This is a genomic window from Lentibacillus halophilus, from assembly GCF_039522485.1.
GTDB lineage: Bacteria > Bacillota > Bacilli > Bacillales > Amphibacillaceae > Lentibacillus > Lentibacillus halophilus.
Window position 1 is genome coordinate 57,672 of the sequence record NZ_BAAADM010000015.1, and the last position, 57,671, is coordinate 115,342.

A 57,671-nucleotide genomic window follows, 5' to 3' on the forward strand; every position below is an offset into this window, starting at 1 on the left:
AGTCATGAATAACACATTTGGTAAGCATTTTTCTTGCAAGACCGAGAAACAGCTGCTGTGACGCCGAATTGGATGGTGATACGGTTGCTTCCACCGAATGAATATCCTCACAGTTTTCACGGTTCAGCAATTGGTACAACATTCTCGTCGCGAGTCCCTGACCGCGTTCCGATTCATCAACAGCCACTTGCCAGACAAAAAGTGTATCCGGTTGATCCGGATGAATGAAACCCGAAATGAATCCAACGATTTGCTCTTCCCTTTCTACCACAACAGATGTGTCCGAAAAAATTTCACACCACATAAGATAACTGTAGGATGAATTCAAATCGAGAACACCCGTACGCTTCACCAGTTCCCAAACACCTGATCCATCATCTTTTGCCGGCCTGCGAAAATGCAAACCTGTTTCAGTCTTCTTAGGTTTAGTCATGACACTATTACCGCTGTTTAAGATGATTCCACCTCCAAAGTTATTGAAAAATCAATGTTAGATTAATAATAAACAGAAATGTTTGATAACGCAATTTGTTTTAAATGGCATATAACATGATTAAATGGGTTCACTCCTTCTCTCACTTATTAAACATGGCATACATCAAAAATGCTTTCAAATATTGAATCGTAAACCCATTCATTAGTAATCAGATGATAATCATCTCCGTTTCAAACGGTGCTATGACAGTGTTTGCAAAAAATCAGTGATTTATAGAATTTTATTTAAAAATTCCGATGTTCGGTTTGATTGCGGATAAGAAAAAATAGCTGTTCCGGTTGGCCTTCCTCAACAATGGCGCCCTCATCCATAAACAAAACCGGATATTGCCTTTTATATAGGGGGCACTTGTTGAACCAAGCTCGGGAACAAATAAAAATCCGCCCGTTCACCGAAAAATATCGGTTAAACCGGCGGAAGGTTTATCCTTTTGAATTATAATGTTGTTTAGACGCGTTTGCAGACGTATGGCGGGAAAGTAACACTTTAGGCAGAAACAATCAATCCGCGCCCTTATCTTCTCGGAATGTCTCAGAAGCCTCCATTTCCTCTCCCCCATTTTTACCAGAGTGCGTATCGTCCAGATCCAACCAAGATAGCATCGCTCGAATCACAGTATTGATTTTTTCATAAACCACATCGTTGCCATATGTCGCTTTGGCTCGTTCGATATGTTCTTCCACATCGGCTTCAAATTGAACAAGCGGCTCATCATTCTCCAAATTATTATACAAATGAAGGATCTCATCCAGAGCCCGATCAAACGTCTTTGTTTCAGATTCATTTGCTTTCATCGTCATCACCCTTTAACAGGGTTTCCTTGAAAACGAAAACAATGCACACAGCAATAAAAGCGTTTTATTGTGAAGATCATAAATGTGAAATCTGTGTAGAGTCGCAGGATAAAAAATAGGCATTAAACCTCTTTTCATAAGGTATAACGCCTGATTATTAATGATTCCGAGTGGGCTCGAACCACCGACCTCATGCCTGTCAAGGTAGTAAAATAAACGGAATCAACATATATATTAGTATATCAATTGTTTAAAATCGTTAGCCACTTCACTAATTTATTTAACTAATTTCATTAGTACACCGATTGCAGTGATTTGTAAAGCGGCTATTCTATTTAGTTGTCCATTCCATAGTGAATATGCGTAGACCTGATTGAAGTAAATTAATATTGACGACTTTATAATTACTATTTTTGATTGTATGTTTGGAATCCATTTTGATCTGGCTACTGGCATTGTCATCAGGCATGATTACCTCTATCCGTTCTTCTGGTAAACGTATCTGACTACCTTCTATTGTGGGGCTTCCTTCTTGATGTGCAATACATGATACAGGTTCGGTAACTTCCTTTGGTTCAACGTCCCATACTTTGTTGCCTAAACGATCATAATGATACTCGCCTTCTGTGGTATATGTAAATTCAAATGTATTGGTCATAGGACGCATAGTTGCCTTATATTCGTATGTGCGTTTGGCTTGAACATCAGTAATAATAAGATATTTCACATTGTTAAAGTGGATAATATCGCCACGTTGTATTTTAAAATTACTATGGATTGTTTTATCATCAAAGTTTGGAATTGAATCAGACACATTTTGAGAACTTATAATGGCTTTTCGTGTATTCGTTTCATCGTTCAGTTTTACTGGTACAGCAAATTGATTTAGTAATTGTGCAAAGGATTCTTCTAACAAATAATCACCTACTTTCTTATTTAAGTTTAAAAATCATACCCTTTTGGGATATACATAATTCAATTTGCCATCTTATTTATCGAATAACATGAATGTATTAGAGTTAAATTGGGCTTGTTCATCCGTTTTAAGTGTTCTAATTTTGTGATCGAGTTGGTCTATTCTGTTTTGAATATTAGTGGCAAAATCTGAAACAGACATATCTTCATGCTTAATATTTTTGAGTGTATCAGGTGAATTGGCTACGGACTCTAAGACGGATAGTGCTGATTTGAAAATATTACGTTTATTTGTTGCAGATTGGGCGTTGTACTCTGTATGTGGTTGTAGATTATTTTCTTGTAAATATACGATTAATTCCGATTGATTTAAGGATATAGATTTCGTCTCCATTTCCAAGCGTTGGATGTTATTCATACAATCACCTTCCTTTTAATTTTGGATAATAAAAAAGACACCCTATTGGATGTCTTAACAGTTTCTTAATAAAATTTCACTCATAAGTCCTATTCATAATATAATATTTATTATAATTTGGTGTTGGACGACTATCTTCCCTATAATGGAGATAACCTTCAACTATATTGGTAACTTTAAATTTCTTATCTCCATTTTCATGTAACTGCCTCACATCAGTGATAATAACATTGCCATTATGAAATTCTATAAATGACAATACCTCTTTTTCAGTATATACTTTCCCTGAACTCATTTCTGTTATAATCTCATCTTCAGAAAAACTCATTCATCACACCCCCTTTGTCTACTTAATTCGACAAAGGGATATAATTTCCTGCTCATTTTGATAAAAAATACCTTGAACGGATAGGATAGTAAGGATTGTTATTGATATTTGCTAGGTAATTCCGTATCCGCTATATCTTCAATGTAATTTCCCATTGTACTAAAAAATGAAGCATTAAGTTCGTTTACCTCTTGAACATCTTCATCTAAGAATCCCATAGTTTCCATTGTGTCTCCATCATCAGTAAAATTACTTTCTACATATTCTCTGATCACGGAAATACCTGAAGTTTCTTTGAAATCCTTGAGAAATGTACTAATTTCAGTTTCTTTTGTGGCATCTAACTTTTCCACTTTGCCAACAGCAGTACGAAGTTTATCCACCGCTTCTTCAATTTTTTTAGGACTAATGTTTTCATTATCTTGTAAATAGTATGTATTTACTTCATCAAATGTATTTAACACAGTTTGCATACCTTCAACCGTTTCTTTTTCCGTTTCTGTCTCATTAAGTTTTTTTCTAGTTGTTTCATCTTCTTTTAGGTCTAATGCCTTTTGATATAATGAAATAGCATCATCTAATTTTCCATTTTCCCTATATTCATCTGCTTGACTCACATGTTCATCTGCCTTTGCTTCATCATTACAACCAACTAAGACAATAGTAAGCCCAACCATTAAAACCAGTAAAACTTTCTTCATAATCCATATTCCCCTTTTTGATTTAAGTATAGGCCATAATTCCTGCTAATTAGGATATTTAAAGATGTGATTATTTCACGATACGTTATCATTTTGATTTTCAACTTTTGAATTGCTAACCGTTTCTTGTAACAAATCAATGATTTCACTTAAACCAATAAATATTGCTCCTGATAAAATTCCTGAAATGGTAGAACCAATAAATATTGACCAAGTAAATTCTGAATAACTTCCATATAGACCTTCTATTTCCGTATCACCTAAAATTAATCCACCTAGAAATCCTGCTATCATTACAAATACCCCAATTAAGTATAAACCGTTGGCTACTTTGTTATTTTTACTCATTTTCCATATTCCCCCTTTTGTAATAAATATAGTTCCTAAATTTACAAGGAAATAATTCCTTTGTTTAAATATTACCAAAGAAAGAACATGGAAAAAAGTGTTATAAATAAATTGGTGGAATCCCTTTATTTTTTCACCCCCGTGCGTACAACATTTGGTTTGCTATGGAACAGAACAATAATTCGGGGGTCGGTTCGTTATATAATCCTACACATCTATAATTATTCTTATATAAAACTTATAAATATACAATAATAGGTTTACATAATACACATTATGTAAATAATAATAAAATATAATTACTGATATGACAGTTATGAAAGGAAATAGCATAATTATCGATTATACATAGTTTTATGCAACACACATAATCCTATCATATCAATGCTTATATAAATTGTTAGAATATTTTATGTAATTAGACATGTATATAATTTTGTATATTATGTCCGATACTTCATTATATCCTTACTTTAATTTGCTAAAGTGTGTATCTGGCTCTTGTATCATTTATTATGTATAATTGATAATTACTTTCAATTACTATTGTAACAGCGAAAAATTTCTGACATTTTTATTTCCCAATTATTTCCTATCACATTAACATTCTTATACAACTCTACACATAGTATTATCTACTACAACAGAACGCCACATGTATCCCTGCAAATATTAGCCATCACCATTATCATCATCCGTATTTCCTACACCATCATCTGCACCTTGACTAGCCAATCTCTCCATCTCACTTACCTTATCCAAGAAACTTACATTATCCAACGCACTCTCCGTACTAATTACACCAATCTCTTTCAACTTCTCAATATTCTCAATCATCTGGCTATCGTCTTTCGGCATATCTGGACTAAATACAAAATTAGTTTCCTCAAAATCATCATCACTAAACTCAATACCCTGCATAGCCAATACATTCCTCATTTTCTCTATACGCTGTTCAAAGCCATCTGTTAGTATTTTACTATTCATGTTTGCCTTAATTAAACTTAAATAAAATATACTCTCAATAGCCACGTCACCAACATTACTAATTGTACTACTACCATTCAATAACACATTAGGCATACTGGCAATATCACCTAAAGCATTCTTCAACGTTCCATACAATTCCTTAAATGCTTGATGATCGAATGGATTCGTTACATATTTAAAGTCACCATCATCATCTAATCGTAAGCCATGCGCTCCTGCAGCACCATGCTTCGGCAATTCTGCATTAGTCAACGATTGACCAGTAAGAACCGGAGTTCCCATGATATGTCTGTAATAGCCATCGACTGCTTTACTAAGTAAATGCTCCATACTGTCAATAATATCAATGAAGTCATTTATCTCTGCGTGTCCACGTGTGCTATCCATTTCATTTTCTGTCTTATAATGAATAGGCAAGCCAGTATTATTAGGACGCTGTTCAATCAATCGTATATCCTCGCCACCTATGTTACTGTACTTAGCCACAATATCATCAGTAAACACAATATAATAATCTGTATAGTCACTATGATAGTATTGAACAAAAGAAAGCATTTCATTAGTTTCAGGGTCATACACTGGATATGCTTCACTGGGATCTATTGTCTGACTGAATATATTCCCATCTTTAACATAAACATATTCAAACGATTCCCCGTAGCGCACAATGTCACTCAACACACGATAATCAATCTTGTGGTATTTGCCTTTCTTGTACACCTTATTCAATTCATTAATAACATTCTCTTTGCCCGCCAATTGGACTGGATTCTTACCTAACAGAAAATTAACACTAAAATTAATAATTTGTTTAGCATAGTTTAATGTAACACGTTCTACTTCTATCTGTTTACCATTAAACATTTCATTAGGACGTGTATTAATCTTATGCTGATTCTTGCCTAGATACTCTTTAATATCAACAATTTCCCGTATGTGCTGTTGTGCAGGAACAGAATTAACTTCTTCTTGCATGAACTTTTTAAACTGTCCATCATATCGGTTACGGATATATTCTTGTAACTCCACCTTATCATCCCTTTCTAATACCGAAAAAATGTCGGCTTTATATATACCACTTGTTTTGGTCTTTAGCCAAATTAGCCAATGAACAACTGATAACCTTATCATCATGATTCTGCTCGCCTTGTTTATTCCCCATTTTCTGTCCACCTAAATTCTGATATATCTGCATTTGCTCTAAACTTTCCACATCATTCAATAGGATATATCCACGTTCAAAGTTTTCCTTAAATTTCTCTAAAAGAACTGGTTTTGACGAAACAGTTTGGGTAAAACCTAACTGGCTCTTACGTTTACCCTTCTGGTCGAATAGTTTTTCCTTATATAGATTCTGGTAATGGTATTCTTCACGCATCTTCTCTAATAGGACTATACCAACGTTATTACGTTCAATCGCTGTAAATGGCTGTCCATACCACATCAACAATTCATGTAATACATCAGCAAACTGGTACACGGGCAATTTATTTGATCCAAAACTTGCACATTCCACACCTTCGTCATCTATGATTGTACATGTGCTTGAATCACCGCCACCACCATGCGATACGTCCACGCCTGCATAGTAATATTTCTTAGGATTGTATTCATGAAATATCTTTAACTCTTTGCCTATGTATCTTTGCAAACTACCAGGAACATCACTTAATTCATTCAATGGAATATCTGGCATAACATATTTAAGTCGTTCTAATACCTTATTTTGGTCAAACACCGATTTATTTGTACTAATAAACGATTCCATGTCATTACTTGGATATTCTTGGAAGAAATCTTCCAATTTCATGTCCTGTAACTTATATTCTCGCCACATTAACTGCCTTAAATTGGCATTTTGCTCATATAATCGCCTTTGTTCTTCATTCAAATCCTTGTAACGTAATCTGTCGCCAGTTTGTGCTTTATACCATGCTTCTGCTTCGTCATATTCCCCTTTTTTACTTTCACGATAGAAAGGGTGAAACCATGGAATGAAATAATTCTTGTACTTTGAATTGCCACGTTTGGCTTGATTATACAACCTATAATAATGGTTCGATATACCGTTACTGGTTGTTTCTATGGAAATTCTTCCTTTATCTATCAATGCTTGCTCAATGGACAATAACTGTTCTTTCTGATTGCTGTAAAAGGCATATTCCGACAAGTGCGCCCAACTAATTGACATTCCACGTCCAATATCCTTGTACCCTGCTACCGTACTTACAACTCTACTACCATTAGTTAAAAGTAATTCTTGTTTATTATCCCTTTTCGTTTCAGGAAACAAATTAGGATATTTATCCCTCGGCAGATTGTCATTCATAAATTTTAACTGGTTAAAAAGTGCCTTTGCACTGTCACCCTCATAAGACACGATCAAAATGTTACTGTTTGGCTGTGTACACGCCTGAAAAATTGCTTTAGCCAACATCATGGTACTTATTCCGGCACGTCTGGCTTTATTAATAATGAGATAACGGTTATCCTTCATCAAATCATTTATTTCCTGCTGTGCAAGGTTTAACGTCATCTGTTGTTCCTGATTTTGCGTATTTACAATGTAAATAAAATTCTTAGCAAACAACTCAAACGAATTAAATATCTTTTGTAATTTTTGCTTTTTAGTTACTGCCATTTAATCACCTTTTTCGATTCTATATTTCTAAGTCGTCATCCTCGACCTCATCATCATCATCCTGTTTCTCGAATATCTCTTTAACAATTTTTCTGTTATCTTTTATTTCCTTCTTTAACTGCAAGAATAGTTTAATATCTTTTTCGTTCCCTTGTTCTTTAGCACGTTGACTAATCAAATCATAAATTTCTTCAAAATCCTGCGTTGCACGATAATCCATATACAGATTTAATAATGCTTTATACTCGGAACTTTTTTCCCAATTATAGAAACTATTCATGGTACGGACTTCTGTTTTCTTCATCAATTCTTCTTCTGTTTTTTCAGGTTTGCTTTTATCGTAAAACAGGTTGAACTTCCAACGAAAATATTGCTCTTTCTTCCAATTTATACTTTTTAAATATTTTTCCAACTCATTCATGATTCTCACCTACCACTGATTCCAACTTGTTACTGATTTCTTTAATTTGTTTACTTATTTGTTTACATTCGTCATTGACAATGGCCGTTTGCTCGATATTCTGCATTAACATGTTTTCAATATTATCCACTTTTTCATTTAAACTTTTTTGATCTTGCTTCAACTTAAATACGTTCTGATTTTCCATTAATCGATTCCCCTTTTTAGATTAGTTGTATATAAAAAAAGCCCTAGACATTATCTAGGACTGAGTTAAATCAAATTTAATTTCACCTGTTTCTTGATCGTATCCATTAGGACTTGAACCCCAATTTTCCGAATCAATATCTTCTTCAATATCATCAAATGGATTGTATTCCTTATTCTCGGCTTTGCCATAGCGTTTTAAAAACTTTTGAATAATTTCATCTGCATCCCTCTTAAACGTTTCAATTCGACTATATGAACGCAACGGAACATGTTCAAAATTAATCTTTTTACCATTTTTTTTGGTATGGGTTGCAAGTAAATAATTCTCATTTAAAGTAATAAGTATATTAGTTATTGTATCGTCGCTGTAACCTAACCAATTTTCTATTTTATTAATATTGATATTCGCTTTGTGTTCACTGTTATTAGACAACTTCAACATTAACAAATAAACAGATACCTCTTTAGACGTTAAAGAAAGGTCGTTATATATATAATCAATTGTATTAAAATTAATCGTTATATAGTAATCATTGTCCGTCGTCGGACTGTCAATACTAACGCCATTTTTATCAGCACCTTTATAAGTATGCGGAACATCTATTGCTTTTAACACAATTAATGTATCAGGTTTAATTTTATCATTTTCATCAACTAAATAATTCCACCGTACAGGTTTATGTAATTCAATAATACCTGCCCTAGACATTTTCTTTAACAAATCGAATACTTGATTATTTCTCAACTTAGTTTTACAATTCATCTTTGTAAACTCTTTTAACTCACCAATTGTTACACGAAACACATGTTCATCATATTTACCTTGATGTAACCTAAACCTAAATAATTGTAAGTATAAATTTAAACCTTCTTCTTTACCAATTTTCTTAAACATATTATCTTTCCCATCAAACCAATTTGATTTGATTTTAATACTCGGTAATGCATAATTATCAAATTTCATTTTACGGATTCTCCTTCTTTTTAAATTTATAGATATGTAACTAATAACAAATAATCAATGTACAAGAATGAATTTGAACTTGAACTTGACTTTGAACTTAATCTTTAAGAGTTAAAAGTTAAAGCGGTTAAATGGTAAATTTACACCGCGAAATATTACTTTAAATTTATTAATATTATTACTTAAAATTAATTATATCCCTATGTGTACATTTTTTTGCAGTGGATTTCCTTCTGTTACCCCTAAAAATACAAAATTCTGCAATGGGGTTCTTTAACCTGAATAGCCAAAACCATTGCCATAAAAGGGATTTAGATACTTTTTTATACTTTTACATATAAATCCCTGTGTACACATAATTCTGCAATGGATAACTACTTTCCTATCCCTCATTATACATAATTCTGCAATGGAGTCAAGGGAAAAGTAGAAATTTTACACACTTTTATATGCCAAATTCCCAAAACCCTTGATATGATTGCTTTTAAGTTATCCCTAAATATACAAGATTCTGCAACGGTGTATATTATAACTACTAATGTCATACCTATACACACAAAATTTTGCAATGGGAATTACTCATTTTGATTCTTGTAAGCGTCTAACGCCTTTTGTAATTCAGGTGACTTCGCATAAAGTGAGAATGTGTTCCCACTCTTTGGATTGATTGCCACTGTCAATGGAACAATTCCACCGTTGTGACCACCTGTATAATGATAAATATGGTCACTCAAATTTTTAGAATAACAATAAAATAAATCTTCATTTCTAATAGTCATCTTCAAATTTCCCCTTTATATTTTTACTGTGTATTTGTAAAATTTTCGATTCGTCAATGCGAAACTGACTACATTCGGCTTCAACTTACCTGATTCGTTGCCAGTCACCGTACCATATTTGCTCTCATATTCATTTTGCAAATGGAATGGTCGACTAGGTAAATCTAATTGCAAATTTAAGCCCTCTGACAGCACTTCAAATGGAAGTTCTGTCTGTAAATAGCCATCTTCATTAATTTTAATGTCTGAATTTAACTTATATTTACGTATCAAATCATAATAATCTTGCTTATCTGTTTCATTGAGAATGGTTATCAATTCTTCAAATCCTAATAACCTTAAATATTTGTTATGTACGTCTTTGAATTTGTCGTCATAGTGTCCTAAGAATGCACTATCAATAGATAATAACAACATCTTGCCTAATTTTGTTGGTGGCAATGGCAATCCGTAAAAAGACCACATTAATAATGCGGTACTTCCTGCATATTTATCAAAATAATTGTTACCTGATATATTTAGGATTGAATTTACATTTGCCGATTGCGGATTGACATGGCTATCATGTTGTATGCGTGTGACATGATTATCCCAACATTTACCATATGTCAATGCTAAATCAATCCCTAGTGATGGCTTTCGGACATTTTTGTCTTGTTTATATATATTGTCAAAGTCATAAAAATAATTTATCTGATTGCCATTTACTTCATGTTCAATGGCACAACCTACTAAACTATCTATATCATTTGTTAAAACTGTTGAATAATTGCGCTCGGGCGCAAAACACCATTCAGGCATCTTATCTCTTAATTCTTTTTTCATCTGTTACATGTGAAAGAAACTAATCTTCCACTTCCAATTATTCGGCTATCCCCCTAATATAGGGGGGTTATTCATTTTCCTCATTTTGGGAACATTTTTCTTCCTGCCACTCTAAGACCATAATGTTTTAGCATTGCGATTGATTTACTAAAACGGTCAAAGAAGTGGACAATTATGTTGTATCCTTCACATTTTCACCTCCGTTTTTTGATTATTTGTAAAAATTAATTATCTATTATCTCTTTGTATTTCCTTATCCTGTAATCGGACATTGTACATTTATCTTTCTCGAATTTACTTATTAGAGATTGGTTACAAGATAATTCTTGTGATAGGTACTTCTGACCGATTCCTTTGCGTCTACGCTTTAATAGATACAACTCCTTTTCTTCCATTTTCTTTTCTCCTTTTTTGGATTTACACTTTTTAACGTGGTAGATACCACGATAATTAAATTAAAAAGAGGATACCCAATCGGATACCCTCTAATATTTATGTGATTACTATGCTTTGGTGTTAGTTGTTACAACGGATACGGCTTTCGGACTTGCAACTTTAAGTGTAGATTCAGCAACAACCAATGCACGGTTACTATCACCATTTTTAGCCAATGGTTGAAAAGATGGCTCACGAAGATATGCCAAATCAGTATAGGCAGAATTAAAGAATACTGCCTTGTTAGCAGGTACATGCTTACTTAAAAGGAAGTGTACCGTACCGTAGTTGGTATTCACTGAATTAGCCAATGCCCCAAAATTTGTGGTTTGGTGGACGTAATTGTAATTATTTTCGTAAATCTTGTCAATATTTTCTTTTACGTCTGCGTTTACTAGTGCATAATATTCGCCTTCCATCAAATCTTTATTCCACAACTTCTGCATGGCATCTTTGATTGTTTGTTCCTTAATATTTCCAGTTGTAGATACAGCGTTACTGGAATCGGCAAACTCAATCAGACCAGACATTTTACGCTTGCCAGTAGAGCCATCCTGCTTTTTGCCCGTAATTAACTTCTTTTCCATAGCAATCTTGAGTTCGGTAAGACGGTCATTTACCTCTTGGGATAGTTGACCTTGTTTCATTGCTTGTGCTGAACCACTGATAGATACGCCTTTACTAAAGATTTCCATAATATTGTTAAGTTCTTTCCGATTACTTGAATAAAAATTAGTAGCATCTGCGCCTTCTTCTTGTGTAATATCGTCCGTATTATCGAGAACCTTTTCAATGAAACTATAAATCGTAGAATTTGCCCTTTCAATGTTACCTTTCTGCATCAACATACTTGTAAATGGTGTAGATTGTACGCCTACCTTTGCAATCTCATTACTAAGTGACACCTGTTCTGCCGGTGTAAAGTTACTATTCGTAAACATATATTAATCATCCTTTTCTATTAGTTTTAGTTATAGTTTTATATATTTTGGGAAATATTTCCCATTACTTGAACAATTTTGCTAACTTAGTTCCAATCATACCTTCTGTGTTACCATTTTTTTCAAATTTTGAATACTCATCATCTTTGGCATGTTGTTCAGGCACATAGCCCGAATCCAACTTGACTTGTTTGACAATTTTATTTAATGACTTAATTGTATTATTCAATTCATCTTCATCATTTACCTTGATTACATCTTTAAAATTAGATAGCCCATTCTTTTCCAACTGCAAATTAACCTTTTCGTCGAACAACTCTTGTTTCTGCTGTTGGAATTGTTGTTCTTCTTCCGATGGCTCATGTGGCTTGTACTGCAACAAGTCATCACGTTCTGCTACAACCTTGTCATAATCTGCCTTATTGACTGTTTCCACTTGCTCTTGCTCCTGTTCCTGATTGCCTTGTCCTTGTTGTTCTTGTTGTTCTGGATTTTCTTCTGCCATTTGTAAATCTCTCCTTTTTTAATTTAACTTTTAAAATACCTTTAATGTAAACGAGCCAACAAACATCTACATTTAAAGGACATTTAAACTAAACAAACCCAATATCAATACTATCCCTGACTACAACTGGATTTTTATTATGTTCCCCTCGAAACTCGAATATCACTTCTTGTTTGTCATCGGGTACAGTGTAGTCATAAAAATAGACACCTTTATCTTGCTTATTGGTGTCATCTAATGTAATCTGTTTAATTTGTTTTTGCGTATCGTCATACAATGTCAAAGTAGGATTACTAGGGTCTATTGCTTGACCATTCAACGACTTAAAGTTACATTTTAACCGTACTGTGTCACCTTGATATATCACTTCACCACCTCGCTATACGATGGATTTACAACAAAAGTTGTATTGGTTGGATTGGTATGTATTTCAGTATTTGAAAAATTCTTAATTATACTGATATGACCAATCATAGGTAAACTGTCTATTGGTGTGATTACATCAGTTACTATTGGATTGATATGGCTTGATACGTTTCTATTAACCGATATTTCCCCTCGATTGAATACAGCATTGACATTTGCTTGAATCGGATTTATATAACTTGTTACATTAAGATTACCCTTATTTAGTGAAAAGGTATCTGTAATGACATTTGATTGAATTGGGCTAATATATCCTGTTACATTACGAGTATCTGTATTTGGTGATACAGCGTCCTGTGTGGCTTTAGAATGGATTGAGGATACATAGGTCGAGACATTTTTATTTGTTATTTGTGCAACGTTTGTGTTGGCTGTGACCTTACTTACGAATGTATTTACCGTTACATTTTCAGATTGTGGTGGTAAGTCAATACTAATACTGGAATAAATTGGATTGGTGTATGATATAGTGGTTCTGCTTTCTTCTTTAGATGGTGTTGTTGGTTTACCTAAAACTCGTAGATAAGGTTCTCCATCCATCAACCATGTATTTGTGAAATCCCAATCTGTATAAGATGACTTTTGACCTATCTGTGTTGTTGTCAATCCTGTTGCTTTAGGGTCTGTGGAATAAACATCTGAATTATAATAGGCGTTCTTCATGGTTGTACCATCATAATAACCTATAAATGCACCAACATCACTTGTTCCTGATACTGTTCCCATTGAATAACATCTATATAATTCTGCGTTTGAATAACCAGCACCGCCATGACCAATGAATCCACCAACATATTTATTACCTGTCACATTTGCATGAGAATAACTGTCATTTGTAATTCCACCATATGCAGAACCAATTAGACCACCTGTATTATCAGCACCATCAACTGTTCCTTTTGAATAGCATTTGTCAACTGTTCCGTATAATCGACCAATTAACGCACCTGTATGACTGCCTGTATTTGATACAATTACATTCAACAATCCAACATTTTTAATAGTTGAACCATTGTCTATACCGAATAGACCAACATAATCTGTGGTACTATTAATAGTTAGATTACGAATAACATGCCCTTTACCATCAAAAGAACCAGTGAAACGATTATCTATATTACTTAATGGTGTTAAGTCACCAAAGCCACTCATATCAATGTCATTTGCTAACTCATATGTACCCGATAAATCATTTCTTATATTATCTAAATCTTGGGGTGTTTTTATTAAGGTTGCCATTTACTACACCCCCCTTTACTTAACTTGGGGTACTTCAATTTCGTGGGTCACAGTCAATTTGTCGCCATCTTTGGAAATCGTGAAGTTAGTGAATGTTTCAGTTGATACAACTTTGTCACTTGGATTTTCATAGGATGAACCAGTTATTTCATTCAATTCAATTTTGGCAAATGTTGTATCTAAACTAACGTCGCTGTCTGAACCTGTTAAAACAATTTCTAATTTCAGTGTTTGCGAATCTGGTACATCTTCTTTCATTGGATTACCCACGCTATCGTATCCCAATGTCATTTGTTTCGTTGCATGAATCCAACTAAAACGACTATCGGTACTGTCTATGGTAACAATATTATTGTCTTTGTCATCAAATAATATAACTCTTGTCCAGTTTTCTACTATATGCTTTTTTAGTAACGTATAAGCATCTGCTGTAATCTCTGCCATAACTACTTATCCCCCTTATTGTTCGTCAAACTTGATATTTTTGTTTCTAACCTTTCCAACGTCTGTACTATCTTGCCTTGTACCTGATTCTGATTATTAATTTGCTCGTTTAATTTATCTTCACGTTTTTTTGCTTCTTTCCTTGTATCTAACAATAAAAATACAAATAAAACAGCGAATACGCCTTGTGACATCCATGTTTCAATCGGTATTTGTGTCAAAAATTCCATGCAATCACCCCCAATTAAAGATAAAAGTGATTATATATACTCGTTCATATTTATGAATAAAAAATTTTTAAAATACTCATATTTATGAATAAAAAAACAGAAAAAAAGGTAGCCGATAACCGACTACCCATCAAAAAACGGAAGTCAAAACATGAAGTTCTGACGTAATAAATAAACTGGTAAAACTAGGTATTATTAATGCTTAAATATGCTAGAGATTGTACTAATCTCTTTTAAATATTTAAAGTTCCCCATCCCTTATATGCACTTTTGGAATATTTTTTACCACTTTTTTCGTGTAATTACCTTAAATATTTAAAGCAGATACCCTATCTATATAGAGTGACTTATCCTATAACATATATCAATATTATTTCCCTTCCATTATTAACTCTTATACTAGCAACTTCTATAACCCTTGTGTGTCAATAAGTTTAGGATTTTTCCATTTCGCTACATGCTTACACCCTACTAAGATAAATAAGGGTCTATTGCGTTAGGTTTTCATCTTCTCTCCATATATACATGTGTACTGGTAACATCTAAAAGTACCTTGTATAAAGTATTTTTAGGTATCTTCTAAATGCTAATACTAACATTTTGCTTCCCTTCCATTATTAACTCTTATACCAATAAACGCTGTATCCCTTGTATGTCAAGGGGTTTGGGATTTTTCTATTTTTCTAAATCGTTACAACATCATATACACCTATTAAGAAAAATATCAGGTTAAAAGTCGTTACATGCTTCCCCTCTACTTGGGCACTGTAAGAATACTAATATGACAGTGGTTGAAGTACGCTTATCGTGGCAATTATTTTTGTGATAGCACCTAATAAGATAAATATCACTTATTGTCCACATCTTCCTTCATGGCATAACTACTAAACACTGCCACGACAACAATGAAAGTATGTTGACTTTTATCAATGTTGATGTAATGGTACTTCTCACGATTTCTATCACTTCACATTTGTCTCCCTTAGAGGCAATCCAATTTTTAGAAACAATGTTGTCATATCAGTGTTTTTGCTGTTATGGTAAAAATATCCAAACTTCAAATCAGTTGGCAGACAAAGGATACAAAGATTTTTAAGAATCGAACATTATTCTCCTATATGGTGTTATTTTTTAACCTCAACAAAATACAGTAATGGCAACGTTTATGTAACTTATATAATTACCATTTTTAAATAAATGTTGATATGGTGGGCTTTAAAGGATTTCCATTTTCTCGCTTTTTCTCCCTTAGAGACGGTTCAATTTTTATAAATATTATTTTTAAATCAATGTTTTTGCTGTTATGGCAAAAATATACAAACTTCAAATCAATTGACACACAAGGATTACAAAGATTTACCAGAATCGAACGTTATTCTATTCTATTAAGATAAATACCATTCTATTTCGCTAGTTTTTCGGTCTTAAACATCAAAAATTCCTCAACATAAAAAAGGAAAGGGTATAATCCCTAACCTTTAAATAAGTGTCATCATATTTTGTTCAATTTCTTTGGATAGTTCATTTGCTTCTTCTTCATACCCTACATCTACTAATATTCCTTCTAACCACTCTGGATAGTTAAGTTTAAGTTCATCGTACACTTCTTGTGAATCCATATCTTCCCATTCATCCACACTAAACATATTCCCTACAACATCATGATATAAGTAATCATCCTGAAAATTCTTTGCTACTTGGTCAACTTTGATTCCTTCTAGGAAACTTTCAAACTGTTGTTGTGTCCAATTAATGTCACCGTTACTAAATTTTTCAACAACCTCATTGATCTTTGGTACTTCCAACATTGCCAACTCATTATTAAATTCCATTCTTAAATCTCTCCTTTAATCTGTTTTGATTTTGACTTTGACTATCTTTGACCTAATTCTATAATACTACCGATTAAATCAATTGTCAAGAATATTCTGTATACTATGATTAGTATAATGATTTTTAACACCACCGCTCCTTCTTAAAATAAACATAAAAATAAGCCACCTTTTAGGTGACTTAAACAATTATTCAAACATTTTATTTTCGTTATTATCTTTTTCCAATTTCCATTCCATGAAATCTTCAAACTGTTCTTCTGTCATATCTTCAGGATCTTCTGTATCGTAGTAATTATCACTATCATAATCATTTGATGGAATAATCGAAACAAAAAGCAACATACAAATTGGCACACCAATTATACTTGATATTTTTACAATTCTGGCTTGATGTTTAGGTAAATAATCTGTTAAAAATACTAAAAACAAAATTATAACCACTGATAAAACCACAAACAATGTCCACATGATTCAATAACCTCCAACCATTTAATTTATTATAATATTATTGTACCACAAATTTTTCCATTTTACCAAAATTTGCAAAGAGTATTTCTCCCTTGATTCAGAATTGGGTTTTGGCTATTATCGGTTGAACGAATGGACAACGGCCAAAAAGTTGCCTTGCCTATGTTCAAAAGATAAAAAATAATTATCAGATGAACAAAAGACAAGACAACTTTAATAATTATTATCGTATATCACGATATGGTATCCGTATATAAACTCTATTGTTGTGAGATTAATAATCTCAATATTCCTACTCACGTCAATTTGCCCTAGTGGTTTCCCTAAAAGGTACTTATGGAATATCTTGCAGGTACATTTACCTCAAACTGTCCTAACAATCAGCGTTTTAAGGTGGCTTTCACCCTTCAGTGACGAACGTAATAGAGAAACCGTTCATTGTCACCTATACTGATTTAATTGCATCGGCTCAGTCCTATACCTTTCCAGTTTATTTTTGATTGGTGTAAGTTGGCAAGTCCACCAAAGAAACAACCTAAAAAAGACATTACTAAATACGCCTTGTAATACCCTGTTTTTTTTGGTATTATAAGGTTACAGGTTTTAGGTAGTTTCTATTTAGTTTTAAGGGGTTAGTGTTGCTGTGAACAACATTAGCCCTATTTATTTTGGCTTATTTTTTAACAACCATTGGATTGTGTAATTGGAATGCTAAATCTTTTGTTGTTTGATTGTCATTGGTTGCATTAAACATATCTAGCGCATAGATGATGTTTGCCATTTCATCATAACTTGCTTCCACTTTGATTCTGCCATTTTCATTTTGTACTTCCATTTGATTCTCTCCTTTACACCTCTAAATTATTTAATGGATTGTATTTATCATTCTGTTCCGCTAAATCATTGCCCCACATAGCCGCATAACGTTCAGTCGTTGAAATTGACGAATGGCGCATTAATTTTTGGACAGCAAACGTACTCATTCCTGACTGAATACATCTTTGACAGAACGTGTGTCTGAATGTGTGACTACTTAATCTAACATCTTTAAAGTTCATTATTTTGGATAATCGCTTAAATACATTCTGTACAGCATTAGCAGATAGTGGTTTATTTTGACGATTGGTAAATACATAATCGTTTAAATTGTCCTTGCCAAACGTCTGCTCACAATACACTTTGTAACTTGCCAATTCTTTAACTAACTTCTCGGTCAACGGTATTGTTTCAATTTTTCTTGATTTACCAAATACCTTCAAGGTGTAATAGTTAAAGTCAATGTTTGCCCATTTCAAATGGGTAAGTTCCGTTTGCCTAAGACCAGTAGACAGTAATACAACAATTATTGTGTAATCCCTATACGCAAAAAATGACTTCTCACGTTTCTTGATACGTCTATAATAGTTAAGCATTTGTTTAACCTGATTATCACTAAATACTTCAATTTTTATATCCTCTTTTGATGACGATAATTTAGAAGCAGGATTTGTTTTTATTACTTCTTCATTTACTAGATGATTGAATAACGCCTTCAACCGCCTAAGTTTGCTGTTTGTGCTAGTTGTATTATTTCCTAATTTACGGCAATGATTGATATAACTTTTGATGGTGTTTGTCGTTACATCATTGACATTGACAATTTCTTTAGATGTGCAAAATTCTTCAAATTGTTTAAATGTATCCTTGTAACTTGTTAGCGTCGTTTCCGATAAATTTTGAAATTCCCTATCTTCAATAAACTCTTGTAGAGCAAACTTTAACAACAAAAAAAAGCCACCTCCCATCTTTAGATGTGAAGTGACTAATTTGAATAGTAGCAATTATATCTGCAACCAGATAACAAAATACTACTTATATAACCTTTTAAACGTTGATATGATGCCAATTATGATTCCGAGTGGGCTCGAACCACCGACCTCATGCCTGTCAAGCATGCGCTCTCCCAGCTGAGCTACGGAATCGTTTTGATTAATTTTTTATCGACAAGTATTACTATACCCCATTCATTAGCATATGTCAATATATTTTGTCCTCCTTTTTTACACAGCTAAAAAAGCGACGCATCGTTATACACGTTCTCCGTCCCCTGTATCAATCGTAAGCGAATGATCATGATCACGGACAGCAGCGTAAAAAATATTTTGCAAATCCGGATATCCCTCTTGATCGAGCTTGTTCCTAAGAGTCTGTTCATCAAGATTGGCAAGAGACAGATTTTTGTGCTGGATACGTCCTTCAACGACCACGGAAATCGGAACCCCTTGATAATCCATTTTCATCCCCATTTGTGCAGGGGTTACGGGTGCGGAATTCTGTTTGGGTATGACACTGATAGCACCATTTGGTTCAATTAACGCATGTTCAATTAATGTAATGTCCGGATAGCCTTTTTCGCGTACTTCTGACAAAATTTCCGCCAGTGATAATGTGGACCATTTCAAATTGGCTTTAATCAATTTGCCATGCTTAATGACAATCGTGGGTTTACCGATAAAAATTCGATTAATCCAATTGACCAACATCAACTTGGAAAACCCGACATGTATCAAGCCAACCAGGGTAAGACCGACAATTGTTTTTAAAAAGCTTTCTGTAACAACTGGACCGGCGGCTATGGAAATAACAAAAAATATCCCTGCGAGATCATGTGCTGTTAATTGAGCAAATGCAGACTTCCCCATTAGCCTGATAATGCTGATTGTAAAAAAATAAAGGATAATGATTTTCCCGATAAATAACAACATGAGCCAACTCACCTGCATGTGTGGTTTTTCAAATAGTATATACACCTAGGACATGAATTATAGGTAAATGAAGAGATGGCTACAAAAAGCCATCTCTTCCTACTTACTGGGATGTCATTTGGTAACCCATTTGTTGCTGTTTGTTCTGTGATCCCGTAGTGCTGTTTTTCATTTGGCTTGTAAATTGCTGAGTGGGCATATTCCCCCCAGCTGACTGCTGTTTAGCATTGTTTTGCATCTGGTTGTTATTCATCATATTGGAAATCGATTGCGGCATACGCTGAAATGTTCCATTCTGCATCCCTTTGCGAATACCATAAATGGCTGCCCCTGCAGCACCAACAGCCATGACTGATGTCATTACATTGTTCATTCTCCAGCACTCCTTTTTAAAAGATAAGTCCCCAATCCATAGTTTTGATAACAGAGCTGAGAACTATCCTTAAAAATCATTTCCAAAAACAACAAATCTGCCCACATTAACGACTTAGCGACAAACATGATACAATGAAAAAGAAAAAAATAACAGTAATGAGGTGACTATCATCGGACGCAAAGGAAAAATGATGGACGAACGATTGGACAGTCATTATTTAGAAGAAACCATGTTGTTAAAAATATATGTACCGGAAAGTGTTTCCTCTCTTGATACATATCGCCTTGCCATCATGCAAGATGGTGATGATTATTATCAGCTTGGACGGGCTGCAACACTGAGTGACCGGTTGCATGAGAATGGAGACATGGAAAACACTATTCTTATTGGTATCCATTATCAGGACAAGTATGACCGACAACAAAAGTACCATCCAAATGGCAGTCAGCAGAAGGCGTACATGTCATTTCTTGTACAAGAAGTTGTGCCCTTTCTGGACGAGCGGCTTCCCTCCAGCCAAGTGGGGCATTCCCGTGCCTTGATTGGTGATTCGCTGGCGGGGACACTGGCTTTAATGACTGCTCTGAAATATCCGAAAACGTTTGGTAATGTCATTATGCAGTCTCCTTATGTCGATGACACCGTCCTTGACACAGTAACGAAAGCCCAAACACTGCATCCTGTTTCCACTTATCATACCATTGGAACCGATGAAACGACGGTTCATACGACCGATGGCGGACAGGCTGATTTTCTTACACCAAACCGCCAATTGCACGAACACATCAAGAAAAAAGGATTGCCAAGTGTTTATCACGAGCTAGAACATGGAAACCATACATGGAAATATTGGCAAGACGATTTGAAACACGCTTTCGCAGCCCTTTTTAATTGAATTCACAAAACTCTCAACCGTTTCACTTTCTAATGCAAGCCTTTTTTTGTTATAATAAAAGCTATATTGTTTCTACCGAATAACCATTAATATAAGGAGGCTTTGTATGAAATATGGTATTGTTGCTTTTCCAACCAAACCTGTTCAAGATGAAATTAATTCCTACAGAAAACGCTATGACCCGCATTATGCTCTAGTTCCGCCGCATTTGACGCTAAAAGAGGAATTTGAAGCAAACGATCAAAAAATTGAGGAACTAGTGACAGAGCTGAAACACATCGCCAATCAGACAGATCCAATTGCTATCAGCATCAATAAAGTAAGTACGTTTGCACCGGTTACCAATACCATTTATTTAAAAGTGGAGCCGACTCAACAATTATATGATCTATCCGATAACATGCATACGGAAAAATTCCCCGGTGAACGGACCTACTCATTTGTGCCGCACATTACCATTGCACAAGAATTGACTGATGATGAGTACTCCGACGTTTACGGCAGCATCAGTATGAAAGATATTCAAATACGGGATACCATTGACCGATTCAACCTTGTTTATCAACTGGACAATGGCATTTGGACTGTATACGAAACCTTTGTATTCGGGAAGGAATATGTATGAACATTAAACAAGCTGCGACAGCTAAAGAACAAGAAGATGCGTATAGCGTTCGCTCCATCGTATTCATTGAAGAACAACGCGTTCCTTTGGAGTTGGAAATGGATGAATACGACAACAAAGCTATCCATTTAGTCGGCTATGAAGATAATGAACCGATTGCTGCATCCCGTGTACGCTTCACCGATAGCTACGGAAAGCTGGAACGCATTTGTGTTGTTCAGCATCAGCGTGGCAAATCGCACGGTTCGCAAATCATTCGGGCCATGGAAGACACCATTAAACAAAAAGGATTCCAAACAGCGACCTTAAATGCTCAGATTCGAGCCGTCTCCTTATATAAACGGCTTGGCTATGAAGTGGTATCAGATGAGTTCATGGATGCAGGCATTCCTCATGTGACCATGACCAAATCATTAGCGTGACAGAGGTATCCCTTTAAAGCAAAGGGGATATCTTTTTTATTACGCATTCATAGGAGTGCGTGGATCAGCCATATACGACAAAACGCCCTTGACTGATGCCCTAATTGATTACATTATTTTTCACACAATGCATTGTTATCCCTGTTTTGGTTATGCTAAGGACTGTATCAAAAGGGGGAAAATGCATTGAACGAGTATTTTTTTATGTTTATAGATACCGTATTTGGGTTCATTGCCCTATTTTTTCTTGTGAAATTTCTCGGGAAATCACAGCTTAACGCACTGACGCCGTTTGATTTCATTTCTGCCATTATTCTCGGTGAATTTGTCGGGAATGCATTGTTTGAAAAAAAGGCCGGAATTACCGAGATGACGTTTGTCATTGTATTATGGGGATTATTATTGTACATTATCGAAAAAATTTCCCAGCGCTACAAAGGAAGCAGGGGGTTTCTTGAAGGAAAGCCATCAATGGCTATTTATAAGGGGCAACTTATGTATGATGAACTGAAAAAAAATCGATTGGATATCGATCAACTACAACATTTACTGCGGGAAAAAGATGTATTTTCTTTGGAAGAAGTGGAATACGCAGTGCTGGAGACGGATGGGAAGGTGTCCGTTTTGAAAAAATCGGATTATCAGACCCCGACCAAATCAGATCTAAACGTCCCGCCCGCACCAGTAAAAATCGCCAAAACATTAATCAGCGATGGCGAAATTGTTTGGGATAACCTGAAAGAAGCTAAACTGACTGAAGAATGGCTTGTCCAAACATTACACCTGCAAAACATCTCCGCCGTTGACGATGTATCTTATGCGGAATGGCAGCCGGATCAACAGCATCTGTTTGCCATGACATATAATATAAGAGACAACGATAAGTGACGTCCCCATTTTGGAACAATTGCCGGAGAAGACTGCCCATTCAATGAAACAGTTTTCTCCTTTCTTTTATACCAGGATCACAACATAATTATTCCACCCTTTTAATTTTGGCTCTATCTGTAAAAATAATATTTATCCATCATGACGCCTGCCCACACTTTATTCGTATCAGCACATACCCTGTTAGGGACACTACGTCAATCACCTAATGAAAGGGGTATTTATTCATGGGTTGTGGAAAATATCATGAAACAGGCAACTGCGTCTGTGATATTCTAAAGGAAATTGCTAACGCGCAAAACGATGTCGTTGAGAATTGCTGCACCACCAGCTGTGAAAAATCAATAAACGATCTGCTTGGTGACACCGATCAAGGAAACGGGCTGGACACCGTGCCTGTTATCCTGTACTGTGAAGACAACTGTGAACCATTCAAAGGATTCGGTGCCAACCCGGATAACATTGGTGACATGATGGCCAGCTTCTACTTCCGGGTCAAACGGGTGGATGATGACTGCTGTGCTGTCGTAGAATTGCTTCGTGACCCGGGTGACACGAGCAGAAATCCGGATAATCCGGTTGACCAGGATACCAGTAATCTACGTGCAACCGGCATTTGCATCACCGTTGATTCAAATTGCTTCTGCCATGTCACATGCCTGCCAGCAATAAACGCATTTTAACGACCTATCATAAAGGTGCTCCGGTCAACCCGGAGCACCTTTTTTCTTAATGGATGGACGGATGTCGTTAAAACCCAACCATTTGTATATCATGAATCTCACTAAATGAAATAGCAGTCGGGGTGGAACGCCTTCCTACGCGCACGTAGACGGTTTCGTCCTGATAATCGGTTATGATTCCGCGATAACGTCGTTCATTCGTCTTAATTTCACAGCGCATTGGAGGAACGTGTGCCGGTCTGTTCAGAAAATATTCAACGCGCTCCTGAAGCGACATATCTTTAAATTGCTTCCGGTGTTCGCTTGTTGTGTCATTGTGGGATGCATCTTTTTCCTCTATGTTATCATCATCGTTCGCTTGTGGATCAGCCGGCCCTGCAGTATCAGCCGGATGTTTATTTTCAACCTTTTCTTGCTCAAAAAAGGAATTCCGGCCGCCTGATCGTTTGACAGAACTTTTCGTTGTCATGGATTGGTTTTTTGTATCTGACTTTTTTGGTGTTTTATAACTGCTTTGCATCGGTGCTTCCGGTGTTCGGGTCGTCGGCTGTTGAATATACAACAATGGACTGTTGGCACTTTTTTTGTTTCCCATTTCCACACACTCCTTTGTATCCATTCGTTACGTTAGTGTATGAATGGGCTTATGAATGTGTGTTTGCCTATAAATCCCAGGATTTTCTATATGAGAAGTTGCATGAATGCCGTTGCCAGGCCAAAATATATTAGAATGGAAATGATATCGTTGATCGTCGTAATGAATGGTCCTGATGCAACCGCCGGATCAATTTGAAGCTTATCCATAAAAATAGGCACCAAGGCCCCGGATAATGTGGCTACAATCAATGTCGCCATAATGGATACACCCACCAATAATCCAAGGAAAAAATCTCCCTGCCATACATAAACGATAGCCGTAATGACCGTTCCACAGACAGCACCGGTGATCATCCCTGTTGAAGCCTCACGCAGAATAAGTTTCCATTTCCCTTCTTTGCTGAAATTTCCTGTCGCCAGTCCCCGCACAGCAACCGCAAGAGCTTGTGTTCCCGTATTGCCACTCATTCCGGCAATCAGCGGAATAAAAATAGCCAGAACGGCCATCTGATCAAGTGTTTTCTCAAATTGGTTAATCAAACTTGCTGTCAGCATGCCTAAAAATGATAGAATGACGAGCCATGGAAGACGTTTTTTTGCTGCAGCAAAAGCTCCATCCTGAGGACGATCTGTATCGGTCACACCAGCCAACTTGGAATAGTCGTCAGTTGCTTCTTCGTCCATCACGTCCAAAATATCATCAAATGTTATAATTCCGAGTAAATGATGTTGAAAATCAACGACAGGCAAAGCCAGAAAGTCATAATCACGCATCATTTGCGATACCTCTTCCTGATCTTTTCCAACCGATACAGCAAATACATTTTCATTCATCACATCAGAAATGCGAACATCCTCTTCTGCGACAATTAAGTCTCTCAGTGAAACGACCCCGACCAAATGTTTATCCGCATCAATGACGTATAAATAGTAAATAGTTTCAGCATCCGGCGCTTCTGCTTTGAGGAAATTCATCGTATCTTTAACCGTTTTTGTCTGATGAACAGCGACAAACTCTGTCGTCATGATACTGCCGGCAGTTTTCTCCTCGTAATGCAGCAGCTCTTTGATCTCATCAGCGTCCTTTGCATCCATCATCGTCAACAAACTGACAACGACATCTTTGTCCAGTTCATTCAGAATATCGACCGCATCATCCGTTGCCATTTCCCCAATAACCATCGCAGCAAATCGCGGATCCATTTCTGTTATGAACGGTTTGATATCCACCAGTTCAATATGTTCCATGATATCGGCTGTTTCATTTGGAGACAAGTATGTATAAATATGCTGTCGGACATATTCCTGTTGCTTTTCAAAAAACAGGGATTGATCATATGGATGCATCGACAGAAATTCGTCACGGAACGGTTCCATTTCATCATTGTCAATATATGTATGAAGATCCTCCCATTGACTTTTGTTCACATCTGTGTTTTCCAACAACATCACGTCCTTCCTTCCTCACGGCCACATTATACCATTTCATGTAAATTTCCTTAAACGTTAATCATTTTTCAACACAGCACTTAAATTATTGAGTTGTATCATGTAAACTGAAGATACTGGGGAAATCAATTTACCTCTACTTACCGAACAGGAACCCCTGTACCAAACGTTTAAAAGCAAACGAGACTACGCAGAAAGTAAGGTTAAAAACCCATGAAAAATAGATCAACTCTTAATATAGACTATACGTTACTATCCATTTTAATCCTTCTTTGTCTTATCAGTATATCCACACTATATTTGATGGAGCCCAATTTGCCGCCAAAGTTTGATGAAATCCATTTTTGGTTACAACAGACTAAATGGTATGTCGGTGGCAGTGTCGTCATTACAGCCATTATGCTGATCGACTATGATCGCTTCCACCAAATTACCTGGGTTTTATACAGCATTGGTGTGCTGTCACTAGTGATGTTATTTTTGAAATTTCCACCCGGCATTGTCCCTGAAGTAAAGGGATCCGTATCCTGGTTCCAAATTCCGGTTATAGGGACAGTCCAGCCCAGTGAATTTATGAAGATCATTCTTATAATGATGCTTGCTCATATCATTTTCAAGCATAACCAAAAATATAGCGACAAGACGATGAAAACGGATGTGTTGCTTCTTTTGAAAATCAGTGCGCTGGCCGCACCTCCTATGTTTTTTATAATGACGCAGCCGGATTTTGGCACATTTCTCGTTCTTGGGGCAATCACCGCCAGCATGATACTCGTCTCCGGCATCCGGTGGCACATTCTGTTCGCCCTTTTTCTTGCGGCTATTGCTGCAGGATTGCTAGGATTTGCGGCGTGGATATTTTTCCCGGACGCTGTAAGTGCATTTCTGGATAAATCGGGATTTGACCATGTGACCGGCCGATTTACTGGTTGGCTTAACCCAGATAAAAACCAGGATGACGGCTATCAACTAATTAAAGCTATGCTTGCTATCGGATCCGGCCAACTGATCGGCAAAGGCATCAGTGACATGGAAGTAGACGTACCTGAACAACATACCGATATGATATTCACCTCCATTGCGGAGCAGTTTGGATTTATCGGCTCAAGCATCGTCATCACTCTTTTTTTCCTACTGATTTACCGGCTAATTCATATTGCACTGCAAAGTAATGACCGTTATGGGAGTTACCTTGTCACAGGAATCATTGCCATGTTTGCGTATCAAATTTTTCAAAACATCGGCATGTCCGTTCAGCTGCTTCCGATCACTGGTATCCCGCTTCCATTTTTGAGCTATGGCGGAAGCTCGACCCTATCATATTTGCTGGCAATCGGGATTGTACTCAATGTTCACTCACGTACGAAAGAATATATGTTTGAAGAAACCAAGTGGTATGATTAATGAGGCAAGAGGTGACAAGAATATCAACCGGGATTTAGAATTTATCGACCAGATTATGAGAATATCAACCGAATCAGGGATTTTATAGACCGGATTGTAGGGATATCAACCGGACTTCTTATTTATCGACCAAATTTGAGATTTATCAACCGAATTATGAAAATATCAACCGGCGAACAACCGTAGACCTCCTGAAAAAGCCACACGCCATTATCGTGTGGCTTTTTCAGTATGTTATGTTGTCTGCATCAGCTGGCTAATATCAGAAGGAATGGCTGCGGTAAAACACATCGGTGCCCCTGTGATCGGGTGGTCAAACTGCAGTTGATGGCAATGCAGTGCCTGCCGGATAACCCGGTCTGTCGATCCGCCATACAAGTCATCCCCTGCCAATGGATGACCCATATGAGAAAAATGAACACGTATTTGATGGGTCCGCCCTGTTTCCAGACGAACATCCACAAGCGTATGGCTGGATGAAGTGTCCACCACTTCATAATGCGTTTCGGCATGTTTGCCATCCGTTGTAACCGTTCGTTCTATAATAGAGTCTTTCTTGCGCCCAATTGGTTTGCATATGGAACCTTTTTCTTGTTCCGGATTTCCTTCAATAACAGCATAATATGCCCGCCATATAGATCCCTTTTTTTGCATATGCGACAACATTGAATGGCTCCAGCGATGCTTCGCAATCAGCATCAAACCAGACGTCTGCCGGTCCAGTCTGGTCACAACATGAAACGTATACGGAAGACCTTGCTTCTCATAATGGGCCAGCACACCGTTGGCAATTGTTCCAGATGAGTGCAATCGCGATGGTATAGAGGCGATCCCCGCCGGTTTATGAAGAATGAGAACGGCATCATCTTCATAGACGATATCAAGCGGCATTGTTTCCGGTACCATGTGGGAACCTTTTCGTTCAGCCGGGAACGTGACGGTCAAAGCATCTCCTTCATGCAGCGTGCAGCGCAGCGTCTGCCTTTGTTGATTGACCCGGATATCACCGCCGCCATGAATAATGTGCTTGATCAGCCTTTTCGAAAATGATAACTCGTGCTGCAAATAATGACCAACGGCCTGTCCGTCATGTTGTTTTGTGATAACCCAATGCAATGCGCGTGCACCTGCCTCTTCATTTTATTCCCCTTCGTCCGCTACAAACGAATCACGGACCCGGTCCCAGAATGGGAATCGTCGGAAGCGTGCAAAACGAACACGTTCAGTGGCAACCCGGCATTGAATCGATTTTACGTTCGCATAGTTTTTGCTGAAATGATCAAGTGCAATGAGAAATGTCCGTTCATTCCCGAGCGGTTTCAGCATGCATGTATGGTGCTTCGGCAATATAAGTGGCGATCCAATCGTTCGAAAAACCCGGTTGTTGATCGACGCCATTTCTGTCAACTGGATGGCTTCAATCGACGGATGGATAATGCCTCCGCCCAACGCTTTGTTGTAGGCCGTGCTTCCGGATGGGGTAGATATGCATAACCCATCTCCCCGGAATGTCTCAAAGTGGGATCCCTTGATCTCCACATCAAAAACGACAGACCCCTCGGCTGTTTTAATAGTGGCTTCATTCATGGCTAAAAACCGATCTTCTTCTTTACCATCTTTTCCACGGATGGTAACTTCCAGAAGTGGATACTCAACAATCTGGAAAGGCGTTTTAGCGATTTCAATAATCAACTTTTCCACCTCGCTCGGGACCCAGTCGGCATAAAAACCTAAATGGCCGGTATGAACACCGATAAACGCTGTTGATTCGAGGCAATGAATATATTTATGAAAAGCCTCCAGAAAGGTTCCGTCACCTCCAACGGAAATGACCAGATCCGGATTTGTTTCATTGTATTCCAATTTAAAATCCGTCAAATATTGCTTCATTGTCGCTTGTATTTTATTCGATCGTTCATCACCTTTTGATACGATTGCAAATTTCACAATCCGCCCCCCTACTTTCGATGGAATATCCGTTTTGCTTCCAAAACCTCATTTTTAATAGCTGACATTTCTTCATCCAGCCTGAAAGCTGCTTCTGCCGCACGCTGCAGACGTGATTGTATAGCAGAAGGAATTTGGCCTTTATATTTATAATTCAGCGAATGCTCATTTGTCGCCCAGAAATTCATAGCGAGGGTACGGATTTGCACCTCCGCCAAAACCATTTTCACTCCATGAATCGTTTCAACAGGGTACTCAATGATGATGTGATAAGACCGGTAGCCACTAGCTTTCTTATGGGTGATATAATCTTTTTCTTCAGCGATGGTCAAATCTTTACGGGAACGAATCATGTTAACAATGGCATAAATATCATCTACGAAAGGACAGACAACACGCACCCCTGCTATGTCCGGAAGTTCCTCGACCCCGTCCAAAGGAATATTTCTCAGTTCTGTTTTTTCCAGGATACTTTTTACCGGTTTGACACGGCCGGTTATGAATTCAATGGGAGAATGTTTGGATTCATACTCATATTGTTTACGGATTCCTTTCAATTTTATTTTTAGTTCTTCTACTGCTTGGGCATAAGGAGCAAGCACAGCCTCCCAATTCATGTTTTCACCACCTGTCTCGTCTCTTCCTATTCTCATAATAACACATGAACAGGTTTTTCTTTGCATAATTGTGTATCATTCGCCATAATAAATCAATAGCATTGGGCTTCACAAGGCCGTTGCTGATTGTCCTGAACAAATGGAGGCATACTGATGACACAAGAAATTGAAATTGAATATAAAAACATGCTCACCGCGGATGAATTCGATCAACTATTAAATACCCTTCCTTTCCCGAAAGAGGGACAGACACAAACAAATCATTATTTTGAAACAGCGAATTTTTCGTTAAAAGAACAGGGATGTGCCCTGCGCATTCGTGAAAAAAACGGCGATTATACGATGACCCTGAAAGAACCGCATACCACGGGATTACTGGAAACCCATGACCATTTGACCAAGCAACAGGCAGACAGCTGGTTGTCCGGAAACCCCACCAATGCTGACGGAATACTGAAACAAATAGCTGATAAAGGAATAGCTGCTGCTGACCTTTTGTATTACGGCAGTCTGACAACCTATCGCCGTGAACTGGTATACGGGGATGTATTGCTCGTACTGGATGTGAACACGTATCTTCAAACGACGGACTATGAACTTGAATTGGAAGCCGAATCTGAACAAGCCGGCCTGAACACAATGCAGCAGTTGCTTGATGACTATCAGATTGAACAGCGAAATACACCGAATAAAATCCGCCGTTTCTTTACGGCAGCATCGGACGAACAATCGGATTAGTTGCGCTTCCCATACTACGTTGCTAGAATATATACAACCACCCGGGGGAGTGAATACGCAATGACAAAAACCGGAACCATTTACGAAGCTATTGGTGGCTTTAACGTGGTGGATACATTAGTGACTGCATTTTATCAACATGTCGGAAACCACCCAAAACTGACGCCTATTTTCCCGGATGACCTGACAGAAACAGCTAGAAAACAACGACTGTTTCTGACACAACTTTTCGGCGGGCCAAGGTGGTATACAGAAGACCGAGGCCATCCCATGATGAAACGACGGCACCTCCCTTTTGAAATCACCCCGGAACGTCGGGATGCATGGCTTAGTTGCATGGACGCAGCACTTACTGAATCAGGCATAGACGAACCATATCGTTCAGCTATATTTGAAAAGTTAACCATGCTGGCACAACACATGATGAACACACCAGATTAACGAATTATATTTCTGAAAGCAGTCAGACAAAGACCGGCATGCACAAGCAATGCCGTATATAGGCGCAGACACTTTTTGAATACATGGCAAGAAAGGAGAATCGATGTGCGTTGGAATCAGCCTGAGCTTGCCCGTTTCAATAACACAGACACATCGTCAACGTATAACTACATCGATTTCATGCAAAAACCAGTGGAAGTTTATGTTTTTATTGATCCGCTTTGTCCGGAATGCTGGTCATTGGAACCCTATCTTAAAAAACTGTCCACTGAATATGGTCGCTTTTTCAGACTGCAACCTATTTTAAGCGGACAACTAAACACCTTGAATAAAGATGTATTTGATAAACCAAAACGTTTGAAGGAAATATGGGAAAAAACAGCTTCACGCACGGGCATGCCTTGTGACGGTGATATATGGATTGATAACCCCATACGTTCTCCATGGATCGCGTCCCTCGCTATTAAAGCGGCGGAATTGCAAGGGAAAAAAGCAGGGAAAATGTTTTTGCGAAAAGTACAAGAGAGTGCATTCCTAAAAAAACAGGATATATCCGATGAAACCGTACTCCTGAAATGCGCTGAAAATGCTCGGCTAGATATCCAGGAATTCCGGGACGATCTTTACTCGGATACAGCCAAAAAAGCATTTCAATCCGACCTGAAGTTGACGCAGGAAATGGAAGTGGACTACATTCCAACAATCGTATTTTTTAATCAGGATACTGAGGAGCAGGGTATTAAAATTTCCGGCCTTTACCCTTACGACATCTATGTTATGATATTGAAACAAATTTTACAACGGGAACCCGTTCCATCATGCAAACCTCCACTCGAACGATTTATCCGCTATTATCAAGTTGTCGGCACAAAAGAAATTTCTGTTGTTTACGATTGGACCAAAGCCAAGACCGAAAAGGAATTAAAAAAATTAAAACTGCAGCAAGCCATTAAAAAAACACCTGTGAAATATGATGCATACTGGGAATACATTGGAGAATAGCAACTGTATAACCCTATGGAATGCAAATAAAAAAAGATGTGCGGGGCTGCGCACATCTTTTTTCCATCTCTAAACAAACAAAGGGGGATGGGAGAAAGTTTCATAATCAAAACAAAGGGGTTTTGTTTGTGACTTATCTCACATTATTATCATAACAAGTGCCATTGCTTTTCACAACCATTTGTTCACACTTTCACAAAAATGTCACACTTCTAAGAAACAAGTTTGTCACATACACTGATCATAAAACATATGGACCATTTGTTCGTTGTACCTACCGGTTGACCATAGGTTTTTCCAAGGCGTCTCAGTAACTGACATATATAGGGAGAGGTGATTCTATGCGGGACATACTCCCATTTTTCTTTTTACTGCTAACTTTAGTCGTTGCATTCCTAAACTTATTCGGGCTTATGCAACTGATACCACTTTTTGTCACATTACCGGCACTGTTCTTATCCATCTATCTGACAGTTTATTTCTTTACCCATCGGAACGCCTACCGCGGAAGATTCCGTGGTTGAACAAAAGCACATACGTCACAAAACAGGCTGTCACCACTCAGAGTGACAGCCTGTTTTTCAACTGTTTTATTTTAATAGAAGGTCTTCCATTTCATTCAGTTTTTCTTCAAACACATCAAAGGCCGCTAAAATCGGGTCTTTCGATGTCATATCAACACCAGCTTTTTTCAGAATGTCAATCGGATAATCACTGCTACCGGCTTTCAGGAAGTTCAGGTAGTCTTCAACCGCACCTTGTTCCCCGCTAAGAATCCGGCTGGCAAGCGCTGTCGCAGCGGAATAGCCGGTCGCATACTGATAAACGTAATAGTTCATGTAAAAATGCGGGATCCTGGCCCATTCCTTACCGATTTCTTCATCGCAAACAATATCATCGCCAAAGTATTTCTTGTTCAGGTTATAATAAATCTCCGTCAGTTTATCGGCTGTCAACGCTTCCCCGTTTTGCGCCCGTTTATGAATATCATGTTCAAATTCGGCGAACATCGTCTGGCGGAACACCGTGCCACGGAACCCCTCCAGAAAATGATTTAGCAAATACAACTTCTGCTTTTCATCGTCCACTTGGTTCAGCAAATAGTCGTTCAACAACGCTTCATTTGTCGTTGATGCTACCTCAGCTACAAAAATGGAGTAATTTCCATAACGGAAAGCCTGTGACTGGTGTGTATAGTAACTGTGCAAGGAATGGCCAAGTTCATGAGACAGTGTGAACAAATCTTCCAGCTTATCTTGCCAGTTAAGCAGAATGTATGGATGTGTCCCATATGCACCGGATGAATAAGCACCGCTTCGTTTGCCTTTATTCTCCTCCACATCAATCCAGCGGCTTGAAAACCCTTTTTTCAGGATATTGACATAATCATCGCCTAACGGTTTCAAGGCTTCCAGCACATGCTCTTGTGCCTCTTCATATGGAATATGCATGTCGGCATCTTTGACTAGTGGTGTGTATATATCATACATATGCAATTCATCCAGACCGAGCACTTGTTTGCGGAGGCGGATATATCGATGCATGAGCGGCAATTTTTCGTTGACGGCTTCCACCAGATTGTCATAAACCTGCTCTGGAATATGATTGCTGTCCAGTGCGGCTTGACGCGCGGAATCGTAATTTCGTACTTTAGCTTCAAAATTATCGGCTTTGACGGTTCCTGTCAATGTGGAGGCGAATGTGTTGATGAATTTGCCATACGTCTCATACATCGCCTGGAACGCGGCTTTACGTACATTGCGGTCTTTAGACTGAAGAAATCCGATGTAGCGGCCATGTGTCAAATCCACTTCTTCCCCATCTTCATTCGTTATCGTTGGAAACGTCAAATCAGCATTATTCAGCATGCTGAACGTATTAGATGCGCTTCCCATCGGCTCAGACGCTTCTGCTAACAATGCTTCTTCCTTTTCGCTTAATACGTGTGGGCGCTGACGGCTAATGTCATTCAGAACCTTGTTGTAAAATGATAATTCGTCTTTTTCCTTAACAAATTCCTGCACCTTAGCATCATCCATTGCTAGAATCTCCGGAACGATAAAACTCATCGAACTGGATGCCTGAGTCAGAAGGCTTTCTGCTTTTTCATTCAGCGCTTGATACGTCGAATTCGTGGTATCTTCGTCATTGCGCATGTGGGCATATGTAAACAATCTCCCAAGGCGCTCAGCCAGCTGATCCTGCAACACAAGAACATCATAGAGATTCTGTGCTGAATCGGCAATACTGCCTTGATAGGCGGTAATAGATGGCAGATCGTTTTCAAGTGCCTTCCGTTCCTCTTCCCAGTCGTCATCCGTTTTAAAAATATCTTCCAGTTTCCATTTGCGCTCCTCCGGAATCTCATTTCGATTTGGCAGTTCTTTTGCTGTTTTGACCACTATTTATTCCTCCTGTCATTCGTTTTCTTTTCACTTATTCAATATACTTTCCAAAAAATCCTTCCATTTCTTTAGTATGACGAATCATCCATGAATCATGCCACCATTTTGCTTCATAATCTGCTCAATCATACGAGCATCACCATCCAACGCCTCCTCTATATGGTCATAAAAAGACCATTCATTCTGTTTGATATAATGGTCTGCAGACGTTTTACGAATCAGCTGCAAAATTTCGAGCAGATAAAAGTATTCACGAATCGGATTTTCTGATTCAAGCATAAGTGGAAATAACGACGGTGCATGAAAATGGTTGCGAAGCATATGAATGCAGATTTGATATGAAAACGCTGAGCCAGCCTCAAGTGGTGTGATGATATCTAAAAAAAGACGACTTTGCCAATCCCAAGGTGGTGTTTTCATCAAGTGCTGGGAAGATATCGGCAAATAAATCGGTGACGGAAGCGTTTGCCTGTTGGCGCGTCTCGTATACAGCCATTGCTGCCATACCATCTCCCTGCCGTACAAACGCCCCGGCGTATACAGACGAAATGTTCGCTTTTTTTGCTGCCAAATATGAAAAAGTTCTTGTTGGGTGAATCGGAAAACAGGAAATAAATCCGTGAAAATCATTTTCTCTAATTTGCGGATAGATAGGTTACCTGTGATTGTACGTAATGTTGTAAAATAAATATCTTGAAAAAATAGCACTTGGTGGGTTTCCGGACAGAAGAAATATAGCGTGCGCGGAAATTCAGCAGAAAATTGATGAATGAATGGAAGGTGGAACGAGTCCACTTTTAATTGTTGTCGGCCATGTCTGCGGAACGTATTGGCTCCTAAAATCCAAATAGGTATGATTCCCGCTCGGTAGTAGCCGCGGCTTCGTTCAGCAATGAGCTCCGTTGGAATTCGGGCACATTGATATTCTATCGCAATCATCCTATGGTTCAGCTGTAGCAGTATATCCGGTCGCTGCATTATTTCCGAAATATAAAATTCGAGTCGGACGTCGAGCCCTTGTTTTTTCAACCACTGATACAGCAGCAATTTTCCCTTTTCATGGTAGGACCCTTCTCCGCCTTCCTGTGATGGGCAGTCTGTTTTTGCTTCGTGGGCAAAATGCGGAATAACTTTTGTCCCTGCTTTGGCAATAACTGGCTGACTGCATACCGGGCAAAAAAATGTCTCCCTCGTTCTTAGTAACGATATTTCCTGTCTCGTCTTGGTTGCTAATGTCACAAACGTTCCATCTTTTATTTTCGCTTGCAGCATCGAAAAATCACCTCCACGGTATTTATTCGCCAAAATTGGATTAATTCCTTTTTTATGTCACGATACATTGAAATATTTTTTAAATGCATTCGTCTAATCAACAGCGGTTATTGGAGGTGATGCACATGGATGAACGACAGACGGTGGCTGTTTGGTTTGATGAATATGGCAATGATATTTACCATTTTTTAATTTACCGCGTCGGTCCCCATGAGGCCGAGGACTTGCTCCAGGAAGTGTTCATTAAAGCATTGAAACGATTTCACAGCTATCAGAAAAAGTCCGGCCCGAAGACGTGGCTGTTCAGTGTTGCACGAAATGTAGCAATCGATGAAATAAGAAGGCAAAAAGCACGGAAATGGAAAGACCATATTCCGCTTGAGAAGACTAAAGAACCAGAGACAAATCAATCACCGCAATCCATATTTGCTGAGAAGGAAGAATACCGTATAATCTATCAGGCAATACGGACACTTAAAGCCAATTATCAGGATGTGCTTATATTACGAGGCATTAAGGAATTGTCCATTAATGAAACGGCCGATATTCTTAAATGGAGTGAAAACAAGGTCCGATTAACCCAACACCGCGCCCGCATTGCACTGAATAATACCTTAAGGGGGTGGGATACCCATGACAAAGCAAAATAACAGTTGGGTGGATCATCATCTTTCGTCCATGCCAAAGCCAAGTGTAAGCCAGGATAAACATCAGGAAATCAAACAAACCATTATGAATGATAAAAAGCCAGGCACATTCCGAAGATACTCGGCCATTGCTGGTACTGCTGCAGCCTGCTTCATTGTCTTTCTGCTGGCCATAACATTCATCAACAGCCAGCAGCGAATGACTATGCAATCTTTTTCAGAAATCATCAGCGGTGATATCGCCAAAATTGCCGGAACAGATGGGACAAATGACTACGTTTCAGACAGCAATCAAATCCTGCAAGCATTCCACGAAGCAACGGAATCAATAGAGCTGGTGGAGACAGATACAAGAAGTAAGGCATTGTCACAATCGATTACACTTTATGATAATGAGGGCGACAAAATGGCCGATATCCAATTCGGCGATGAAGCAGCTATCAACATTAATGGAACCTATTACCGGACAGGCGATGGTGAGCTGAAGGCGTTTACAGATGTCTTTTTCACGGAAAAATATGCAACTGGCAAACAATTATCTACTCGGAAACAAGCTTACCGAATTATTGATTTGCTGATGCAAAAAAATATGAACAAGCTCATGTCTTTTGTACATCCTGAAAAAGGACTGCGGTTTTCACCACACGTTTCTGTTTCTGCCGATGACGTCACGATCCCCAAACACGATATTCCCGGTTTGCTCGATCAGGAAGATACCTATACATGGGGGATAAAAGCTGGCAAGGGAAGCCCAATTGAAATGACGCCCAATGATTACATCGAGGAATACGTCCGTCCGCAGCTGTTCACGCCTGATTCCGCTGATACTATAAGCATCAACGAAATCAAACAGCGCGGAAACACACGGAATACGATTCTCGACATGTACCCCAGTGCAGAAACGGTTGAATTTTACAATGACGGGTCAGCAGACACCGAAATGGACTGGCGGAGTCTAACACTTGTATTTCAAAACTATAATGGGAAACGAAAGCTGGTCGCGATCGTGAATAACCAATGGTCACCATAAAGTAAAACTTAAATTAAGTTACATTGCGGGATGAACAGAATGCATAATGATTTATTGCACCTTCTTTTCCCAAAACAAAAGCGTAACCAGTGCTGGTTACGCTTTTGTTTCTGTACAAATGATCTAAAAATAGTCTAAAAACCAAAAAAAAGACACCCTTATTCAGAGCGTCTAATCGTTGCAGGGAAGTAGGTCCGGATTTGGTCAAACACATTTTCCTGCATAACTCGCTTTCCATATTCTTCAAGAAAATGAATGGTTGTATCCGAGTCATTGCCGAATTCAAAAATCTGACTAAGCAAGTCTTCCTGCCTGTCATCATCCTCTTCCGGAAAACCAATATACAGATAATAAGCATCATTGTAATGGAATAAGGTATTTTCTAATGTTGTTTCACTGGTATCAAGGTAATGGCTCAGTTGAATGATATCTTCAAAATCGGTAAAACGAACAATCAGCGATAACATGCCATCGTCATTCTCATCTTTTACTGTGTTTGCTTGTTTATCCGATTCGAATTTGTCGTCAACCATGTCATCAAGGCTTTCATCAACCGAGATATCGACAGTCTTACCATTTTCCGTTGGGAGCTCAATATTTTCACCATCATTGGAGATTTGTGCTTTTGTCACAACAATCTCCAATCCTTTTTCCAATGCCTGAACCTGAATCCATAATGGGCCATCAACTGTAAAGTCTTCTTTATAATTAAGTTCTTCCATCATTTGCCAAAATAGCTGTTCGCCTCGTTCACGATTATACCAGATTTCCTCACGTTGGAATCCGCGATCCTCCATATCAACGTATGAAATATAAAATTTCACCGTATTCTCATTAATCCGTTCTATTTCCATCCTTTTTCTCCCCCTTCATATAAAGAATCCGGACTCTTAAAGTCAAATCCAAATGGTGGAAGAGACAGCATTTTTATGTCTGTTTATAATTTCCCTGTAAAGCATATTCATAACCATTCAAGGACTTGTAATTTTATTATATTACGAACTTGGAATTCTTGAAAATTTATTTGCCTATTTTAATGGTTAATTTCTAATTTTAACCCATTTTTCTTCTGTTGTCACTAGTTCAAAGAAAAATGGACCATCCCATTTTTCAAAAATCGATTTAGACAACATAATAGGTGGTATACAGGCTTTTATATAGGAAAAACGCAGATCTCAGTTGATAAAAGGATCTACGTTTTTGATGTTTATAATGGAAACCAGCATAATTAGTTGACGAGACGCTGAGCTTCACGCAATTGGAAGGTTCTGACTGTTCTCGGCAAAAAGCGACGGATTTCATCTTCATTATAGCCAACCTGCAGTCGTTTCTTATCCAAAATAATCGGCCGGCGCAGCAATCCAGGATTCTGCTGAATCAACCGAAATAAGTCTTTCATAGGCAATTGATCTATATGAACATCCAGTTTTTGAAATACTTTTGAGCGTGTTGATATAATCTCATCGGTGCCGTCTTCTGTCATGCGAAGTACTTCCTTAATTTCATCAAGTGTTAATGGTTCCGAAAAGATATTGCGCTCTTCAAATGGTATATCATGCTCTTCCAGCCATGCTTTAGCTTTTCTGCAAGATGTACAGCTGGGTGAGGTATAAAGTGTTACCATGTAACTTCACTCCTCATTCTCATAAGTATATAGTCATTTCATGAACTGTTACCAACTTATTATTACATTAAAATAAGTTTAAATTGTCTATATATAAAATTATACTACAATTGTCAATCAAAAGGTAGAGGCTATATTAAAAAAGTTGGTAAAAATTATTCATGTGTTCACAAAATGTTCGCATTGAACCACGTTAATAGCCATTATTATATACCCTGAACATTTTTTCATTAAACGTCACAAGAATGAAAATGGATGAAAAATGTTGTCGCTGTCCCCCACCCAATAAAAGCGAACGTTCATGTCACCTTATTAATGAGCTAAGGCGGGGATTACAACAGCCCTTTAATGCGTGATAAACGTGATATAATATTAGTATGAATGGAAAAACCAGCATTTATTCAAAGATATCTGGTTTTTACTGATTTTGGCCTTTCCGGAAGTTGTTGATGGACCACTACCTGCATGCAAATGAACCAACGATATCAATCGAGTGGTGTATAATCCACATTTTCCGTGTATACGTTGCCGGCATTCCAAATCAGAAATTCATTGATGCCTTTTTCATTCAACGCTTTAATCTGTGCTTCCACTTCTGCTTTCCCGTACTGCGTTGGTGCACCGCTGTACAGCCACGGCGCCTCAAAATCCTGCAACCATGGCCGTGATGTCGGCGGATTATCCAATTCATCGAGCATATCGTTTTCAACTTTAGCATATTCTGCGACGGTCTTGTAAGGTTCCTTGTCAGGGAAGTCAATGCCAAAGTAAGATGTCCAGTGACTCGGGTAAATCATGGAAGAGATAACATCCACATTGCTGGCTATCTTAGGGAAATTTTGTCCGATTCCAGGAGCACGCTTAACTGTCGCCGTATAACCAAAAATATCGACAGCGACATCAATGTCGTAATAATCCAGCTCCTTTTGGGCATACTGGACAAAATCGGTAACAGCTTTCACTCGGCGTTTCTCATTACTTAAATTTTCGTTTTTGTAATCGCCTTTGTTGTAATTCAGTTCATCATCATAGTGTTCAAAACCTTCGGGAAAACGGACATAATCAAACTGAATTTCCTGAAACCCAAGTTCGGCCGCTTTTTTGGCTATGCCAAGGTTATATTCCCATACTTCTTTTTGAAAGGGATTAACAAATGAGTCTCCTTTATTATTCGTCCATACGTGTCCGTTTTCAGTGAATGATAGATCCGGCCGCTTTTCGGCCAGAACAGAATCTTTAAAAACAACGATTCGTGCAATCGGATAAATGCCTTTTTCCTCCAGCACTTCAAGCATTTTTCTGGGTTCATCTATATAGTTAGTGGCTATATCCTTATAAGGCGAATCATCCGGGACACTGATGGTCAAATTGCCATGATCCTCTTTAATATCAATCACCATAGCATTCAGCTTTGAATTCTCAACCAAATTCAGGAGAGTATCAAATCGCTGCCCGCCTGCTGATGGACCAGTGACATAAACACCTCTGACTGCATCAGGATATGTAAAGTCCAAACCGGCATCATAGGTGAAACGCTGCATTTTCTTTTCCGTGTCTATAGAGGTTACGGTCGTCTGTCTTTCGGTGTTCGGGTTTGCTTGTAATGTTTTTTCACTGTCCGTTGCCTTGGAGGAAAGCGGTATAATCGCAACAATGAGCAGGAGAAGAAGAACAAAAACTGATATCCCGAGGTAAATTCGCTTCATTTTCTATCAGTCTCCCATTTTCCTTTTAAATATATTATAAAAGAAATCGACAACAAATGGAACAATCTTTTTCAAAATCCGACAATATTTTAAATATCTACCCCTTAATTCGTTAACCGATAAATCCTGGTCATGCATTTTATGCTTATTAGTTATAAAACATGATATAATAAACGAAAGAAAATGATAAATTGTGGTGAAGATAATATGGACCAACATTTACATGTTTTTGTCACAGTGGCAGAAAAGCAGAATTTTTCCAGAGCAGCAGAAACATTGCATATGACACAACCCGCGGTGAGTCAGTACATTCGACTTTTTGAAGAGACTATGGGAGTACGCCTGCTGGAGCGGACAAGCAAATATGTACAGCTCAATAAAGCTGGGGAAATGGTGTATCATCATGCCAAAGAAATCATCGGATTGTACACGAGAATGCAAAATTTAGTAGATGATTTAACTAACAAAGCCAGCGGGCCACTCTCAATTGGGGCAAGCTATACGTTTGGCGAATACGTGCTCCCGCATATTATTGCGAAATTGAACGAGGCATACCCGAATATAAGCCCTACCGTTATCATTGGCAACACAACTGAAATAGCTGATGCAGTCAAGCGGCATCAACTGGATGTAGGCATTGTCGAGGGGCACTTAAAAGATGAAGAGCACATGCAGATAGAACCATTTGCAGAGGATGATATGGTTGTTGTTGCGGCACCGAATCATCCGTTGATGGTGAGGAATGATGTCATATCAATGAAAGATCTGGAAAAAACAACGTGGGTACTTCGAGAATATGGATCCGGAACTAGAGAGGCAGCAGATAGTGTATTTCAACAAAATGACATTGCACCCGACAAGATTATGAACATTGGCAGTACCCAGCCGATCAAGGAAGCTGTTGAAGCTGGGTTAGGAATCAGTTTATTATCCCAATGGGCTATCCAAAAAGAACTGCAACATGATGATCTGACCGTTGTTCCAGTATCAGGATTGCCTTTCCGGAGACAATTTTCCATTATTACAACTTCCCCGTTCCAAACGAAGGCCCTGCAAATATTCATCGACCTGCTGCGACATAATAAAGATCTGTCAGCCTTCCGATCGGATCACGATGACCCAAGCGGCACAACGTAATAAGATGAAGCGTTTAAATGTTAGAAGGCCGGAATTCACCCGTGGTGGCTATTAAAAAACAAGTAGCCTTCCCCGGCAGCATTCAATGGCCGGGGACTTCCTATACATAGAATTGAAACGAAACATGCATAGATGATGAATAATACGTATTAGCACAGCTGCAAGTGAACGCTTAAAAATGCTCTTTTGCTTCATTTAATAATCCGAAACACAAGTGGTATGCGGTAGCGAACACCATTATTAGCTTTAAGTAATGCGATGATGGTAAATACAAATGCTAAAATGATTATAATAGGTAGTAATATAAAGCCAATTACTAATAGAACCAGAATACCGCTAATGATGGAATAAACCGTAAACGATATTAAGAAATTAAAATATTCTTTTCCATGATAATCAACAAAATCGGATTCATCGCGTTTAAACAACCAAATCAGTAATGGACCAAGAACGGGGAAGAATATACTGATCAAATAGATCAGCATCGCAAACATACGTTCATCTTTTTCCAACATATTTATCACCTCTTTTTTATGATTATATGAAACAGCTTTTGAATTTGTTTCTTTTCAACCAGCAGGGCGTGACCTTCTTTCTTGGCAATTAATTATTCGTCCAGTACCATGGTTATGTGCTATACTTTTTCGTATTATCTGCTCAGTCATTGAACGTATATCAGACAACAAGGTGATTTTTTATGCAAAACGTTGTAGTAATCTTGGTCGGCTTTTTAAATGGCTATCTGTTCGAACTTTTACACGTACCTGCTGGTTGGCTATTAGGAGCCATTGCTGTCGGAGCTATTTACCGTCTTTTCATAGCTGACATAACGTTTCCGCCGCTTCTCTTTGACACAGCCCTTGCCATTATCGGCGTCAGTATCAGTTTATCCATCAAGATTGACATGTTTAAGGACGTGGCCGGCTTTTTGTTGCCACAGCTTGTAAGCCTTGTGACACTTTTTGTTGCTTGCTTTTTTTTGGCTAAATTTCTGCATCGGTTCTCCAACCTTGATGCGATAACCGCCTTGTTTTGCTGTTTACCAGCAGGAGCGTCCGTTATGATTGCCCTGAGCAGAGAGTACAAAGCAAAACTGAGTATTGTTGCTGCCTTTCAAAGTGTTCGGATCATGATGCTGGTGACTACTATCCCCATTATCGCCGGGTATATTTCACCTCTGCTAGATACACAGGTGGTCAAGAACAGCGGCCTGGAAGCAACAGAAGGGAACACCATACCCATGTGGGGGGCCCTTGTAGCATATACGTTGATTGTTATGACAGCACTAGCACTCGCGATTAAATGGAAAATACCGGTTGCTTCGTTTATCTATTCTATCATGCTCGGGTTTTTAGTCCATTCTTTCGCTGTTCCATTACCTTCAATGCCTGACGTCATGGTTGGCGGAGGAATGGCTATGCTGGGGGTCATTATCGGTGCTCGTTTTGACCGGGAGTCCGTAGCAGAATTTAAACGTATCGGCTGGACCAGTTTGGGAATATTGACGGCCTTTTTTGTATTGACTTTTATCACAACCTTTATTTTTTATTTGATGACACCATTGGATTTCACAACAAGTTTGCTTGCTATTGTTCCAGCTGGTGCGGCGCAAATGGCTTCAGTAGCAGCGCTTTTGGATCTCGATGCCAGTATTGTTGCTGCGATACAAGTATCAAGGCTTGTCATCATTATTATCACTGTGCCAATGATCGTTCCGTTTCTTGTCAACCAGGAACATCACCAACAAACTATAGCACACAACAACGGACTATGATAAGAGATGACACAACAAAAGACGTAATGGGAGGATCATATGAACAACCGGAATAAAGGCATCATATTATTATTGGTATCGGCATTTGGATTTTCCCTTATGGCAGCATTTGTTAAACTTTCCGGGGATATTCCAACCGTCCAAAAAACGTTGTTCCGCAACGCGGTCTCAATGATGATTGCATTTGGGTTTGTTTTACACTACAAGGAACGCTTGTTTGGCAAAAAGGAAAATCAAACATATCTCCTGCTGCGTTCGTCCTTGGGCGCGGCCGGAATTGTATTATATTTCTATGCCATCGATCATCTTGTTTTATCCGATGCCGACATGTTGAATAAAATGAGCCCGTTTTTAACCATCGTTTTTGCAGCCATTTTTTTAAAAGAACGTGCACGACTGTTTCAAACCGTTGCAATCGTGATAGCTTTTATTGGAACGCTTTTCATTATTAAGCCGGAATTTTCCCTCCAAACCATTCCTTATATTGCCGGGATCTTTTCAGCGGTTTTCGCTGCAGGAGCGTATACGGTCCTGAGGGTACTCGGCGACAAGGAGCAATATTATACCGTTGTATTTTATTTTTCTTTTTTCACGACCATGGTATTGCTGCCGTTTGTCATCATTTTTTATGAACCAATGCATTGGCAACAGTGGGTTTATCTGCTCGCAGCGGGGATTTTTGCCACGGTGGGGCAATTCGGGATCACGGTTGCCTACAAGTATGCACCGGCAAAGGAAATTTCGATTTTCTTCTACTCAACGGTCGTGTATTCGGCGCTTATCAGCATTTTCCTATTCGGACAGATTCCAGATATTTGGAGTGTCATTGGATACATCGTTATTTTCAGTGCATCGTTCTATATGTTTTTGAGAAATAACCGAGAAGACAGCGAACGTCGTACGTCGTAATAAGAAAAAGTTAAGCACATCATTACAGGCATGCTTACCTTTTTTGATTTATTCAATGCTAATGGTCATGGTCGTGAGCGGATGCGTTTTGATCATTCTGACACATTAGCGAGTCATCATGGGGATGTTCTTGGTTCTCCATCTGAATGGTTACATGGCCGATGCCTTTATGTTCCAAATCATGTTCAATCGTTTGTAATAGTTTTTGACTTTCCTGGATGGACAAATCACCATCGACGACGGCATGACAGGAAAGTGCATTTTCCCCGCTTGTAATGGACCAGACGTGCAAATCATGGATGCTTCTGATGCCATTTGTATTTTCCACCGTATGGATAATATCGTCCAAGTCCACATTTTTCGGAGTTCCTTCCATCAGCACATGTACCGCTTCTTTCGTCACTCGCCAACCACTTATTAATACAAGAATTGCGACAATAACACTGGCTAGCGGGTCAGCAAATCCCCAGTTAAAGAACATAATTAATAAGGCAGCGGTAATGGCCCCGACTGAACCGAGCAAATCACCTAAAACATGCAGGAAGGCTGCTCTTAAATTCAAGTTTTCTTCTGTATCGCCTCGATGCAGCATCCATGCGACAACAATATTGACCAATAATCCAATAAACCCGATCACTAACATTCCGGTCGAGGCGACTTCAGGCGGATTTAAAAAGCGTTTGTAAGCCTCATAAAAAATGTATAGCGAAATGAGCACAAGGGTCACGCCATTAAACACGGCTGCCAATATTTCAAATCGTTTGTAGCCATATGTTTTACTGTAATCAGCTACTTTTTCCCCTACCGTAAAGGCTAAAAGACCAACACCCAGTGATACGGAATCGCTTAACATATGACCGGCATCCGATAACAAAGCGAGACTATTGGTAATAAATCCTCCTATCGCTTCGATCACCATATAACCCGTAATAATAATAAAACTTATCATTAACGCTTTCTTATTGGCATGATGGGAGTGGTCGTGGTCGTGATCGTGTCCCATTTTGTTACCTCCTCAACGCATTTGTTTCTGGTTGTGTATGCTCATATACTCATATTGAAGAAACAAATGATTTCTTTTTTCGTTTATTGTCACATATTAACTATGACAAGCATGGTCTATTGTTTGTTTTAACATATCCATCACATGCTCATCGTCATGCGAATAATACAACGTGGTGCCTTCCCTGCGGTGTTTAACTAATCGTAAATTTTTCAAGAACCGCAACTGATGGGAAACAGTGGATTGTCTAAGGTTCAGTTTCTCTGCAATTCCATTGACGGCATATTCATTATGAAAAAGTAAATGGAGAATTCGAATTCTTGTCGGATCACCAAGCGCTTTAAAGGTTTGGGAAACAACAAACAGCGTCTCTTCATCTAAGTCTGCGTTTATGTCAGCGTTTGTACCTTTTTTGCTTTCTTCCATAAAATACCCTCCCTTTTCGTTTCCTATTCCAAAGTATATACCTATTAGATGCATATATCAGCATGTGTTCATGTTATGTAGAATCAAATCAAATGTCAACTATATTTAAGGAAGTCCCTTTTTGTACGGTAACTCCTTAGTGCTATGAAGGACCCTTTCCAAGTTAGTTTAGATTTGGTAGGTAATTCAACAGTGGTATGAGTGCTTATTGCAGGTAATTTTCGCTTTATTCGGTAACTCATCGACCCTATGAGTGCCTTTTGCTGGGAAATTCCGCTTTGTTCAGTAACTCATCGGCAATAGGAGCGCTTATTTTCTGGGAAACAGAATCCAGACCTTGATAAAAGGAAAAATGCAGTGCGCATCGCATCACACTGCATTTTAAACGAAACACTCTTCAGCTGTTCTTCCCTGTATGTTCCCTGTTGATATTGTTAATCAAAGGATTTGGATTACCGGCTAAACATAAAAGCGCATGAGTCTTCGCCTTTCACGAACCGACAACTTTCTTTCCTTCAGGCTCAGTGTTATCCCGATCTGGTTCCACAGTGATGCCGATTTGGTCAAACACCTCTTTTTCCGATAAAGCGTACGTTAAAACGCCTGAGCCTGATTCATTCGTATTAAAAATACCAGCATTCAAGCGTTCCCCATCTTTTAGCAGCCAAACCTGATAAATTTGCGAACCTTTTAACTTTGGCAATCCATTCACATGAACAACCAGTTTTTTTGTTTTTTCCTCTTGAACAATGTACGCATAACCGCCTGCATTACTCATCTGTCCATTGGCCGACGTCAAATTTAATGAATCCATAATTTCAGCTGGTTGATTAGGTGTGGTTGGCTGTTCATTTGCTGATTGAACATTTGTATAAGTCAATACAGATGTAATGGCGAACAGAATAATAACCAGGCTTGCTGATAGAGGAGTGAATTGTTTCTTCAGCGAAACACCCCATACTTTTAATCTGTCTTTTATGGTAGTTTTCTCCTCTTTTTGCTCCTCACCAAATACAAAATCAAAGACTTCTGCTTTTAGCGTTTCCGGTACTTCCTGTTCCTCAAAATCGAATTGCAATGCTTCCCACGAATCGCTAAGTTCTTCGTATTCCTTCATGCATGCTTCACACTGCTTCAAGTGTGCTTCAAATCTCTCTTTATCTATTTCATTAAGTGTACCTGCCATATATGAAAGTAGGTTTTCACATTCCCTTTCCATTTATGACCCCTCCAGTTCCAGGTGTTTCTTTAATTGTTTTAGCGACTGATGCAGCCTGCTTTTAATGGTTCCCACCGGTGCGTTTTCCATCTCTGCTATTTCTGTGAGTGAATATCCTTGCCAATATAACAGATTAATTAATCTTCTTTGTGTAGCAGATAATCTGTTTTTGGCTTTGGAAATTTCCGTATCTTGCAGCATTTCTTCTAGTTGATCTTCCGGGTCAGCCATATCCAGCGTTCGATCCGTATCATAGTGATGATTCGGAAGTGCATGCTTTTTCTCTTTCCTGATATGATCAATGCATACACTTCTTACTATTGTCAGTAACCAATTAATAAACTTGCCTTTGGAGGGATCATAACTACTTTTCGTCGTCCAAAGTCTTAGGAAAGTTAGTTGCACTATCTCTTTGGCGGCTTCTTCGTTTCCATTACTAAATTTATATACGTAACTATAGATTAGTTTTATGTATCGTTCATAAATCTCTTCCAATGCAGGACGGTATTTTTGATTTACTAAGTTAATCAGTTCAGCATCCGTTTTCTCTTTCACAACGACCAGGCGCTCCTCTCCATTCGCATTGCTATAATGTTTTCGTTATTTTCTCATTATACAAGCTAGGAAGAAGAAAAGGAACCATCACATAAGGTGATCGTTCCTCTAAGCCGTCCTTTACTTAAATGCTGTTTCGCTGTTTACGGTATACCAGACATCTTTCTTACCCTGTCCGTTCACATCGCCTTTTGCCTTATCCTTCACAAAATAATAAAGCGGATAGCCCTTATACGTCACTTGTTTGTCTTCAGTATCTTCACGGGTTATCGTACTAAAATTATCTTTGTTAAACCCTTCTGGCACGTCGAAATCTTGTGTGGTGAATGCTGGCCAGTTTTCCAAGCACTTGCCACTGCAATTGCTTGTTCCTTCTTCATCTTTTGTAAAGTAATAAAGCGTCATGCCCTCTGAATCAGCTAAATAGTTGCCCACCTTATCGTTTTCCATAATCTGTAAGGAAGCTGATTCACTACTGGCGTTTTCGCCCTCAGCCTTATCGAAGGTTGTTTCACTGTTCACGGTATACCAGACATCTTTCTTGCCCTGTCCGTTTACATCACCTTTTGCCTTATCCTTCACAAAATAATAAAGCGGATAGCCCTTATACGTCACTTGTTTGTCTTCAGTATCTTCACGGGTTATCGTACTAAAATTATCTTTGTTAAACCCTTCCGGCACGTCGAAATCTTGTGCGGTGAATGCGGGCCAGTTTTCCAAGCACTTGCCACTGCAATTGCTTGTTCCTTCTTCATCTTTTGTAAAGTAATAAAGCGTCATGCCCTCTGAATCAGCTAAATAGTTGCCCACCTTATCGTTTTCCATTAATTGCAGGCTTTTCGCTCCGTCATCTGCATCTCCACTCGTTTCCTCACTGTTTGAACTATCGTTGTTGTCGTCCTGTGATTCTTCGTTTGATCCGTTACCACACGCTGCCAATAAAAAGATGGTTGCCAGAATACTTAAAAAAAGTATCCATTTTTTCATTGTCGTCCCTCCCTCAGTCAATTAATGTTTTCATCTTAGGTAACGTATGAAACCCAATAACGGTTTGCCTGTTAATGAATTTATTTTAAAAAATTATAGAATATGGGGATATCTGATTTTACGTATTATGACGTCACCCAAGCGTTCTTCTTATAACCGCGCTTCTCCCAATAACCAATATGTTCATTTTCAATCAGTTCAATACGGGTTAGCCACTTAACCGATTTATAGCCATACATTTTTGGAGTAATTAATCTAACAGGACCACCATTTTGTTGTGGTATTAATTCCCCATCCATTAAAACCGCGACAATCATATCATCTTGCATGGCCTGGCTTATTGTTAACGAATCGGTATAAACCCCATCTCCCGAGTAAAACTTCACATAGTTTGCTTTGGGATCAATTCCGGAGTCCTGTAAGATTTTTTTTAGTGGAATCCCTTCCCACGTAACGTTATAAACACTCCAGCCAGTCACACAATGAAAGTCGCTTACTTGAACACGCCGCTCCAACTCTAAAAATTCCTGCCAATTATATTTTTGTTGCTTTTTCACCAGTCCATCAATGGTAAAGCCCCAATTTTCGTCGGTGAACGTCGGGACTTCTGTAACGGTGTAATTGCGAAATTGTCCTTTTCGTTCTCCGCCAATCGGTTCGGGATTTTTCGGCTCTGGTAATGGGTCGAATTTATTGCGATCCGGTTTGGGTGAGGAGGAGCCAGCCATTGTCGGTAAATAGGGTTGCAGCCAGTTACCAAACAACGGAAGAAAGACAGCCGCCAATATACCTCCCGTCAGCACCCTGAGAAAAGAACGGCGTTTTAAAATAGGATTTTCGCGGTCAATCAGCATTGGTTCACTTTGCGGTTTTGTTTGCCGTTGTTTACCAAGATTTTTAAACCATTGACTTCTGGTTACACTGTGGTAGATAACATATGGGACACCCAACCATGTAGCAAGGTCATGAATGATTAAAGCGAAAGAGCTGAGCTGCGGCGGAATCTGCCGATGGTACGTTAACAACAATCCAGAAACGATCAATGAAGCCAATACACTAAGAACAGCGTACAAATTCATTCGGTGATTTTTCCTTTTCCGTAATGTTTTCAGATGCTTCGTCATTTTTGGTATGTAAAATAAAACAGGGAGCGTACTGAGGATACCAATCCAAACATGAAAGTCTTTTACAAGCACACGCGACCCGGGGAAGGTTGAACGGTAATACGAAGAAAACAATACAAATCCAGTTACCGTCAAAACTAGAAAAAGAATAGCGTTGATGTGATGCAGACGTGTAAGCTTTCGGCCGAACTTCAAATTACGCGCAAAGAATAGTCTCCAGTTCATTTCCAACCAATCCCCCTATATTATAGATATGCTTACATTTATATAACGTACAAAATCACCAATTGGTTTGATTCATAATAAAAAAAGGAACCATCACAAAAGTGACCGTTCCTTTGAGCCGTATAACTACTGCTGAACGTCAACTGTTTCTTCTTTATGGGAGTGTATCTCCTCTTTTTTGAAATGCACTTTTACTGTATAATTTCCTGGATCGTCAAAAGTTACGTTTGCTTGGTATTTTCCTTTTTCACTTTCTTCGGTTTCTATAAAGTTATGTTTTTCCTGACCACTTTTCCAGTATTCCAACTTCACTGAGGCACTGGTGAAAGGCTTGTTACCTTTTTGCAAATGCGCGATCAGCGTGACTTCCTCGTTTGCTTGAATCGTATCTGGCTTCATTAACATAGCCATCACATCTACATCGTGGTGATCATTTTTAGGATCGGTTTTTTCAACGTTTCCTACCTTAAATTCCTGTATCGGCATGGTGTGACTGCCCCGGGCTGTTGTGTGTGCAATCACCTTATAAATTCCTTTTTCATTAAAGGTGTGTTTTAAGGCATAAACACCTTCCCCTTTGTTTTCGGGTTTAAACTTTGCCGATTCATCCTGATTGTCGCCTTTCCAAATTTCAAATTGGACGTCTTCTGCGTCAGCAACGTTTTCGTCGCCTTTTGTTACCTGCGTTTTGATTGTTCCTTCTTTTCCAGGCTGGAAGGCATCTGCTTCTGTTAAAAATTCTACTTCTAATGGTTTTAAAGACTGTTCTGCTCCTTGATCATTTTTAGAATTACTTGCGTTCTCATCATTAGGACTGCCGCAAGCTGCCAGAAACGTAAGTGACAATACAATGATTAATACGAATAATTTTTTCATTGGTTATTCTCCCCCTTTCGAATTTAGTATTTTCACATGGTCGACTATTTTGTCATAAGGTACATCCGAATAGCCGTCATACTGTTTAACAATGGTGCCTTGCTGATTCACCAAGAAAAATCGTGTTCCATGTGTGAATTGGTCTGATCCTTCCGGTGGCTTTTCAACGGCAGACTTGAACGACGATTCGGAAAGGTCTTTCACATAATCAAAATCGTAGCCACCCAAAAAAGACCAGTTTGATAAATCCCCTCCGCGTGCTGAAATATATTTTTTCCGTATACTTTGTGTATCACGTTCCGGATCAACACTAAATGAAACAATGTCAACCGAAGCATTCGCTTCTTTCAATCTTTTCTGGAGTTTCGCCATGTTGGCCGTCATTGGTGGACACACTGAAGTACAGCTCGTAAAGATGAAATCCGCAATCCAGACTTTACCCTTAAGATCAGCTAATGATAGAGCACCCCCTTTCTGGTCTGTCGCTTCAAACTTTTGAACATCCCAGTCCAGCTTGTCGGAGATTGTTTTTTCACTGCTGCATGCCGAGCCTATGACGATTAGTAACAGAAACGTTGCAAGTAATAGTACTTGTTTCAATCTCACCCGCCTCCTAAACGATTTCATTTTAGTTTCTATCTTTCTCATTCTCATCACGTTTCGTTACAGTTATGGTTGTTTCCATTCATTTTTTCAAAGACCGCTTCCATTGCTTCATGAAATTGATAGACCTTTCCACCAAACCCTTGAACAAATTTTTCAGCATGCTCCTGCCATTCAAAAACCAACACTTGCGGCTGACAACACCCTATATGAATCGACGTGTCCATTACATACCAGGCTAATGGTGCGCTTATAGTTGTTTGTCTTAAGAAATCTTGACTGATTGCCTGGATGACGTTATCTCCCAATAGCCGGTGCCGCAAAAGTCCACAATGTGCACAACACGTCATCTCGATTTTGCTTTCAGAAAGAATAAGTCGATAAGCCAACCTTTCATTTATACTGCGACTGCAAAATACACATTCATCTGAACGTGTGAATTCAATTGGATCTTCCTTGGCAAGCATAATACCTCCGAACGTCTTAATAATAATGCCTTCTTCGATTAAAGGCTTAAGATCCCGATGAATGGTCATTTCAGAAACACCCAGCTCCGTACTTAATTCAGAAATCTTCATGTTGGCTTTTTTCTTAATTAGGTCTTTGATTCGATTTTGTCTTTCAACTGGCAGCATGTTGTTCCTTCCCTTCTAATTATGTTGTTATCTATACTGTTATTAGTGGTGGCAATTCACCGATTATCCTACTTTCCATCCTGGATACCTGTATTCGTACACAGGTTTTCTCCTCCGCTAAACAAATACGTTTAATTAATAACAAATCAAAACAATATTTAACATTATTATAATAATAGGTTCCTTGTTTATCAATGAATATTCTGTGAACAGGCCGTGAATATACTTCTGAAAGTATTTTTATTTAAATGTTATAAAATGGGGTCCCTTAACATACTATATAAATTTAGAAACGTTTAAAGAGGAGGTAATTTTTATTTGATTGAATACATTCAATTATTGGTAGGCGGTCAATTGGAATGGGGGTATCCCTTATTAGCTTTCCTTTGTTGTATAGCCGTTTTATATGCTTTTCTGATCAAACGCTATACGCAACTAAAATTGATTCACATAGAGCCACTTTTTTTTCTTTTTGGTTTAGGCTTATTATACGTCACAGCTGGCAGCCCTTTGGCCGATATTAGTCACCTCTCATTAAGTTTACACATGATACAAATGAGCATTCTTTATTTTCTAATCCCGCCTGTTTTTTTGTTAGGTATCCCCGATCAACTGTTTAACCATGTGTTTCAAATTCTTAAATTGAACAGGATTAGCAAACTATTTTTCGCCCCTAAAATAGCGCTTTATGCGTTTGCCGCATTATTCTTTATGTACCACCTACCATTTGTATTAATGATTCTCTCCAAAAGTGCACAAATGCAAAGTGGCTATATATTCGTTTTATTCCTATTATCTTTTGGGATGTGGTGGCCCATTGCAGCACCCGACTCTAATCAGCGACTTTGCAGAAGCGACATGAAACGTTATGCGTTTTTAAGCGGAATCATTTTAATGCCAGCATGTTTACTGCTAATTTTTATGGCTGTCATTGATATTGGAAATAATACGTCTCTTAGTCAAACCACAGCCCCATACTGTTCTCCCTCGCAAGCCGGTTCCTTCAGTTTACTTCCTCCTCCCTTTAACACAAAGTTTGATCAATTGATGGCGGGAATCGTTATGCTAGGGTTGCACAAGGCGGGATTGATGGTGACATTTAAGTTACGGGATAAATTCAGAGCTTCCATTCCAAGCTCATAACAGACACGATCCACGTTTTTGCAGTCTACTCAGTTAGACTGCTTTTTATATGTTCTAAATGTATTCTATTTAAAATAAAATACAGCATAGTGTATAAAAAGGTGGGTGATATGGGTGGAGGAAACCAATTACTTGGATATCACAGGGATGCACTGTGCTGCGTGTGCTGCCAGAATTGAAAAAGTCGTCTCTAAGATAGATGGGGTCACCGAAATAAACGTTAATTTAACAACTGAAAAGGGACGTGTTACATTTAACACAAATCGGACAAGCATGTCAGCTATCATCAGTAGGATTAATAAAATTGGCTTTGAAGCTAAAGAAATCGTTAAAAGTAATGACGAGTCTAATCATCAAAAACAAAAGGAGATCAAAATTCTTCGGTTGAAGTTTATTGTTTCGGCATTACTAACTTTTCCTTTAGCTTGGGCCATGTTTGCGCATTTTAACTGGGCTTCCTTTATGTATGTCCCCACAATATTGACCAACCCGTTTTTTCAGCTTGTCATTACAATTCCCATTCAGTTCATAATCGGCTTTCCATTCTATGAAAGGGCCTGGAAGGCAATAAAAAGCGGTAGCGCCAACATGGATGTTTTAGTCGTATTAAGTACATCAGCGGCTTTCTTTTACAGTCACTATATCACGTTTGTGTCATATTCTGCACTACCCCCAGGACATCCGACGTTATATTTTGAAACGAGCGCCTTTATTATAACATTTATTTTATTAGGTAAGTTATTGGAAGCAAAAACGAAATTGCGAACGACTGAGGCTGTCAAAAAGCTTTATCAATTGCAAACCAAAACAGCAATAATATATAAAGATGGCCAAGAATGTAACATGCCTGTTAACCAAATATTACCAGGAGAGATTCTTATCGTTAGGCCCGGCGAAAAGGTTCCAATTGACGGACAAGTGATTAAAGGAAATTCCATGATGGATGAATCTCTTTTAACCGGTGAAAGTATACCAGTGGAAAAAAACTCTGGGAAATCAGTGTATGCAGGAACTGTTAATCAAAATGGTCTACTAACCATAGAGGTGACGAAGCGAGATTCAGAAACGGTTTTATCGCAAATTATTGATGTTGTAGAGGAGGCACAAGCTTCCAAAGCGCCTATACAGCACATAGCCGATAAAATCACAGGCGTTTTCGTACCTATCGTTATCGTTATCGCATGTATTCCATTAGCGGCATGGTATACAAATTTTCTGGAGATGTCGTTTAACGAAGCACTGGAAAAAGTCATTGCTGTTTTAATCGTAGCGTGTCCATGTGCCCTCGGTTTAGCCACACCAACATCCATTATGATTGGAAGCGGACGGGCTGCGCAGTTAGGGATTCTATTTAAGGAAGGGAAACATTTAGAATTATTAGGTAACTGCAAAACCTTAATTTTAGATAAAACAGGGACACTTACAAAAGGGTCCCCTCACATAACAGACATTTACGTTGAGCATTTCAGTGAAAATGCATTTCTGGAAACAATCGCCGCGGTCGAAAACAATATCGAGCATCCTGTAGCAAAAGCAATTGTCAATAAAGCGAAAACGAAAATGCATGCGATTCCTCAAGCATCTCAAGTGGTTTCTCTCCCAGGTTATGGTGTACAGGCGTATGTACACGGAAAACAAGTAACGATTGCTAAAGCCAAATACTTTATAAAAAACAACTACCCCCTCCCGCAAAAAGCATATCAACTGATGACACAGTTGGAGGCAGAAGGAAAAACAGCTATGATTGCATTTATCCATTCACGTTTTGCTGGAATCATTGCCGTTGCTGATGATATGAAAACATCTTCTGCAGACGCTATTTCCCGTTTAAAACAGTTAGGATTCGATATCTCTATGCTGACAGGTGATAATACAAATGCAAGTAGGGTTATTGCAAAAAAAGCGGGCATAAATAATTATCAAGCAGAGGCATCTCCACACGATAAAGCTGATGTCATCAAGCAATTACAGCAAAACGGAAGTACGGTTCTGATGGCAGGTGATGGCATTAATGATGCCCCTTCCCTTGCTGTTGCCGATGTCGGAGCAGTAATTGGGACGGGATCAGATATTGCAATTGAATCCGGAGATGTCACGATTATCAAAGGCGATTTAAATCGATTGGTTGATGCCATCCTGATTAGTAAAAAAACAATGCGGAATATAAAGCAAAACCTATTTTGGGCGTTTCTATACAACGTTATCATGATACCTTTTGCTATGATTGGTGTGCTGGCTCCTTGGTTGGCCGGAGCAGCAATGGCCTTAAGCTCGGTTTCTGTTGTTTTAAATGCACTTCGATTAAAAACAGTGCCACTCTGACAAACATAAGCAAGATTTTTATGTTTACGTCACGTTAAGATGCACAAAGACTATTTTGTAAATCGTATAACGTGTCCATTTTCTTTTGTACCCTTGACTTTCACTTTAAATCAAGTGTATGATTCATATCACATTATAAAATATTTCAATTTTCTTATCCAGAGAGGTGGAGGGACTGGCCCTTGGAAGCCTCGGCAGCGGACTTGTCAAAGTACTGTGCCAATTCCAGATGCTACATGCTGAAGATAAGAAGAGACGCCAAACATTGTATATTTAGCCTCTTCTTACTTTAAGAAGAGGCTTTTTATATGAAAACAGAGGGAGGAATACGCATGAAGCGCAGTTTGGAACAACGATTATACGAAGGAACCGTTATTGTCGGGGAAGGGTATTTATTTGAATTGGAACGAAGAGGATATTTACAGGCCGGTTCCTTTGTGCCAGAGGTGGCCTTGGAACATCCGGATGTTTTAAAACAAACCTACCGGGACTATATGAATGCCGGTTCCGATGTCGTTTTGGCATTTACATACAATGCCCATCGTGAAAAAATGCGGATTATCGGCAAAGAAGATCAGCTGGAACCGCTGAACCGTAATGCCATTCGTTTAGCAAAAGAGGTGGCCAAAGAGCACCCAACAGAAGAAGCGCTGGTTGCCGGCAATATATCCAATACCAATATTTTTGATCCGGAAGACCCCGCCTCCAAAGATACTGTGCGAAACATGTTTGCTGAAATGATTTCATGGTGCAAGGAAGAAGGCGTCGATTTTATTAACGGCGAAACATTCTACTATTACGAAGAGGCACTCATTGCACTTGAAGAAATTCAGAAACAGGATTTACCGGCTGTTATTACATTCGCGATGATGGGCGAAAACATTTTACGGGACGGTTATACAGTAGAAGAGGGCTCTCGTCTGCTTTCAGAAAAAGGAGCGCTTGTCGTTGGTATGAATTGTTTCCGCGGTCCGAATACGATGCAGCCATATTTGGAAAAGATCCGCGAAAATGTGGGCGGATATGTTGCCGGCTTGCCAATCCCGTATCGGACATCAGAAGAACACCCGACATTCTTCAACTTGCCTGATGGGGGATGTAGCTGTCATCTGCCGTTAGAAACAACATTCCCGACGGCACTTGATCCTTTATACCATAACCGTTATGAACTGGCCGAATGGGCCAAACAGGCAAAAGATATCGGTTTGAACTATATTGGCCTGTGCTGTGGAGCATCACCGGCAATGTTACGTGCTGTAGCTGAAGCCGTTGGTGTGAACACAATCAACTCCAAATACTCACCGGATATGGAGAAACACTTCTTGTTCGGGCAAGACGAAACACTAAAAAATCATAATGTGGCTTATCGGACAAAAGCTTAACACCTACGAGAAACGGTTCACATTTAGAACCATCCTGCATAGTGGACAGACTATTGCAGGATGGTTCTTTTTCAAAAACGATACCTATCATCGAACAACCAATACCGGAACGTGCGAATGATGAACGACGTAATGACTAACGCTTCCGAGAAACTCTTTAATACCTGTCAGTCCTCTGCTGCCAATCACAATTAAATCACACGCTTGATCATCGGCATGTTCTAAAATGGATTGAGATGCTTTCCCTTCCACGGCGTAAAAGTCCACGTAATTGGGAAGTGTCGCCATTTTTTCTTTTGCTTCAGAAAGAACCGCATTGCCATATTCATGCATCGACTGTTGCATATCCTCAAATACATCTTCTATCACGTAGGGTGTTTGCGGCAGTTCGATTGTATATAACACATCAACTTTAATCGATACATTTGTTTCAGCAATCGCCACTGTCTTTTCCAAAGCTCTTTTAGCTACATCGGAACCATCATAGGCGAGTACTATTCTTTCACA

At 38.6% G+C, this 57,671-nt stretch carries 63 protein-coding genes, 1 tRNA gene, 2 pseudogenes and 1 riboswitch (2 of these 67 cut by a window edge); of the genes and pseudogenes, 17 read left to right on the forward strand and 49 right to left on the reverse strand.

Annotated elements, in window-relative coordinates:
- From ectA to ABDZ72_RS03420, 27 genes are all read right to left on the reverse strand, one after another.
- Window positions 1–433, reverse strand: the 5' portion of a protein-coding gene (ectA, locus tag ABDZ72_RS03290) for a diaminobutyrate acetyltransferase (protein WP_343751124.1). Its footprint begins 98 nt before the window's first position; only the first 433 of its 531 coding nucleotides appear in the window; its start codon is at window positions 431–433; its stop codon lies beyond the left edge, outside the window.
- A 563-nt stretch (window positions 434–996) separates the two neighbouring features.
- Window positions 997–1,290: a hypothetical protein gene (locus ABDZ72_RS03295; RefSeq protein ID WP_343751125.1), complete on the reverse strand. Its 294-nt coding sequence runs from the start codon at window positions 1,288–1,290 to the stop codon at window positions 997–999.
- Between the two features lie 331 nt (window positions 1,291–1,621).
- Window positions 1,622–2,206, reverse strand: a complete 585-nt coding sequence (locus tag ABDZ72_RS03300) for a hypothetical protein (protein WP_343751126.1) — start codon at window positions 2,204–2,206, stop codon at window positions 1,622–1,624.
- 72 nt (window positions 2,207–2,278) lie between these two features.
- Window positions 2,279–2,623, reverse strand: coding sequence for a hypothetical protein (locus ABDZ72_RS03305; RefSeq protein ID WP_343751127.1), 345 nt, complete (start codon window positions 2,621–2,623; stop codon window positions 2,279–2,281).
- Window positions 2,624–2,699: 76 nt separating this feature from the next.
- Window positions 2,700–2,951 (reverse strand): hypothetical protein, encoded by a 252-nt coding sequence (locus ABDZ72_RS03310; protein ID WP_343751128.1) that lies wholly within the window; start codon window positions 2,949–2,951, stop codon window positions 2,700–2,702.
- A gap of 98 nt (window positions 2,952–3,049) precedes the next feature.
- Window positions 3,050–3,652, reverse strand: a complete 603-nt coding sequence (locus ABDZ72_RS03315) for a tetratricopeptide repeat protein (RefSeq protein WP_343751129.1) — start codon at window positions 3,650–3,652, stop codon at window positions 3,050–3,052.
- A 75-nt stretch (window positions 3,653–3,727) separates the two neighbouring features.
- Window positions 3,728–4,000 carry a hypothetical protein gene (locus ABDZ72_RS03320; protein ID WP_343751130.1) on the reverse strand — a complete coding sequence of 91 codons (273 nt, stop codon included), beginning with the start codon at window positions 3,998–4,000 and terminating at the stop codon, window positions 3,728–3,730.
- Window positions 4,001–4,672: 672 nt separating this feature from the next.
- Complete coding sequence (locus ABDZ72_RS03325; RefSeq protein ID WP_343751131.1) at window positions 4,673–6,019, reverse strand: phage portal protein; 1,347 nt, start codon at window positions 6,017–6,019, stop codon at window positions 4,673–4,675.
- 37 nt (window positions 6,020–6,056) lie between these two features.
- On the reverse strand, window positions 6,057–7,631 hold the full coding sequence (locus ABDZ72_RS03330; protein ID WP_343751132.1) for a terminase large subunit: 1,575 nt from the start codon (window positions 7,629–7,631) through the stop codon (window positions 6,057–6,059).
- Window positions 7,632–7,650: 19 nt separating this feature from the next.
- The gene (locus ABDZ72_RS03335; RefSeq protein ID WP_343751133.1) at window positions 7,651–8,052 is read right to left on the reverse strand and encodes a hypothetical protein; all 402 of its coding nucleotides are present in this window, start codon (window positions 8,050–8,052) and stop codon (window positions 7,651–7,653) included.
- On the reverse strand, window positions 8,045–8,239 hold the full coding sequence (locus tag ABDZ72_RS03340; protein WP_343751134.1) for a hypothetical protein: 195 nt from the start codon (window positions 8,237–8,239) through the stop codon (window positions 8,045–8,047). The genes ABDZ72_RS03335 and ABDZ72_RS03340 overlap by 8 nt, the downstream gene beginning before the upstream one ends.
- 54 nt (window positions 8,240–8,293) lie before the next feature.
- Entirely contained in the window at window positions 8,294–9,205 is a 912-nt protein-coding gene (locus ABDZ72_RS03345) for a hypothetical protein (protein ID WP_343751135.1), read from the reverse strand.
- A gap of 575 nt (window positions 9,206–9,780) precedes the next feature.
- Window positions 9,781–9,984: a hypothetical protein gene (locus ABDZ72_RS03350; protein ID WP_343751136.1), complete on the reverse strand. Its 204-nt coding sequence runs from the start codon at window positions 9,982–9,984 to the stop codon at window positions 9,781–9,783.
- Between the two features lie 15 nt (window positions 9,985–9,999).
- Window positions 10,000–10,809, reverse strand: coding sequence for a hypothetical protein (locus ABDZ72_RS03355; protein WP_343751138.1), 810 nt, complete (start codon window positions 10,807–10,809; stop codon window positions 10,000–10,002).
- Window positions 10,810–11,312: 503 nt separating this feature from the next.
- Window positions 11,313–12,185 carry an SU10 major capsid protein gene (locus ABDZ72_RS03360; RefSeq protein ID WP_343751140.1) on the reverse strand — a complete coding sequence of 291 codons (873 nt, stop codon included), beginning with the start codon at window positions 12,183–12,185 and terminating at the stop codon, window positions 11,313–11,315.
- A gap of 64 nt (window positions 12,186–12,249) precedes the next feature.
- A complete protein-coding gene (locus ABDZ72_RS03365; protein WP_343751142.1) occupies window positions 12,250–12,690 on the reverse strand; it encodes a hypothetical protein in 441 nt (146 codons plus the stop codon).
- 88 nt (window positions 12,691–12,778) lie between these two features.
- Window positions 12,779–13,057 carry a hypothetical protein gene (locus tag ABDZ72_RS03370; RefSeq protein ID WP_343751145.1) on the reverse strand — a complete coding sequence of 93 codons (279 nt, stop codon included), beginning with the start codon at window positions 13,055–13,057 and terminating at the stop codon, window positions 12,779–12,781.
- A complete protein-coding gene (locus ABDZ72_RS03375) occupies window positions 13,054–14,355 on the reverse strand; it encodes a M26 family metallopeptidase (RefSeq protein WP_343751148.1) in 1,302 nt (433 codons plus the stop codon). The genes ABDZ72_RS03370 and ABDZ72_RS03375 overlap by 4 nt, the downstream gene beginning before the upstream one ends.
- A gap of 15 nt (window positions 14,356–14,370) precedes the next feature.
- The gene (locus tag ABDZ72_RS03380; RefSeq protein ID WP_343751150.1) at window positions 14,371–14,799 is read right to left on the reverse strand and encodes a hypothetical protein; all 429 of its coding nucleotides are present in this window, start codon (window positions 14,797–14,799) and stop codon (window positions 14,371–14,373) included.
- Window positions 14,800–14,801: 2 nt separating this feature from the next.
- Window positions 14,802–15,029 (reverse strand): BhlA/UviB family holin-like peptide, encoded by a 228-nt coding sequence (locus ABDZ72_RS03385; RefSeq protein WP_343751152.1) that lies wholly within the window; start codon window positions 15,027–15,029, stop codon window positions 14,802–14,804.
- A 1,478-nt stretch (window positions 15,030–16,507) separates the two neighbouring features.
- Window positions 16,508–16,861, reverse strand: a complete 354-nt coding sequence (locus ABDZ72_RS03390; protein WP_343751155.1) for a hypothetical protein — start codon at window positions 16,859–16,861, stop codon at window positions 16,508–16,510.
- Window positions 16,862–17,050: 189 nt separating this feature from the next.
- Window positions 17,051–17,332, reverse strand: coding sequence for a hypothetical protein (locus ABDZ72_RS03395; RefSeq protein ID WP_343751157.1), 282 nt, complete (start codon window positions 17,330–17,332; stop codon window positions 17,051–17,053).
- A gap of 673 nt (window positions 17,333–18,005) precedes the next feature.
- A complete protein-coding gene (locus tag ABDZ72_RS03400) occupies window positions 18,006–18,167 on the reverse strand; it encodes a hypothetical protein (protein ID WP_343751159.1) in 162 nt (53 codons plus the stop codon).
- A gap of 13 nt (window positions 18,168–18,180) precedes the next feature.
- Entirely contained in the window at window positions 18,181–19,098 is a 918-nt protein-coding gene (locus ABDZ72_RS03405; RefSeq protein WP_343751161.1) for a tyrosine-type recombinase/integrase, read from the reverse strand.
- 122 nt (window positions 19,099–19,220) lie between these two features.
- A tRNA-Val gene (locus ABDZ72_RS03410) sits at window positions 19,221–19,293 on the reverse strand.
- Window positions 19,294–19,398: 105 nt separating this feature from the next.
- A complete protein-coding gene (locus ABDZ72_RS03415; RefSeq protein ID WP_343751163.1) occupies window positions 19,399–20,076 on the reverse strand; it encodes a DUF421 domain-containing protein in 678 nt (225 codons plus the stop codon).
- Window positions 20,077–20,179: 103 nt separating this feature from the next.
- Entirely contained in the window at window positions 20,180–20,449 is a 270-nt protein-coding gene (locus tag ABDZ72_RS03420) for a hypothetical protein (RefSeq protein ID WP_343751165.1), read from the reverse strand.
- 163 nt (window positions 20,450–20,612) lie between these two features.
- Between ABDZ72_RS03420 and ABDZ72_RS03425 the strand changes: the two genes are divergently transcribed.
- From ABDZ72_RS03425 to ABDZ72_RS03445, 5 genes are all read left to right on the forward strand, one after another.
- Window positions 20,613–21,347, forward strand: coding sequence for an alpha/beta hydrolase (locus ABDZ72_RS03425; protein ID WP_425542340.1), 735 nt, complete (start codon window positions 20,613–20,615; stop codon window positions 21,345–21,347).
- A 106-nt stretch (window positions 21,348–21,453) separates the two neighbouring features.
- Complete coding sequence (locus tag ABDZ72_RS03430) at window positions 21,454–21,972, forward strand: YjcG family protein (RefSeq protein ID WP_343751168.1); 519 nt, start codon at window positions 21,454–21,456, stop codon at window positions 21,970–21,972.
- Window positions 21,969–22,394: a GNAT family N-acetyltransferase gene (locus tag ABDZ72_RS03435; protein WP_343751169.1), complete on the forward strand. Its 426-nt coding sequence runs from the start codon at window positions 21,969–21,971 to the stop codon at window positions 22,392–22,394. Before ABDZ72_RS03430 ends, ABDZ72_RS03435 begins: the two co-directional genes overlap by 4 nt.
- A 186-nt stretch (window positions 22,395–22,580) precedes the next feature.
- Window positions 22,581–23,282: a DUF421 domain-containing protein gene (locus ABDZ72_RS03440; protein WP_343751171.1), complete on the forward strand. Its 702-nt coding sequence runs from the start codon at window positions 22,581–22,583 to the stop codon at window positions 23,280–23,282.
- A gap of 227 nt (window positions 23,283–23,509) precedes the next feature.
- The gene (locus ABDZ72_RS03445; RefSeq protein WP_343751173.1) at window positions 23,510–23,965 is read left to right on the forward strand and encodes a CotY/CotZ family spore coat protein; all 456 of its coding nucleotides are present in this window, start codon (window positions 23,510–23,512) and stop codon (window positions 23,963–23,965) included.
- Window positions 23,966–24,032: 67 nt separating this feature from the next.
- Here ABDZ72_RS03445 and ABDZ72_RS03450 read toward each other — a convergent pair whose 3' ends face one another.
- Window positions 24,033–24,560 carry a CotO family spore coat protein gene (locus ABDZ72_RS03450; RefSeq protein ID WP_343751175.1) on the reverse strand — a complete coding sequence of 176 codons (528 nt, stop codon included), beginning with the start codon at window positions 24,558–24,560 and terminating at the stop codon, window positions 24,033–24,035.
- An 86-nt stretch (window positions 24,561–24,646) separates the two neighbouring features.
- The gene (gene mgtE / locus ABDZ72_RS03455; RefSeq protein WP_343751250.1) at window positions 24,647–26,011 is read right to left on the reverse strand and encodes a magnesium transporter; all 1,365 of its coding nucleotides are present in this window, start codon (window positions 26,009–26,011) and stop codon (window positions 24,647–24,649) included.
- 213 nt (window positions 26,012–26,224) lie between these two features.
- On the opposite strand from mgtE, the gene ABDZ72_RS03460 reads away from it, so the two are divergent.
- The gene (locus ABDZ72_RS03460) at window positions 26,225–27,415 is read left to right on the forward strand and encodes an FtsW/RodA/SpoVE family cell cycle protein (protein WP_343751176.1); all 1,191 of its coding nucleotides are present in this window, start codon (window positions 26,225–26,227) and stop codon (window positions 27,413–27,415) included.
- 234 nt (window positions 27,416–27,649) lie between these two features.
- Here ABDZ72_RS03460 and ABDZ72_RS03465 read toward each other — a convergent pair whose 3' ends face one another.
- Genes ABDZ72_RS03465 through yjbM form a run of 3 tightly spaced genes read right to left on the reverse strand, consistent with a single transcriptional unit; the run spans window position 27,650 to window position 29,979 of the window.
- Window positions 27,650–28,531: an RluA family pseudouridine synthase gene (locus ABDZ72_RS03465; protein ID WP_343751178.1), complete on the reverse strand. Its 882-nt coding sequence runs from the start codon at window positions 28,529–28,531 to the stop codon at window positions 27,650–27,652.
- A gap of 24 nt (window positions 28,532–28,555) precedes the next feature.
- Window positions 28,556–29,362 (reverse strand): NAD kinase, encoded by an 807-nt coding sequence (locus tag ABDZ72_RS03470; RefSeq protein ID WP_343751180.1) that lies wholly within the window; start codon window positions 29,360–29,362, stop codon window positions 28,556–28,558.
- An 11-nt stretch (window positions 29,363–29,373) separates the two neighbouring features.
- Window positions 29,374–29,979 (reverse strand): GTP diphosphokinase, encoded by a 606-nt coding sequence (gene yjbM / locus ABDZ72_RS03475; protein WP_343751182.1) that lies wholly within the window; start codon window positions 29,977–29,979, stop codon window positions 29,374–29,376.
- Between the two features lie 153 nt (window positions 29,980–30,132).
- Between yjbM and ABDZ72_RS03480 the strand changes: the two genes are divergently transcribed.
- The 3 genes from ABDZ72_RS03480 (at window position 30,133) to ABDZ72_RS03490 (ending at window position 32,160) form a co-directional block, all read left to right on the forward strand.
- Window positions 30,133–30,717, forward strand: a complete 585-nt coding sequence (locus tag ABDZ72_RS03480; protein WP_343751184.1) for a CYTH domain-containing protein — start codon at window positions 30,133–30,135, stop codon at window positions 30,715–30,717.
- 60 nt (window positions 30,718–30,777) lie between these two features.
- Entirely contained in the window at window positions 30,778–31,158 is a 381-nt protein-coding gene (locus tag ABDZ72_RS03485; protein WP_343751186.1) for a globin domain-containing protein, read from the forward strand.
- A 105-nt stretch (window positions 31,159–31,263) separates the two neighbouring features.
- Window positions 31,264–32,160 (forward strand): ClpXP adapter SpxH family protein, encoded by an 897-nt coding sequence (locus tag ABDZ72_RS03490; protein WP_343751188.1) that lies wholly within the window; start codon window positions 31,264–31,266, stop codon window positions 32,158–32,160.
- 590 nt (window positions 32,161–32,750) lie between these two features.
- Here ABDZ72_RS03490 and pepF read toward each other — a convergent pair.
- Window positions 32,751–34,562 (reverse strand): oligoendopeptidase F, encoded by a 1,812-nt coding sequence (gene pepF, locus ABDZ72_RS03495; protein WP_343751189.1) that lies wholly within the window; start codon window positions 34,560–34,562, stop codon window positions 32,751–32,753.
- A gap of 84 nt (window positions 34,563–34,646) precedes the next feature.
- On the reverse strand, window positions 34,647–35,837 hold the full coding sequence (locus ABDZ72_RS03500; protein WP_343751191.1) for a competence protein CoiA: 1,191 nt from the start codon (window positions 35,835–35,837) through the stop codon (window positions 34,647–34,649).
- A gap of 125 nt (window positions 35,838–35,962) precedes the next feature.
- On the opposite strand from ABDZ72_RS03500, the gene ABDZ72_RS03505 reads away from it, so the two are divergent.
- Together ABDZ72_RS03505 and ABDZ72_RS03510 are read left to right on the forward strand one after the other, a co-directional pair.
- Window positions 35,963–36,487 carry an RNA polymerase sigma factor gene (locus ABDZ72_RS03505; RefSeq protein WP_343751193.1) on the forward strand — a complete coding sequence of 175 codons (525 nt, stop codon included), beginning with the start codon at window positions 35,963–35,965 and terminating at the stop codon, window positions 36,485–36,487.
- Window positions 36,471–37,514, forward strand: a complete 1,044-nt coding sequence (locus ABDZ72_RS03510) for a hypothetical protein (RefSeq protein ID WP_343751195.1) — start codon at window positions 36,471–36,473, stop codon at window positions 37,512–37,514. Before ABDZ72_RS03505 ends, ABDZ72_RS03510 begins: the two co-directional genes overlap by 17 nt.
- 158 nt (window positions 37,515–37,672) lie before the next feature.
- On the opposite strand, the gene mecA is transcribed toward ABDZ72_RS03510, so the two are convergent.
- The 3 genes from mecA to ABDZ72_RS03525 all read right to left on the reverse strand — a co-directional run bounded on the left by mecA (window position 37,673) and on the right by ABDZ72_RS03525 (window position 40,844).
- A complete protein-coding gene (gene mecA, locus ABDZ72_RS03515; protein ID WP_343751197.1) occupies window positions 37,673–38,368 on the reverse strand; it encodes an adaptor protein MecA in 696 nt (231 codons plus the stop codon).
- 374 nt (window positions 38,369–38,742) lie between these two features.
- Entirely contained in the window at window positions 38,743–39,138 is a 396-nt protein-coding gene (spxA, locus tag ABDZ72_RS03520; protein WP_343751198.1) for a transcriptional regulator SpxA, read from the reverse strand.
- 485 nt (window positions 39,139–39,623) lie between these two features.
- Window positions 39,624–40,844, reverse strand: coding sequence for a putative glycoside hydrolase (locus ABDZ72_RS03525; protein WP_343751199.1), 1,221 nt, complete (start codon window positions 40,842–40,844; stop codon window positions 39,624–39,626).
- Between the two features lie 207 nt (window positions 40,845–41,051).
- On the opposite strand from ABDZ72_RS03525, the gene ABDZ72_RS03530 reads away from it, so the two are divergent.
- Window positions 41,052–41,981, forward strand: coding sequence for a LysR family transcriptional regulator (locus ABDZ72_RS03530; RefSeq protein ID WP_343751200.1), 930 nt, complete (start codon window positions 41,052–41,054; stop codon window positions 41,979–41,981).
- A 191-nt stretch (window positions 41,982–42,172) separates the two neighbouring features.
- Here the strand turns inward: ABDZ72_RS03530 and ABDZ72_RS03535 are convergent, their stop codons facing one another.
- Window positions 42,173–42,496, reverse strand: coding sequence for a DUF4870 domain-containing protein (locus tag ABDZ72_RS03535; protein WP_343751201.1), 324 nt, complete (start codon window positions 42,494–42,496; stop codon window positions 42,173–42,175).
- A 182-nt stretch (window positions 42,497–42,678) separates the two neighbouring features.
- Here ABDZ72_RS03535 and ABDZ72_RS03540 point away from each other — a divergent pair, with 182 nt between their 5' ends.
- Together ABDZ72_RS03540 and ABDZ72_RS03545 are read left to right on the forward strand one after the other, a co-directional pair.
- Complete coding sequence (locus tag ABDZ72_RS03540; RefSeq protein WP_343751203.1) at window positions 42,679–43,755, forward strand: AbrB family transcriptional regulator; 1,077 nt, start codon at window positions 42,679–42,681, stop codon at window positions 43,753–43,755.
- A 39-nt stretch (window positions 43,756–43,794) separates the two neighbouring features.
- On the forward strand, window positions 43,795–44,664 hold the full coding sequence (locus ABDZ72_RS03545) for a DMT family transporter (protein WP_343751205.1): 870 nt from the start codon (window positions 43,795–43,797) through the stop codon (window positions 44,662–44,664).
- Window positions 44,665–44,722: 58 nt separating this feature from the next.
- Here the strand turns inward: ABDZ72_RS03545 and ABDZ72_RS03550 are convergent, their stop codons facing one another.
- The 10 genes and pseudogenes from ABDZ72_RS03550 to ABDZ72_RS03590 all read right to left on the reverse strand — a co-directional run bounded on the left by ABDZ72_RS03550 (window position 44,723) and on the right by ABDZ72_RS03590 (window position 52,317).
- Window positions 44,723–45,667, reverse strand: a complete 945-nt coding sequence (locus ABDZ72_RS03550; protein ID WP_343751206.1) for a cation diffusion facilitator family transporter — start codon at window positions 45,665–45,667, stop codon at window positions 44,723–44,725.
- A 96-nt stretch (window positions 45,668–45,763) separates the two neighbouring features.
- On the reverse strand, window positions 45,764–46,093 hold the full coding sequence (locus ABDZ72_RS03555; protein WP_343751207.1) for an ArsR/SmtB family transcription factor: 330 nt from the start codon (window positions 46,091–46,093) through the stop codon (window positions 45,764–45,766).
- A gap of 490 nt (window positions 46,094–46,583) precedes the next feature.
- Window positions 46,584–47,312 carry an anti-sigma factor domain-containing protein gene (locus tag ABDZ72_RS03560; protein WP_343751208.1) on the reverse strand — a complete coding sequence of 243 codons (729 nt, stop codon included), beginning with the start codon at window positions 47,310–47,312 and terminating at the stop codon, window positions 46,584–46,586.
- Complete coding sequence (locus tag ABDZ72_RS03565) at window positions 47,313–47,867, reverse strand: RNA polymerase sigma factor (protein WP_343751209.1); 555 nt, start codon at window positions 47,865–47,867, stop codon at window positions 47,313–47,315. It abuts the gene before it with no gap.
- Window positions 47,868–47,987: 120 nt separating this feature from the next.
- Window positions 47,988–48,338 (reverse strand): annotated as a pseudogene (locus ABDZ72_RS14390) (COG4315 family predicted lipoprotein); the annotation flags it as partial.
- Between the two features lie 27 nt (window positions 48,339–48,365).
- Window positions 48,366–48,854, reverse strand: a pseudogene (locus tag ABDZ72_RS14395) (hypothetical protein); the annotation flags it as partial.
- A 125-nt stretch (window positions 48,855–48,979) separates the two neighbouring features.
- Entirely contained in the window at window positions 48,980–50,203 is a 1,224-nt protein-coding gene (locus tag ABDZ72_RS03575; protein WP_343751252.1) for a molybdopterin-dependent oxidoreductase, read from the reverse strand.
- Window positions 50,204–50,329: 126 nt separating this feature from the next.
- Window positions 50,330–51,079, reverse strand: coding sequence for a FixH family protein (locus ABDZ72_RS03580; protein ID WP_343751211.1), 750 nt, complete (start codon window positions 51,077–51,079; stop codon window positions 50,330–50,332).
- A 3-nt stretch (window positions 51,080–51,082) separates the two neighbouring features.
- The gene (locus ABDZ72_RS03585) at window positions 51,083–51,706 is read right to left on the reverse strand and encodes an SCO family protein (protein ID WP_343751212.1); all 624 of its coding nucleotides are present in this window, start codon (window positions 51,704–51,706) and stop codon (window positions 51,083–51,085) included.
- A 26-nt stretch (window positions 51,707–51,732) separates the two neighbouring features.
- Entirely contained in the window at window positions 51,733–52,317 is a 585-nt protein-coding gene (locus tag ABDZ72_RS03590) for a DeoR family transcriptional regulator (protein ID WP_343751213.1), read from the reverse strand.
- 318 nt (window positions 52,318–52,635) lie between these two features.
- Here ABDZ72_RS03590 and ABDZ72_RS03595 point away from each other — a divergent pair, with 318 nt between their 5' ends.
- From ABDZ72_RS03595 to ABDZ72_RS03605, 3 genes are all read left to right on the forward strand, one after another.
- Window positions 52,636–53,460, forward strand: coding sequence for a cytochrome c oxidase assembly protein (locus ABDZ72_RS03595; RefSeq protein ID WP_343751214.1), 825 nt, complete (start codon window positions 52,636–52,638; stop codon window positions 53,458–53,460).
- 114 nt (window positions 53,461–53,574) lie between these two features.
- On the forward strand, window positions 53,575–55,782 hold the full coding sequence (locus ABDZ72_RS03600; protein WP_343751216.1) for a heavy metal translocating P-type ATPase: 2,208 nt from the start codon (window positions 53,575–53,577) through the stop codon (window positions 55,780–55,782).
- A 151-nt stretch (window positions 55,783–55,933) separates the two neighbouring features.
- Window positions 55,934–56,034: riboswitch (SAM riboswitch) on the forward strand.
- 80 nt (window positions 56,035–56,114) lie between these two features.
- On the forward strand, window positions 56,115–57,164 hold the full coding sequence (locus ABDZ72_RS03605; protein ID WP_343751217.1) for a homocysteine S-methyltransferase family protein: 1,050 nt from the start codon (window positions 56,115–56,117) through the stop codon (window positions 57,162–57,164).
- An 87-nt stretch (window positions 57,165–57,251) separates the two neighbouring features.
- On the opposite strand, the gene ABDZ72_RS03610 is transcribed toward ABDZ72_RS03605, so the two are convergent.
- Window positions 57,252–57,671, reverse strand: partial view of a universal stress protein gene (locus ABDZ72_RS03610; protein WP_343751218.1) — the 3' portion only. Its footprint extends 6 nt past the window's final position; only the last 420 of its 426 coding nucleotides appear in the window; its start codon lies beyond the right edge, outside the window; it ends in the stop codon at window positions 57,252–57,254.

Bases quoted from the DNA above. Each gene is read 5' to 3' on its own strand.
- ABDZ72_RS03295 (WP_343751125.1), bottom strand. From the start codon at position 1,290: ATGAAAGCAAATGAATCTGAAACAAAGACGTTTGATCGGGCTCTGGAT.
- ABDZ72_RS03305 (WP_343751127.1), bottom strand. From the start codon at position 2,623: ATGAATAACATCCAACGCTTGGAAATGGAGACGAAATCTATATCCTTA.
- ABDZ72_RS03310 (WP_343751128.1), bottom strand. From the start codon at position 2,951: ATGAGTTTTTCTGAAGATGAGATTATAACAGAAATGAGTTCAGGGAAA.
- ABDZ72_RS03315 (WP_343751129.1), bottom strand. From the start codon at position 3,652: ATGAAGAAAGTTTTACTGGTTTTAATGGTTGGGCTTACTATTGTCTTA.
- ABDZ72_RS03320 (WP_343751130.1), bottom strand. From the start codon at position 4,000: ATGAGTAAAAATAACAAAGTAGCCAACGGTTTATACTTAATTGGGGTA.
- ABDZ72_RS03330 (WP_343751132.1), bottom strand. From the start codon at position 7,631: ATGGCAGTAACTAAAAAGCAAAAATTACAAAAGATATTTAATTCGTTT.
- ABDZ72_RS03335 (WP_343751133.1), bottom strand. From the start codon at position 8,052: ATGAATGAGTTGGAAAAATATTTAAAAAGTATAAATTGGAAGAAAGAG.
- ABDZ72_RS03340 (WP_343751134.1), bottom strand. From the start codon at position 8,239: ATGGAAAATCAGAACGTATTTAAGTTGAAGCAAGATCAAAAAAGTTTA.
- ABDZ72_RS03345 (WP_343751135.1), bottom strand. From the start codon at position 9,205: ATGAAATTTGATAATTATGCATTACCGAGTATTAAAATCAAATCAAAT.
- ABDZ72_RS03350 (WP_343751136.1), bottom strand. From the start codon at position 9,984: ATGACTATTAGAAATGAAGATTTATTTTATTGTTATTCTAAAAATTTG.
- ABDZ72_RS03355 (WP_343751138.1), bottom strand. From the start codon at position 10,809: ATGAAAAAAGAATTAAGAGATAAGATGCCTGAATGGTGTTTTGCGCCC.
- ABDZ72_RS03360 (WP_343751140.1), bottom strand. From the start codon at position 12,185: ATGTTTACGAATAGTAACTTTACACCGGCAGAACAGGTGTCACTTAGT.
- ABDZ72_RS03365 (WP_343751142.1), bottom strand. From the start codon at position 12,690: ATGGCAGAAGAAAATCCAGAACAACAAGAACAACAAGGACAAGGCAAT.
- ABDZ72_RS03375 (WP_343751148.1), bottom strand. From the start codon at position 14,355: ATGGCAACCTTAATAAAAACACCCCAAGATTTAGATAATATAAGAAAT.
- ABDZ72_RS03380 (WP_343751150.1), bottom strand. From the start codon at position 14,799: ATGGCAGAGATTACAGCAGATGCTTATACGTTACTAAAAAAGCATATA.
- ABDZ72_RS03385 (WP_343751152.1), bottom strand. From the start codon at position 15,029: ATGGAATTTTTGACACAAATACCGATTGAAACATGGATGTCACAAGGC.
- ABDZ72_RS03390 (WP_343751155.1), bottom strand. From the start codon at position 16,861: ATGGAATTTAATAATGAGTTGGCAATGTTGGAAGTACCAAAGATCAAT.
- ABDZ72_RS03395 (WP_343751157.1), bottom strand. From the start codon at position 17,332: ATGTGGACATTGTTTGTGGTTTTATCAGTGGTTATAATTTTGTTTTTA.
- ABDZ72_RS03400 (WP_343751159.1), bottom strand. From the start codon at position 18,167: ATGGAAGTACAAAATGAAAATGGCAGAATCAAAGTGGAAGCAAGTTAT.
- ABDZ72_RS03415 (WP_343751163.1), bottom strand. From the start codon at position 20,076: ATGTTGTTATTTATCGGGAAAATCATTATCCTTTATTTTTTTACAATC.
- ABDZ72_RS03420 (WP_343751165.1), bottom strand. From the start codon at position 20,449: ATGAACAATGTAATGACATCAGTCATGGCTGTTGGTGCTGCAGGGGCA.
- ABDZ72_RS03430 (WP_343751168.1), top strand. From the start codon at position 21,454: ATGAAATATGGTATTGTTGCTTTTCCAACCAAACCTGTTCAAGATGAA.
- ABDZ72_RS03435 (WP_343751169.1), top strand. From the start codon at position 21,969: ATGAACATTAAACAAGCTGCGACAGCTAAAGAACAAGAAGATGCGTAT.
- ABDZ72_RS03445 (WP_343751173.1), top strand. From the start codon at position 23,510: ATGGGTTGTGGAAAATATCATGAAACAGGCAACTGCGTCTGTGATATT.
- ABDZ72_RS03450 (WP_343751175.1), bottom strand. From the start codon at position 24,560: ATGGGAAACAAAAAAAGTGCCAACAGTCCATTGTTGTATATTCAACAG.
- mgtE (WP_343751250.1), bottom strand. From the start codon at position 26,011: ATGTTGTTGGAAAACACAGATGTGAACAAAAGTCAATGGGAGGATCTT.
- ABDZ72_RS03460 (WP_343751176.1), top strand. From the start codon at position 26,225: ATGAAAAATAGATCAACTCTTAATATAGACTATACGTTACTATCCATT.
- yjbM (WP_343751182.1), bottom strand. From the start codon at position 29,979: ATGAATTGGGAGGCTGTGCTTGCTCCTTATGCCCAAGCAGTAGAAGAA.
- ABDZ72_RS03480 (WP_343751184.1), top strand. From the start codon at position 30,133: ATGACACAAGAAATTGAAATTGAATATAAAAACATGCTCACCGCGGAT.
- ABDZ72_RS03485 (WP_343751186.1), top strand. From the start codon at position 30,778: ATGACAAAAACCGGAACCATTTACGAAGCTATTGGTGGCTTTAACGTG.
- ABDZ72_RS03500 (WP_343751191.1), bottom strand. From the start codon at position 35,837: ATGCTGCAAGCGAAAATAAAAGATGGAACGTTTGTGACATTAGCAACC.
- ABDZ72_RS03505 (WP_343751193.1), top strand. From the start codon at position 35,963: ATGGATGAACGACAGACGGTGGCTGTTTGGTTTGATGAATATGGCAAT.
- ABDZ72_RS03510 (WP_343751195.1), top strand. From the start codon at position 36,471: ATGACAAAGCAAAATAACAGTTGGGTGGATCATCATCTTTCGTCCATG.
- mecA (WP_343751197.1), bottom strand. From the start codon at position 38,368: ATGGAAATAGAACGGATTAATGAGAATACGGTGAAATTTTATATTTCA.
- spxA (WP_343751198.1), bottom strand. From the start codon at position 39,138: ATGGTAACACTTTATACCTCACCCAGCTGTACATCTTGCAGAAAAGCT.
- ABDZ72_RS03525 (WP_343751199.1), bottom strand. From the start codon at position 40,844: ATGAAGCGAATTTACCTCGGGATATCAGTTTTTGTTCTTCTTCTCCTG.
- ABDZ72_RS03530 (WP_343751200.1), top strand. From the start codon at position 41,052: ATGGACCAACATTTACATGTTTTTGTCACAGTGGCAGAAAAGCAGAAT.
- ABDZ72_RS03535 (WP_343751201.1), bottom strand. From the start codon at position 42,496: ATGTTGGAAAAAGATGAACGTATGTTTGCGATGCTGATCTATTTGATC.
- ABDZ72_RS03540 (WP_343751203.1), top strand. From the start codon at position 42,679: ATGCAAAACGTTGTAGTAATCTTGGTCGGCTTTTTAAATGGCTATCTG.
- ABDZ72_RS03545 (WP_343751205.1), top strand. From the start codon at position 43,795: ATGAACAACCGGAATAAAGGCATCATATTATTATTGGTATCGGCATTT.
- ABDZ72_RS03550 (WP_343751206.1), bottom strand. From the start codon at position 45,667: ATGGGACACGATCACGACCACGACCACTCCCATCATGCCAATAAGAAA.
- ABDZ72_RS03555 (WP_343751207.1), bottom strand. From the start codon at position 46,093: ATGGAAGAAAGCAAAAAAGGTACAAACGCTGACATAAACGCAGACTTA.
- ABDZ72_RS03560 (WP_343751208.1), bottom strand. From the start codon at position 47,312: ATGGAAAGGGAATGTGAAAACCTACTTTCATATATGGCAGGTACACTT.
- ABDZ72_RS03575 (WP_343751252.1), bottom strand. From the start codon at position 50,203: ATGAACTGGAGACTATTCTTTGCGCGTAATTTGAAGTTCGGCCGAAAG.
- ABDZ72_RS03580 (WP_343751211.1), bottom strand. From the start codon at position 51,079: ATGAAAAAATTATTCGTATTAATCATTGTATTGTCACTTACGTTTCTG.
- ABDZ72_RS03585 (WP_343751212.1), bottom strand. From the start codon at position 51,706: ATGAAATCGTTTAGGAGGCGGGTGAGATTGAAACAAGTACTATTACTT.
- ABDZ72_RS03590 (WP_343751213.1), bottom strand. From the start codon at position 52,317: ATGCTGCCAGTTGAAAGACAAAATCGAATCAAAGACCTAATTAAGAAA.
- ABDZ72_RS03605 (WP_343751217.1), top strand. From the start codon at position 56,115: ATGAAGCGCAGTTTGGAACAACGATTATACGAAGGAACCGTTATTGTC.